General features: G+C 68.1%; 52 protein-coding genes, 2 tRNA genes and 2 pseudogenes (1 of these 56 only partly in view). 30 read left to right on the top strand and 26 right to left on the bottom strand.

Features of this window, described 5'->3' with window-relative positions:
- Positions 1-461: the 3' portion of an SRPBCC domain-containing protein gene (locus N8I71_RS11885; RefSeq protein ID WP_262878201.1), read on the top strand. 88 nt of this gene lie to the left of the window's left edge; only the last 461 of its 549 coding nucleotides appear in the window; its start codon lies off the left edge, out of view; it ends in the stop codon at positions 459-461.
- Positions 462-578: 117 nt separating this feature from the next.
- Here the strand turns inward: N8I71_RS11885 and N8I71_RS11880 are convergent, their stop codons facing one another.
- Positions 579-884, bottom strand: coding sequence for an EF-hand domain-containing protein (locus N8I71_RS11880; protein ID WP_262878200.1), 306 nt, complete (start codon positions 882-884; stop codon positions 579-581).
- Positions 885-1,209: 325 nt separating this feature from the next.
- On the opposite strand from N8I71_RS11880, the gene N8I71_RS11875 reads away from it, so the two are divergent.
- From N8I71_RS11875 to trpE, 7 genes are all read left to right on the top strand, one after another.
- A complete protein-coding gene (locus tag N8I71_RS11875) occupies positions 1,210-1,800 on the top strand; it encodes an RNA polymerase sigma factor (RefSeq protein WP_262878199.1) in 591 nt (196 codons plus the stop codon).
- Between the two features lie 135 nt (positions 1,801-1,935).
- Entirely contained in the window at positions 1,936-3,111 is a 1,176-nt protein-coding gene (locus N8I71_RS11870) for an aromatic ring-hydroxylating oxygenase subunit alpha (protein ID WP_262878198.1), read from the top strand.
- On the top strand, positions 3,108-3,422 hold the full coding sequence (locus tag N8I71_RS11865; RefSeq protein ID WP_316249251.1) for a hypothetical protein: 315 nt from the start codon (positions 3,108-3,110) through the stop codon (positions 3,420-3,422). The genes N8I71_RS11870 and N8I71_RS11865 overlap by 4 nt, the downstream gene beginning before the upstream one ends.
- Positions 3,423-3,622: 200 nt before the next feature.
- Entirely contained in the window at positions 3,623-4,135 is a 513-nt protein-coding gene (gene ssb / locus N8I71_RS11860) for a single-stranded DNA-binding protein (protein WP_262878197.1), read from the top strand.
- Between the two features lie 136 nt (positions 4,136-4,271).
- On the top strand, positions 4,272-5,459 hold the full coding sequence (locus N8I71_RS11855; protein ID WP_262878196.1) for an aminotransferase: 1,188 nt from the start codon (positions 4,272-4,274) through the stop codon (positions 5,457-5,459).
- Positions 5,460-5,563: 104 nt separating this feature from the next.
- A complete protein-coding gene (locus tag N8I71_RS11850; RefSeq protein ID WP_262878195.1) occupies positions 5,564-7,417 on the top strand; it encodes a peptidylprolyl isomerase in 1,854 nt (617 codons plus the stop codon).
- Between the two features lie 10 nt (positions 7,418-7,427).
- A complete protein-coding gene (gene trpE, locus N8I71_RS11845; RefSeq protein ID WP_262878194.1) occupies positions 7,428-8,939 on the top strand; it encodes an anthranilate synthase component I in 1,512 nt (503 codons plus the stop codon).
- Between the two features lie 120 nt (positions 8,940-9,059).
- Here trpE and N8I71_RS11840 read toward each other — a convergent pair whose 3' ends face one another.
- Positions 9,060-10,961: a divergent polysaccharide deacetylase family protein gene (locus N8I71_RS11840; RefSeq protein ID WP_262878193.1), complete on the bottom strand. Its 1,902-nt coding sequence runs from the start codon at positions 10,959-10,961 to the stop codon at positions 9,060-9,062.
- 205 nt (positions 10,962-11,166) lie between these two features.
- Between N8I71_RS11840 and N8I71_RS11835 the strand changes: the two genes are divergently transcribed.
- The 6 genes from N8I71_RS11835 to lexA all read left to right on the top strand — a co-directional run bounded on the left by N8I71_RS11835 (position 11,167) and on the right by lexA (position 16,607).
- Complete coding sequence (locus tag N8I71_RS11835; protein ID WP_262878192.1) at positions 11,167-11,754, top strand: anthranilate synthase component II; 588 nt, start codon at positions 11,167-11,169, stop codon at positions 11,752-11,754.
- Positions 11,751-12,767: an anthranilate phosphoribosyltransferase gene (gene trpD, locus N8I71_RS11830; protein ID WP_262878191.1), complete on the top strand. Its 1,017-nt coding sequence runs from the start codon at positions 11,751-11,753 to the stop codon at positions 12,765-12,767. Before N8I71_RS11835 ends, trpD begins: the two co-directional genes overlap by 4 nt.
- A gap of 435 nt (positions 12,768-13,202) precedes the next feature.
- On the top strand, positions 13,203-14,006 hold the full coding sequence (gene trpC / locus N8I71_RS11825) for an indole-3-glycerol phosphate synthase TrpC (protein ID WP_262878190.1): 804 nt from the start codon (positions 13,203-13,205) through the stop codon (positions 14,004-14,006).
- A complete protein-coding gene (gene moaC / locus N8I71_RS11820) occupies positions 14,003-14,485 on the top strand; it encodes a cyclic pyranopterin monophosphate synthase MoaC (RefSeq protein ID WP_262878189.1) in 483 nt (160 codons plus the stop codon). The genes trpC and moaC overlap by 4 nt, the downstream gene beginning before the upstream one ends.
- Before the next feature lie 127 nt (positions 14,486-14,612).
- Entirely contained in the window at positions 14,613-15,812 is a 1,200-nt protein-coding gene (locus N8I71_RS11815; protein ID WP_262878188.1) for a molybdopterin molybdotransferase MoeA, read from the top strand.
- Between the two features lie 108 nt (positions 15,813-15,920).
- Positions 15,921-16,607, top strand: coding sequence for a transcriptional repressor LexA (gene lexA / locus N8I71_RS11810; protein WP_262878187.1), 687 nt, complete (start codon positions 15,921-15,923; stop codon positions 16,605-16,607).
- Between the two features lie 4 nt (positions 16,608-16,611).
- On the opposite strand, the gene N8I71_RS11805 is transcribed toward lexA, so the two are convergent.
- On the bottom strand, positions 16,612-18,753 hold the full coding sequence (locus N8I71_RS11805; RefSeq protein ID WP_262878186.1) for a ComEC/Rec2 family competence protein: 2,142 nt from the start codon (positions 18,751-18,753) through the stop codon (positions 16,612-16,614).
- A gap of 107 nt (positions 18,754-18,860) precedes the next feature.
- On the opposite strand from N8I71_RS11805, the gene gltX reads away from it, so the two are divergent.
- Together gltX and gltA are read left to right on the top strand one after the other, a co-directional pair.
- The gene (gltX, locus tag N8I71_RS11800) at positions 18,861-20,270 is read left to right on the top strand and encodes a glutamate--tRNA ligase (RefSeq protein ID WP_262878185.1); all 1,410 of its coding nucleotides are present in this window, start codon (positions 18,861-18,863) and stop codon (positions 20,268-20,270) included.
- A gap of 110 nt (positions 20,271-20,380) precedes the next feature.
- Entirely contained in the window at positions 20,381-21,673 is a 1,293-nt protein-coding gene (gene gltA / locus N8I71_RS11795; RefSeq protein ID WP_262878184.1) for a citrate synthase, read from the top strand.
- Positions 21,674-21,752: 79 nt separating this feature from the next.
- On the opposite strand, the gene N8I71_RS11790 is transcribed toward gltA, so the two are convergent.
- The gene (locus N8I71_RS11790) at positions 21,753-22,181 is read right to left on the bottom strand and encodes a SufE family protein (protein ID WP_262878183.1); all 429 of its coding nucleotides are present in this window, start codon (positions 22,179-22,181) and stop codon (positions 21,753-21,755) included.
- A 139-nt stretch (positions 22,182-22,320) separates the two neighbouring features.
- On the opposite strand from N8I71_RS11790, the gene N8I71_RS11785 reads away from it, so the two are divergent.
- A complete protein-coding gene (locus tag N8I71_RS11785; protein ID WP_262878182.1) occupies positions 22,321-22,764 on the top strand; it encodes a hypothetical protein in 444 nt (147 codons plus the stop codon).
- Here N8I71_RS11785 and rnd read toward each other — a convergent pair.
- The 4 genes from rnd to N8I71_RS11765 all read right to left on the bottom strand — a co-directional run bounded on the left by rnd (position 22,761) and on the right by N8I71_RS11765 (position 26,138).
- Positions 22,761-23,927: a ribonuclease D gene (gene rnd, locus N8I71_RS11780; RefSeq protein ID WP_262878181.1), complete on the bottom strand. Its 1,167-nt coding sequence runs from the start codon at positions 23,925-23,927 to the stop codon at positions 22,761-22,763. The two genes, N8I71_RS11785 and rnd, sit on opposite strands and share 4 nt — an antisense overlap.
- Positions 23,928-24,001: 74 nt before the next feature.
- Entirely contained in the window at positions 24,002-24,604 is a 603-nt protein-coding gene (gene purN, locus N8I71_RS11775; protein WP_262878180.1) for a phosphoribosylglycinamide formyltransferase, read from the bottom strand.
- Positions 24,601-25,662 carry a phosphoribosylformylglycinamidine cyclo-ligase gene (gene purM / locus N8I71_RS11770; RefSeq protein ID WP_262878179.1) on the bottom strand — a complete coding sequence of 354 codons (1,062 nt, stop codon included), beginning with the start codon at positions 25,660-25,662 and terminating at the stop codon, positions 24,601-24,603. Before purM ends, purN begins: the two co-directional genes overlap by 4 nt.
- Positions 25,663-25,736: 74 nt before the next feature.
- Positions 25,737-26,138, bottom strand: a complete 402-nt coding sequence (locus N8I71_RS11765) for a hypothetical protein (RefSeq protein WP_262878178.1) — start codon at positions 26,136-26,138, stop codon at positions 25,737-25,739.
- Positions 26,139-26,247: 109 nt separating this feature from the next.
- Between N8I71_RS11765 and N8I71_RS11760 the strand changes: the two genes are divergently transcribed.
- Positions 26,248-26,324: transfer RNA gene (locus tag N8I71_RS11760), tRNA-Ile, on the top strand.
- Positions 26,325-26,400: 76 nt separating this feature from the next.
- On the opposite strand, the gene N8I71_RS11755 is transcribed toward N8I71_RS11760, so the two are convergent.
- The gene (locus tag N8I71_RS11755) at positions 26,401-27,714 is read right to left on the bottom strand and encodes an ATP-binding protein (RefSeq protein WP_262878177.1); all 1,314 of its coding nucleotides are present in this window, start codon (positions 27,712-27,714) and stop codon (positions 26,401-26,403) included.
- A gap of 28 nt (positions 27,715-27,742) precedes the next feature.
- Here N8I71_RS11755 and N8I71_RS11750 point away from each other — a divergent pair, with 28 nt between their 5' ends.
- The 3 genes from N8I71_RS11750 to N8I71_RS11740 all read left to right on the top strand — a co-directional run bounded on the left by N8I71_RS11750 (position 27,743) and on the right by N8I71_RS11740 (position 29,570).
- A complete protein-coding gene (locus N8I71_RS11750) occupies positions 27,743-28,645 on the top strand; it encodes an MBL fold metallo-hydrolase (RefSeq protein ID WP_262878289.1) in 903 nt (300 codons plus the stop codon).
- Between the two features lie 67 nt (positions 28,646-28,712).
- Positions 28,713-28,787, top strand: a tRNA-Asn gene (locus N8I71_RS11745).
- A 225-nt stretch (positions 28,788-29,012) separates the two neighbouring features.
- Positions 29,013-29,570, top strand: coding sequence for a hypothetical protein (locus tag N8I71_RS11740; protein ID WP_262878176.1), 558 nt, complete (start codon positions 29,013-29,015; stop codon positions 29,568-29,570).
- A gap of 35 nt (positions 29,571-29,605) precedes the next feature.
- On the opposite strand, the gene N8I71_RS11735 is transcribed toward N8I71_RS11740, so the two are convergent.
- Entirely contained in the window at positions 29,606-29,905 is a 300-nt protein-coding gene (locus N8I71_RS11735) for a hypothetical protein (protein ID WP_262878175.1), read from the bottom strand.
- 553 nt (positions 29,906-30,458) lie between these two features.
- Here N8I71_RS11735 and N8I71_RS11730 point away from each other — a divergent pair.
- Both N8I71_RS11730 and N8I71_RS11725 read left to right on the top strand, forming a co-directional pair.
- Positions 30,459-30,614: pseudogene (locus N8I71_RS11730) on the top strand (IS3 family transposase); the annotation flags it as partial.
- Positions 30,613-30,945: pseudogene (locus N8I71_RS11725) on the top strand (urocanate hydratase); the annotation flags it as partial. The pseudogenes N8I71_RS11730 and N8I71_RS11725, both read left to right, overlap by 2 nt.
- A 118-nt stretch (positions 30,946-31,063) precedes the next feature.
- Here N8I71_RS11725 and N8I71_RS11720 read toward each other — a convergent pair.
- Entirely contained in the window at positions 31,064-31,810 is a 747-nt protein-coding gene (locus N8I71_RS11720; protein ID WP_262878174.1) for an IclR family transcriptional regulator, read from the bottom strand.
- 96 nt (positions 31,811-31,906) lie between these two features.
- On the opposite strand from N8I71_RS11720, the gene N8I71_RS11715 reads away from it, so the two are divergent.
- The 5 genes from N8I71_RS11715 to N8I71_RS11695 are packed head-to-tail and all read left to right on the top strand — an operon-like array spanning position 31,907 to position 35,507.
- On the top strand, positions 31,907-32,863 hold the full coding sequence (locus tag N8I71_RS11715; RefSeq protein ID WP_262878173.1) for a cupin domain-containing protein: 957 nt from the start codon (positions 31,907-31,909) through the stop codon (positions 32,861-32,863).
- Positions 32,864-32,868: 5 nt separating this feature from the next.
- On the top strand, positions 32,869-33,195 hold the full coding sequence (locus tag N8I71_RS11710) for a recombinase-like helix-turn-helix domain-containing protein (protein WP_262878172.1): 327 nt from the start codon (positions 32,869-32,871) through the stop codon (positions 33,193-33,195).
- A 13-nt stretch (positions 33,196-33,208) separates the two neighbouring features.
- A complete protein-coding gene (locus N8I71_RS11705) occupies positions 33,209-34,261 on the top strand; it encodes an aromatic ring-hydroxylating oxygenase subunit alpha (protein WP_262878171.1) in 1,053 nt (350 codons plus the stop codon).
- On the top strand, positions 34,258-34,986 hold the full coding sequence (locus tag N8I71_RS11700) for an SDR family oxidoreductase (RefSeq protein ID WP_262878170.1): 729 nt from the start codon (positions 34,258-34,260) through the stop codon (positions 34,984-34,986). The genes N8I71_RS11705 and N8I71_RS11700 overlap by 4 nt, the downstream gene beginning before the upstream one ends.
- Entirely contained in the window at positions 34,983-35,507 is a 525-nt protein-coding gene (locus tag N8I71_RS11695; protein ID WP_262878169.1) for a hypothetical protein, read from the top strand. Before N8I71_RS11700 ends, N8I71_RS11695 begins: the two co-directional genes overlap by 4 nt.
- 8 nt (positions 35,508-35,515) lie before the next feature.
- On the opposite strand, the gene N8I71_RS11690 is transcribed toward N8I71_RS11695, so the two are convergent.
- The 6 genes from N8I71_RS11690 to N8I71_RS11665 all read right to left on the bottom strand — a co-directional run bounded on the left by N8I71_RS11690 (position 35,516) and on the right by N8I71_RS11665 (position 42,285).
- Positions 35,516-36,694, bottom strand: a complete 1,179-nt coding sequence (locus tag N8I71_RS11690; protein ID WP_262878168.1) for an FAD-dependent oxidoreductase — start codon at positions 36,692-36,694, stop codon at positions 35,516-35,518.
- Between the two features lie 4 nt (positions 36,695-36,698).
- On the bottom strand, positions 36,699-38,264 hold the full coding sequence (locus N8I71_RS11685) for a sulfatase family protein (RefSeq protein WP_262878167.1): 1,566 nt from the start codon (positions 38,262-38,264) through the stop codon (positions 36,699-36,701).
- On the bottom strand, positions 38,261-39,577 hold the full coding sequence (locus tag N8I71_RS11680) for a TRAP transporter large permease (protein ID WP_262878166.1): 1,317 nt from the start codon (positions 39,575-39,577) through the stop codon (positions 38,261-38,263). Before N8I71_RS11680 ends, N8I71_RS11685 begins: the two co-directional genes overlap by 4 nt.
- Positions 39,578-39,580: 3 nt before the next feature.
- Positions 39,581-40,081, bottom strand: coding sequence for a TRAP transporter small permease (locus N8I71_RS11675; protein WP_262878165.1), 501 nt, complete (start codon positions 40,079-40,081; stop codon positions 39,581-39,583).
- Positions 40,082-40,157: 76 nt separating this feature from the next.
- Positions 40,158-41,132 (bottom strand): TRAP transporter substrate-binding protein DctP, encoded by a 975-nt coding sequence (gene dctP / locus N8I71_RS11670; protein ID WP_262878164.1) that lies wholly within the window; start codon positions 41,130-41,132, stop codon positions 40,158-40,160.
- Complete coding sequence (locus N8I71_RS11665) at positions 41,116-42,285, bottom strand: FAD-dependent monooxygenase (protein WP_262878163.1); 1,170 nt, start codon at positions 42,283-42,285, stop codon at positions 41,116-41,118. The genes dctP and N8I71_RS11665 overlap by 17 nt, the downstream gene beginning before the upstream one ends.
- Before the next feature lie 146 nt (positions 42,286-42,431).
- Here N8I71_RS11665 and N8I71_RS11660 point away from each other — a divergent pair, with 146 nt between their 5' ends.
- On the top strand, positions 42,432-43,226 hold the full coding sequence (locus N8I71_RS11660; RefSeq protein ID WP_262878162.1) for an IclR family transcriptional regulator: 795 nt from the start codon (positions 42,432-42,434) through the stop codon (positions 43,224-43,226).
- Here the strand turns inward: N8I71_RS11660 and N8I71_RS11655 are convergent.
- The 9 genes from N8I71_RS11655 to tmpA all read right to left on the bottom strand — a co-directional run bounded on the left by N8I71_RS11655 (position 43,223) and on the right by tmpA (position 54,398).
- Entirely contained in the window at positions 43,223-44,701 is a 1,479-nt protein-coding gene (locus tag N8I71_RS11655) for an aldehyde dehydrogenase (protein ID WP_262878161.1), read from the bottom strand. The two genes, N8I71_RS11660 and N8I71_RS11655, sit on opposite strands and share 4 nt — an antisense overlap.
- A gap of 7 nt (positions 44,702-44,708) precedes the next feature.
- Entirely contained in the window at positions 44,709-45,518 is an 810-nt protein-coding gene (locus N8I71_RS11650; protein WP_262878160.1) for an aspartate dehydrogenase, read from the bottom strand.
- Positions 45,515-47,164, bottom strand: coding sequence for a thiamine pyrophosphate-binding protein (locus N8I71_RS11645; RefSeq protein ID WP_262878159.1), 1,650 nt, complete (start codon positions 47,162-47,164; stop codon positions 45,515-45,517). Before N8I71_RS11645 ends, N8I71_RS11650 begins: the two co-directional genes overlap by 4 nt.
- 39 nt (positions 47,165-47,203) lie before the next feature.
- Positions 47,204-47,995, bottom strand: a complete 792-nt coding sequence (locus tag N8I71_RS11640; protein ID WP_262878158.1) for an SDR family oxidoreductase — start codon at positions 47,993-47,995, stop codon at positions 47,204-47,206.
- Positions 47,996-47,998: 3 nt separating this feature from the next.
- Entirely contained in the window at positions 47,999-48,907 is a 909-nt protein-coding gene (locus N8I71_RS11635; RefSeq protein ID WP_262878157.1) for a VOC family protein, read from the bottom strand.
- 1 nt (position 48,908) lies between these two features.
- On the bottom strand, positions 48,909-49,748 hold the full coding sequence (locus tag N8I71_RS11630) for an alpha/beta fold hydrolase (RefSeq protein ID WP_262878156.1): 840 nt from the start codon (positions 49,746-49,748) through the stop codon (positions 48,909-48,911).
- 868 nt (positions 49,749-50,616) lie between these two features.
- A complete protein-coding gene (locus N8I71_RS11625; protein WP_262878155.1) occupies positions 50,617-52,542 on the bottom strand; it encodes an acyl CoA:acetate/3-ketoacid CoA transferase in 1,926 nt (641 codons plus the stop codon).
- A gap of 120 nt (positions 52,543-52,662) precedes the next feature.
- Positions 52,663-53,253: a (R)-1-hydroxy-2-trimethylaminoethylphosphonate oxygenase gene (gene tmpB / locus N8I71_RS11620; RefSeq protein ID WP_262878154.1), complete on the bottom strand. Its 591-nt coding sequence runs from the start codon at positions 53,251-53,253 to the stop codon at positions 52,663-52,665.
- Complete coding sequence (gene tmpA, locus N8I71_RS11615) at positions 53,250-54,398, bottom strand: 2-trimethylaminoethylphosphonate dioxygenase (protein ID WP_262878153.1); 1,149 nt, start codon at positions 54,396-54,398, stop codon at positions 53,250-53,252. The genes tmpB and tmpA overlap by 4 nt, the downstream gene beginning before the upstream one ends.
- A 98-nt stretch (positions 54,399-54,496) precedes the next feature.
- Between tmpA and N8I71_RS11610 the strand changes: the two genes are divergently transcribed.
- A complete protein-coding gene (locus N8I71_RS11610; RefSeq protein ID WP_262878152.1) occupies positions 54,497-55,351 on the top strand; it encodes a LysR family transcriptional regulator in 855 nt (284 codons plus the stop codon).
- The last annotated feature ends 413 nt before the right edge of the window (positions 55,352-55,764 follow it).

The following is a 55,764-nucleotide window of genomic DNA, read 5'->3' as shown; positions in this document are numbered from 1 at the left end:
TCGACCTTGGGGCGGACGTCGCCGGGTCGATCGAGACCATGATCGAGATCGACGCGCCGCCGGGCGTGGTCTGGGCCACCTTTTCCGACACCGACAGCTATGGCGACTGGAACCCGATGCTGCGCAGGGTCTCGGGGGAATGGACCGTCGGCCAGACGCTCGATGTCAGCCTCGGGGACGCCACAGCGTTCGAGATGCGCCCCCGCGTCGTCGTGGCCCGCGATGCGGCCGAGCTGCGCTGGGTCACGGCCATGGGGTGGATCCCCGGACTGTTCGACGCGGAACACTTCTTCATTCTAGAGGACACGGGGAGCGGGACCACCCGCCTGCGCCACGGCGAAACGGTCTCGGGCTTCCTCGCCTACATCGTCCGGCCACGCATGTCCGAAACCACGCGCCTCGCCTTCGGCGAAATGAACGCCGCCCTCAAGGCCCAGGTCGAAGCCCGCGCCGGAACCTGAGCTCCGGACCCGAACCACCGCGCAGCGCCTGTCCCCGCCAAAAGCGACGCGGGGGCGGATCGTCCGCCCCCGCGTTCCCCCGGCAGCCACCGCCCCCGGGGCACGGCCCTTCTGCGGTCAGCCCGCGGGGATCATCCCGGCCTCGACCGCCGCGGCCACTTCCTCGGCGCTCAGAAGGCCGTCCGCGTCAGTATCCATGGCGGTGAACCCGTCCTCGGTCAGGTCGGGCACCGCGACGAGAAGCTCCTCGTAGCTCACCATCCCGTCGCCGTCGCCGTCGAGCGTTTCGGCCTGCCCCATGGCAAGCCCGGCGCCCACGAGCGTGCCGAGAACGATGCCTGCCATGGCGGCGGGCGCCAGGCGCAGGCCGCCCCTGCGCCGTGTCGCCGTCGAGAAGTCGGGCCGGGTCTGTCGGATAGCCATGTGCGTCTCCTTTTTCATGTCTTGGCCGAAGGGTGCGTCCGGCACCCCTCTGCCCATGAAGGGCGGCCGGGCAAGCCGTTTGATCCCGACGACGTGCCCCGGCGCCACGATCGGCGGGGCCCCGCGCGGCGGCGCGGTCCGGCTCGGCGCCCGACCGCCGAACCGGGGCACGTCCGCCCCAACCCCGGCGGGCCCCCGCCGACCCGTCCGGCGCCTCGGCAGGCCTGCGCCCGTCCAGCCGCGCGCGCCCGACACCGGCTTGTGCCCTGGGGAGGACCGCCCCACCCTGCCCCCCGCGATCCGCCCCCGTGGGGACCCTTCCGCCATGTCCGAACCCTTCCCCAGAAAGCGTGCGCCGGTGCCCCGGCCAAACCCCGCCTTCACGCGGCTTCTGGGCGACCTGCGGCGGCAGGCCCGGTCCCTCGCCCGCAGCGCGGAGGATGCCGACGACCTGGTGCAGGACACGCTCCTGAGGGTCTGGGCCCGGCTCGAGATGGACCGCCAGGGCGCCAGCGACGCGGCACCCCTCGAAGACCTCGGCGCCTATGCCGTGGCGACGCTGCGGGCCCGCGCGCGCGCCCGGCGCGGCCAGGGTCTGCGCCCGCTTCCCCATGGTTCCGTCGTCACGGCCGGGGACAGCGCCGAGGCCGAGGCCGGCGCCGCCGTCCGCCCCGGCGCGCCGGCCCGCATCGCCGTCGCCGAAACGCTCGCCGCGCTCGACAGGCTGCCGACCGACCAGGCGCAGGTCCTCCGCCTGAGAGGCCTGCGCGGGCTCAGCTACGCCGAGATCGCCGCCGAGACGGGCCTTCCGCTGGGGACGGTGACCTCGCGGCTCGCGCGCGGCCGCGCGGCGCTGCGGGACGTCCTCGGGCTGGACGAAACGACGCCGATCCGGGCCCTTTTCGACAAGACCTGAAGCGTCCGAACCCGACATCGGCCTGTCGCGTAGGGACAAGACGGGATTCGGCGGCGGGGCCCACGCTCGGTCTCGCCAGGCGCCGCGCGCGTTGGCACCAGGACCACCGCCGGCACCAGCATGGAGGGCCGCCCCATGACGCACCACACCACCCCACGAGCCGCTGCCGCCCGCGCCGTGCTGAACGAGGTCTCCGCCCCGATCGAAAAGGCCCACGGCCTGCCGAATGCCCACTACACCGACCCCGAGACCATCGCGGCCGAGAACCGCGCCTGTCTCGAGACGACCTGGTCCGCCATCGCCGTCGGCGCCGACGTGCCGGAGCCCGGCGACGCCGTGCCGCTGCAGTTCCTCGGCCAGCCGCTCCTGCTGCTGCGGGACGACGAGGGCGAGGTGCGCGTCTTCTACAACATCTGCCGGCATCGCGGCATGATCCTGGTGTCGGAGCCGCGCAAGATCGAAGGCGCGATCCGCTGCCCGTATCACTCGTGGTGCTACGCGAAGGATGGCCGCCTCGTGGCCACGCCCCACGTGGGCGGGCCCGGGCAGAACGCCCATCCCGGCATCGACCGCGCCACGCTGGGCCTCGTCGAGGTCCGCAGCCACCTCTGGATGGACGTGGTCTTCGTGAACCTCTCGGGAGATGCGCCAGACTTCGCCGAGGTGCACGGCGATCTCATGGCGCGCTGGTCGGAATACGACCGGCCTCTCCATCACGGAGGCGCGGACAGCCGCTTCACCCTCGAGGTCGAGACGAACTGGAAACTCGCCGTCGAGAACTACTGCGAAAGCTATCACCTGCCCTGGGTACATCCGGGCCTCAACAGCTATTCGCGGCTGGAGGACCACTACCATATCGAGGCGCCGGGTCGGTATTCCGGGCAAGGGACCCTGGTCTACCGCCAGCTGCGCGGCACCGACGAGCAGACTTTCCCGGATTTCGACGATCTGACGGACAAGTGGGACACGGGCGCGGAATACGTCGCGCTCTATCCCAACGTGCTTCTCGGCGTGCACCGCGACCATACCTTCGCCATCGTGCTCGAGCCCGTCGCCCACGACCGCACGCGCGAGCATGTGCACATCTACTATGCGACACCGGGCACCGACGAGACCCTGCGTGCCAAGAACGCGACCCAGTGGAAGGGTGTCTTCGTCGAGGACATCATGGTGGTCGAGGGGATGCAGCGCGGGCGCTTCGCAGCCGGCTTCGACGGCGGCCGCTTCAGCCCGGCGATGGACGGGCCGACCCATTGCTTCCATGCCTGGGTCGCGGGCCGCATGGCGGAGGCCGAGGACGGCGCGGCATGACCCCGCCGCCCGTCACCGGTCCGGCGCCCGCGCCGGAGGGCCTTCTCGCGGCGGGCCTCGCCGATCCCGCCGCCGCGGGGCGCGCGCGCCTGGCCGCCCTCGACGCGGCACTCCTCGCCGCCCATGCCCGCGACGACCGTGCGGCGCTGATCCGCCTTTACGCCGAGGCCTCCGAGGCCGCCACCGGCACAGCGGCCGCCTTCTACATGACCCATGCCTACGTCTTCGCGCTCGAGGCCGGCGACCCGCGCAGCGCGATGCTCCGGGCGCGCCTCGTCGCGCTCGGCGCCGACCTCCCCGACACACCCTGATCCCTTCATCTTTCCGAAAATACGCAAGTGCGGCCGCGGACGTCCGCGTGCCCGCGGTTCCTGCGCCCGGATTAGGCTTTTATTCACCAAAGCGGGATGATCTAAGGTTCCGAAGGCCGCGGGCCGCCCGGAATCGCCGGGACGGTGCGCGCGGTCCCGAGCGACGACAAGACCACTGAGAGAACCCGGGGGAAGACGACATGGCAGGCTCCGTCAACAAGGTGATCCTGATAGGCAATCTCGGCCGCGACCCCGAGGTGCGGACGTTCCAGAACGGCGGCAAGGTCTGCAACCTGCGCATCGCCACCTCCGAGAACTGGCGCGACCGGAACACCGGCGAGCGGCGCGAGCGGACCGAATGGCATACGGTCGCCATCTTCAACGAGAACCTCGTGAAGCTGGCCGAGCAATACCTGAAGAAGGGCTCGAAGGTTTACATCGAGGGCAAGCTGGAAACGCGCAAATGGCAGGACCAGTCCGGCCAGGACCGCTATTCGACCGAGGTCGTCTTGCGCCCCTACGCGGGCGAACTGACCTTCCTCGACGGCCGTGACGGCGGCGGCGATGGCGGTGGCTACGGTGGCGGCGGCGGCGGTGGCGGCGGCTATGGCGACGACCGCGGCGGCGGCTTCCCCGACGATCGCGGTGGCTACGGCGGCGGTTCGGGCGGCCCCGGCGGCGGCAACGACATGGACGACGAGATCCCGTTCTGATCGCCCGCGCGGCCACGACCGGCCGAACCCATCCGAGCAAGCGCGCACCCCCGCGCATGCAGTCCCGTCCAAGGTCAAGGGCCCAGGTCCAGACCCAGGTTCAAGGGCCACTGGCCCTCCCATCCACGAGGTCCCGATGCAGCCGCTGAACCCGAACATGGCCGCGACCTTCCCGCCCCCGGTCATGGAGGCGCGCCGCTGGATCGCCGGCCGGGACTTTCCCGGCGACAGGCCGCTCATCAACCTCAGCCAGGCGGCCCCCGTCGATCCCCCGCCCCAGCCCCTGGCGCGCGCCATGGCCGAGGCGATCCTGAACGACCCGGCGGCGCATCTCTACGGCCCGGTTCTCGGCCTGCCCGCACTCCGCCAGGAGCTTGCGGCGCAATGGTCGCAGTCCTACGGGGGCACGGTCCGGCCCGATCAGGTCGCCGTGACCGCGGGATGCAACCAGGCCTTCTGCGCCGCCATGGCGACACTGGCAGGACCCGGCGACGCGGTGATCCTGCCGCTTCCTTACTACTTCAATCACAAGATGTGGCTGGACATGTCGGGAATCGGGACCATCCCGCTTGCGACCGGCGATGACCTGCTGCCCGACCCCGACCGCGCGGCAGCGCTGATCACCGAACGCACGCGGGCCATCGTGCTTGTCACGCCGAACAATCCGGCGGGCGTGGAATATCCTCCCGCCCTCCTGCGCGCCTTCCTCGAGCTTGCGCGCGCCCGCGGCATCGCGCTGATCGTCGACGAGACCTACCGCGATTTCCTCGGCTCGGAGGAGGCGCCGCACGATCTCTTTGCCGATCCCGAATGGGACGACACGCTCATTCATCTCTATTCCTTCTCCAAGGCCTACCGCCTGACCGGCCACCGTGTCGGCGCGCTCATGGCCTCCGAGGGGCGCCTGGCCGAGGTGGAGAAGTTCCTCGACACCGTGGCCATCTGCGCGCCCCAGGTGGGCCAGATCGGCGCGTTCTGGGGAATGCGGAACCTCGGCGACTGGCTCGCGGGCGAGCGGCGCGAAATCCTCGCCCGACGCGACGCGCTGACCGCTGGGTTCCAGCGGCTTTCGGGCTGGCAGCTTCTGGGCTGCGGCGCCTATTTCGCCTACGCACGCCACCCGTTCGACATGCCCTCCGACGCCGTCGCGAAACGGCTGGTGGAGGAAGCCTCCATCCTCACCCTCCCCGGCACGATGTTCGGGCCGCTCAGGGCCGAGGGTGGCGACGGGCAGGCCGAGGCGACGCTGCGCATCGCCTTCGCGAACGCGGACGCCGCGGGACTTGCCGAGGTCTGCGACCGGCTGGCCGGCCTCGTTCCCTGACCGGGCGTTCCGCAACCCTTGCCGGGCCGCGCCCGAGCGCGTAAGTCACGCCGGAACGAAAGGGTGCGCGCACCCGGGGACGCGGGCGCAGGAGGATCACGACCATGGCGAAATCGGCCGCGAAGAAGCTTTCGAACGTCTTCGTCTGGGTCATTCTGGGCCTTCTCTTCGTGGCGCTCGCCGGGTTCGGCATCGGGTCCTTCGGCGGCGGGGCCAGCCGGCTGGGCCAGGTGGGCGAGACCGACATCACCGCCGAGGATTACGCCCGCGCCCTCCAGAACGAGATCCGCGCCCAGATCGCCCAGACGCAGACGCCGGTGAACCTCGCCGACCTGCGCGCTCGTGGCCTCGACGAGGCGGTCCTGCGCGCCCGTGTGGCGCGCGCGGCGCTGGCCGAGGAGGCCCGCGCGATGGGCTTGTCAGTGGGCGATGCCGAGGTCGCACGCCAGATCCAGGCCTTCGAGGCCTTCCAGGGGGTCAACGGCAGCTTCGATCGCGAGTCCTACGAATTCCTGCTGGCACAGGAAGGTCTCGGCCCGCGCGAGTTCGAGGAAGACGTGCGCGAGGACACCTCGCGCGCGCTGCTCCAGACCGCCGTGGTCGGCGGCATCCGCCCGCCGGGCCTCTACGGCGAGGCCATTGCCGCCTTCCAGGGCGAGACGCGGGACCTCACGATCCTCACGCTGACCGAGGACAGTCTCGAGGGTGACCTTCCGGTGCCGACGCAGGCCGATCTCGAGACCTTCTACGAGGAGAACGCCGACCGGTTCGAGCGCCCCGAGGCGCGGCGCATCACCTATGCCTGGCTCACGCCCGGGCAGATGATGGACAGCGTCGAGATCGACGAGGCTTCGCTCCGGGCGCTCTATGACGAGCGCATCGACCTCTATCGCCAGCCCGAACGCCGGCTGCTGGAGCGTCTCGCCTTCGGCAGCGAGGAGGCGGCGCAGGAAGCCTTCGACGCCATCGCGGCAGGAGAGACCGATTTCGACACCCTGGTGGAAGAGCGCGATCTGACCATCGACGACGTCGATATCGGCGAAGTCGCCCGGGGCGACCTGCCTGCCGGCGCGGCGGAGGTGATCTTCGCCGACACCGAAAGCGAGATCCTCGGCCCCCTGCCCTCGCCGCTCGGCCCCGCGCTCTACCGCGTCAACGCGGTTCTCGAAGCGACCGAGACGAGCTTCGAGGAGGCGCGCGGCGACCTGCGCGAGGAACTGGCCGACGACGCGGCACGCCGCGAGATCGGCGCGATGCGCGAGGAAATCGACGATCTGCTCGCCTCGGGCGCGACGCTGGAGGAACTGGTCGAGACGACGCCGATGGAGCTGGGCGCCATCGACTTCACCCCGATCTCGGAAGAGGGGATCGCGGGCTACGACGCGTTCCGCGAAGCCGCCGCGCTGGCCGAGGAAGGCGACTTCCCCGAAGTGCTCGACCTTTCGGACGGCGGCATCTTCGCGCTTCGCCTCGACGAAGTGGTGCCGCCGGCCGTGCCGCCGCTCGCCGAGATCCGTGACGAGGTCGCCGATGCCTGGACGACGCGCGCGATCCGGGACGCGCTGGCCGAACGCGCCGACCAGCTCGTGGCGCAGATCGCCACCGGCGCCACGCTCGAGGACCTGGGCGACGTCGCCACCGAACGGCGCGTCCGGCGGCAGGACTTCCTGCCCGACATGCCCCCGACGCTGGTGGTGCAGAGTTTCCAGCTTGCCGAACCGGGCGACGTCGTGGCCATCCCCGCCGCGCGCGCCGCGCATATCGTCCGCCTCGACGCGGTGCATCCCGCCGCGCGCGACGCCCCGGACACGGGCATCCTTCTGCAGATCCTGAACCAGACAGTGACGCAGTCCATGGCGCAGGACATCTTCGAGAGCTATGGCCAGGCCCTGCAGGCCGATGCGGGGATCAGCCTGGACCAGAGCGTGATCAACGCGGTCCACGCACAGTTTCCGTGAGGCGCGCGCCATGGCCCTGACCCCGGATTTCGCGGCGTTCGAGGCCGGCTGGGCGGCGGGCCGGAACCAGCTCGTCTATGCCCGTCTCGCGGCAGATCTCGACACGCCGGTGTCGGTGATGCTGAAGCTCGCCGATGCGGGCCGCGACGCCTTCATCCTGGAATCGGTCACCGGCGGCGAGGTGCGCGGGCGTTATTCGATCATCGGCATGAAACCCGACCTGATCTGGGAATGCCGCGGCGAGACCTCGCGGCTGAACCGCGCCGCGCGCTACGACCGCGAGGCGTTCGAGCCCTGCGCGGAGCCGCCCCTCACCGCGATGCGGAGCCTGCTGGCCGAAAGCGCCATCGACATGCCCGCGGACCTGCCCGGCGCGGCCGCCGGTCTCTTCGGCTATCTCGGCTACGACATGATCCGGCTGGTCGAGCACCTTCCGGACGTGAACCCCGACCCGCTCGGCCTGCCCGACGCGGTCCTGATGCGGCCCTCCGTGATCGCGGTCCTGGACGGCGTGAAGGGCGAAGTGACGGTCGTCGCGCCCGCCTGGACCTCGTCCGGCCTGTCGGCGCGGGCGGCCTACGCCCAGGCGGCCGAGCGGGTGTCGGACGCGCTGCGCGACCTCGAGCGCGCGCCGGCGGCGGCGACACGGGAGATGGGCGCGGCGAGGCCGCTGGGCGAGCCCGTGTCGAACTTCAGCCACGCGGACTATCTCGCGGCGGTGGAAAAGGCCAAGGACTATATCCGCGCGGGCGACATCTTCCAGGTCGTGCCGTCGCAGCGCTGGACGCTCGACTTCCCCGAGCCGCCCTTCGCGCTCTACCGGGCGCTCCGGCGCACCAACCCCTCGCCCTTCATGTTCTACTTCAATTTCGGCCCCTTCCAGGTCGTGGGCGCGAGCCCCGAGATCCTCGTGCGGGTCTTCGGCGGCGAGGTCACGATCCGGCCCATCGCCGGAACCCGCCCCCGCGGCGCGACACCGGACGAAGACCGGGCGCTCGAGGCCGATCTTCTGTCGGACGAGAAGGAACTGGCCGAGCACCTCATGCTGCTCGACCTCGGGCGCAATGACGTCGGCCGCGTGGCGAAGATCGGCACGGTGCGGCCGACCGAGGAATTCATCGTCGAGCGCTACAGCCATGTGATGCACATCGTGTCGAACGTGGTGGGCGAGTTGCGCGAGGACGAGGACGCGCTTTCCGCGCTGCTCGCGGGTCTCCCGGCCGGGACGGTCTCGGGCGCGCCCAAGGTCCGCGCGATGGAGATCATCGACGAGCTGGAGCCCGAGAAGCGCGGCGTCTATGGCGGCGGTGTCGGATATTTCAGCGCGGGCGGCGACATGGACATGTGCATCGCGCTCAGGACCGCGGTGGTGAAGGATGGCAAGCTCTATATCCAGGCCGGCGGCGGCGTGGTCTACGACAGCGACCCCGAGGCCGAGTTCATGGAAACGGTGAACAAGAGCCGCGCGATCCGCCGTGCCGCCGAAGACGCGGGGCTGTTCTCGGGCCGCGGGAACACCTGACGCGCCGGCAGGGGCTTTTTGCAAAAAGCCCCGATAGACCCTTGAAAGGGTCTTGCCCGCCCCGGCGGGCGGCAGGCTTTTGCAAAAGCCTGCCTGCGATCCTTGCAAGGATCGGCCGCGTCAGCCGTCTTCGGCGAGCCGCCGGAGCACGGCGGAAACCGGCGCGATCGCCACGCCCTCGTTGCGGTTGCCGAGCGCCCAGGAAAAGAGCGCGGTCACCGTGTCGGGCCGTGTGCGTCCCGCGACGATCACCCCGCCCTCCTGCACCGCGGCGAACTCGGCGCGTCCGAGAAACCGCGTGATGAGGGTCGCGCGCTGTCCCTCGTCGTCGAGAAGCCGGAAGACCGTGACCGCAGGAACATCGGCCCGGGCCGCCATCTGCTCGGCGGTGTTGAGGCCGCGCGGAAAGGCCACGAGGCCCTGGCCCAGTTCGGAGATCGCTCCGACGGCTGCCTCGAGCACCGCGCGGTCGGACTGGATGCGGCTGTCGGGCGTGTCCATCAGCGCGACCGCCTCGGGCACGCGGGCGCGCGCGGCGGCAAGCGCCACCTCGGTATCGGAGGCCGTCGCGCCCACCGGGATCGCGCTGCCGAGCATCAGAACCTCGAAGCCCGCGGCGCGGAACGTCGCCGCCCGCTCGGCCGCATCGGGGCGCATGGGATCGACGGCGAAGGCGACCGGGAAGGGAAAGCCGGTCAGCGTCGAGATATCGAGGCGCGCGTCGGGCTCGTCGATCAGGACGATGCCGATCAGCGGCCGTGTCTCGGTCTCGTCGAAGACTGCGGCATAGGCGACGAGCGCGGGGAGATCGCCGTCCGCAGGGGGGCCGGCGGGATCCGCCTCGGCCTCATCGGCTGCATTGCCAGTCTCGGCGGAGGGATCCTCGAGGTCGGGCAGCATGGTGCTTCGGCCCGGCGTCACCACCTGGGGGAGTGTCCGGCCCGGACCGGCGCCATCGCCCTGGCCCACGGCCGTTCCTGCTCCGGGACGGATGACGCGGGGACGGGTCGGTGTCGCGGCGGGGGCCTGTTCGGGGGCGACAGCCGGGGTCGTCAGGTCATCGACGGGCGCGAGGCCGAGCGGCGCGCTTTCGCTCGGTGGAACGAGGCGCACAACGTTCGGCATGTCGGCCGCGACGGGCGGTGGCGTGGCGTCGGCAATGGCGGTGGCTGGCGCGGGAGGCTCTGGCGCGGCGGCGGTTCCGGTCTCGGGCGGCGCGGCGCCTGCGGCAGGCTCCGGCGCGGTTGGCACGGGATCCGGGGCGGTTTCCGCCACCGCTTCAGGTGCCGGAAGCGGATCGGCCGGCGCGGCGGCGGGGGCCTCGGCATCGGCCTCGGCGGCTGCGTCCGGGACGGGTACGGGCAGGCGGGCGGGACGCACCACCGGGGGCGCCTGTGCCGCATCGCCGCCCGCTGCGGCCATGGCCACCGCGCCGGGGCCGGCTTGCGTCGCCTCCGGCACGGGTGGTGCCGCGGCGGCCGACACGACATCGGGCAGCGGCGCGGACGCGGTATCGATCCCGCCCGCCGAAGTCTGGTCCGGCAATGGCGGGGCGTCGGGCGACCTGCCGCCGGGCGCGGCGTCGGTTCCGGGCAGGACGGCGTCTTCCTCGGGCGGGGGCCGGTTGAACTCGGACCCGGCCGGAAGCGGGATCGTATCGGCCGGCGCGCCGGTCGCCGGGGCCGTGGCGGGCGCCGTCGGGGAACCGGTCTCCCCGGTCGCGTCGGGCTCGGGCGCCGCCGGGGGCGGCGGCGTATCGGCTTCCGGGGTCGCGTCAGGGGCCGTTTCGGCTGCGGGCGCCGGATCTGCCGGCGCGTGGGCGGCCTCGGCGGCGGCCTCTTCGGCGGCCTCTTCGGCGGGTGGCTCAGGCATGGAGGCTTCGGGCGTCGCGGTGATCGCGCCGCCGCTGGCCGCAGGCGCGCCGGGCCGCGGCGGAAGCGGCGTGCTCAGCGAGACCGCCGCCAGCACGACAACGGACACGACCAGTCCCCAGACCATGCCAAGGATGACACCACCGCCCATCGCTGCCCACCTTTCTCTCGCGCCCGGCCTGCCCCGCCGGGTGTCCACCGCTCTCGCAGGGCCGCGCGTCATCTGTCGCGCGGCGCCCGGCCCAATCCGTCGCCGTTCGTTCGCCCGGGTGTCCTGCTTGACCCCGGGGCGCGGCTTTGAAACATGTATAGCCCGGGCGCGCGGCGCCTTCACCCCCTTTTGCGAGGCGCGCGGAATGCTGCTGCTGATCGACAACTACGACAGCTTCACCTGGAACCTCGTGCATTACCTGGGCGAGCTCGGCGCGGAGGTTCGCGTGGTGCGGAACGACGCCCTGACCGTGCAGGAGGCGCTGGCGATGCGCCCCGAGGCGATCGTCGTCTCGCCGGGTCCCTGCGACCCCGCGCAGGCAGGCATCTGCGTCCCGCTGATCCGGGCCGCCGCGGGCGCCGGCCTTCCGCTCTTCGGGGTCTGTCTCGGCCATCAGGCGATCGGAGAGGCCTTCGGCGGCAAGGTCGTCCGCCACAGCGAGATCGTTCACGGCAAGCTCGGGTCCATCCGCCACGAGGGGCGCGGCGTCTTCGCGGGCCTCCCCTCGCCGCTGATGGCGACGCGCTATCACAGCCTCGTCGTGGAGCGTGCGAGCCTGCCCGAGGACCTGGAGATCACCGCCGAGCTGGATGACGGCACCATCATGGGTCTCCGGCACCGGAGGCTGCCCATCGAGGGCGTGCAGTTTCACCCCGAGAGCATCCGGTCCGAACATGGCCACGCGCTTCTCAAGAATTTCCTGACAGACGCGCTGGAGGGCGCAGCGGCATGAGCGACACGATGAAGCCCCTGATCTACGCGGCCTCCGAGGGGCCGCTCAGCCGGTCGCAGGCCGAGGCCGCCTTCGAGGAACTGTTCGAGGGCACCGCCACGCCGGCACAGATGGGCGGTTTCCTGATGGCGATGCGCGCGCGCGGCGAGTCGGTCGCGGAATACGCCGCCGCCGCCAAGGTGATGCGCGAGAAATGCGTCAAGGTGACAGCGCCCGAGGACGCCATCGACATCGTCGGCACCGGGGGCGACGGCAAGGGGACGCTCAACATCTCCACGGCCACGGCCTTCGTCGTGGCGGGCGCGGGCGTGCCGGTCGCCAAGCACGGCAACCGCAACCTCTCGTCGAAGTCGGGCGCGGCCGATGCGCTGACCGCACTCGGGATCGACGTGATGGTGGGCCCCGAGGTGGTGGAACGCGGGATCGCCGAGGCCGGGATCGGCTTCATGATGGCGCCGATGCACCATCCGGCGATGAAGCACGTGATGCCCGTTCGGGCCGAGCTCGGCTCCAAGACGATCTTCAACATCCTCGGCCCGCTGACGAACCCGGCGGGGGTCAAACGGCAGCTGACAGGCGCCTTCGCGATCGACCTGATCTTCCCGATGGCCGAGACCCTGCAGGAGCTGGGGTCCGAGGCCGCCTGGCTGGTCCATGGAGAGGATGGGACCGACGAGGTCTCGATCTCGGGGCCGACGCAGGTGGCGGAACTGAAGGACGGGCGCGTGCGCGGCCGCGTCGTGCACCCAGAGGATGCGGGCCTGCCGGTTCATCCCTTCCGCGACATCCTCGGCGGCACCCCGCAGGAGAACGCCGATGCGCTCCGCGCGCTGCTCGAGGGCGCGCCGGGCGCCTACCGCGACGCGGTCCTCCTGAACGCGGCGGCGGCGCTGGTGGTGGCGGGCAAGGTCGCGGAGTTGCGCGACGGGGTCGAGGTCGCGGCCGAGAGCATCGATTCAGGGCTCGCGAAACGCGCGGTCGAGACGCTGGCGCGGATCACGAGCGGCGGCTGAGGCCGGGCGGAACGGTCCGGAGACTGTCATCCCGAGGCGCGGAGACGGGACACCGGCGACCGCGATTTCCGGGAGCCTGACGGGCCGACGCTCGATTCCATCCGCAAAAGACGCTTCCACGACAGGCTCGAAGGCGGTTCCGTCGATGTCCGGTTGCTGTCCATCGACACCCCCGGGAAAGGCGTGACCGGGCGCGCGCAAGACCTGTCGCGCGAGGAACATGCGCATTTTGATCGGGTCTGCCCGCCGATCGGCCCGAAAGCGGCGAAAGCCCTTTCGACCCGCGCCTCGCCGCGCATCTCCACCCCTGGCTCCGTCAGGTCGACGGGGCCGAGGTCCACTGGCAGCAGGCGAAGACGCCGGCGCCGCGCGCCGCGCGATCGTCGACGCGAGGCCGATGGACATGGGGCCGCGGCATCCGTAAACCACGGGGCCATGAGTACCATTCTCGACCGTATCCGGGCCTACAAGCTCGAGGAGATCGCCGCCGCCAAGGCCGAGCGCCCGCTGTCCGTCATCGAGGCCGAGGCGCGCGACGCGCCCCGCGTCCGCCCCTTCGGCGCCGCCCTGAAGGCGGCGGAGGCGACGGGCTACGGCCTGATCGCCGAGATCAAGAAGGCGAGCCCCTCCAAGGGCCTGATCCGCGCGGATTTCGACCCGCCGCTGCTGGCGCAGGCCTATGCGGAGGGCGGGGCCACCTGTCTTTCCGTCCTGACCGACACGCCATCCTTCCAGGGCGCGCCGGCCTACCTGCGCCGGGCGCGGGCGGCGGTGTCGCTGCCGGTCCTGCGCAAGGACTTCCTCTACGATACCTACCAGGTGGCCGAGGCGCGCGCCTGGGGGGCGGACTGCATCCTCATCATCCTCGCCAGCGTCGATGACGGGCTGGCGGCGGAACTGGAGGACGCCGCGCTGCACTGGGGCATGGACGCGCTGATCGAAGTGCATGACGGTGCCGAGCTCGACCGGGCGCTGAAGCTGAAAAGCCCGCTTCTGGGCATCAACAACCGCGACCTCAACACGTTCGAGACGACGCTGGAGACGACGAAGCGGCTGGCCGCGCGGGCGCCTTCCGACCGCATGCTGATCTCGGAATCCGGCCTGTTCACGCCCGCCGATCTCGCCGAGATGGCCGCCCATGGCGCGCGGTCCTTCCTCATCGGCGAAAGCCTGATGCGGCAGGCGGACGTGGCGGCTGCGACCCGCGCGATCCTCGCCGATCCGGTGCCGGCGGCATGAGCGGCAAGCTGACCCATTTCGACGAGGGCGGTCGGGCGCACATGGTCGACGTCTCGGAAAAGGCTGCGACCGCGCGGCTTGCCGTGGCGGAGGGACATGTGCGGATGAGTGCCGGGACGCTCGCGCTGGTGGAGGCCGGGACGGCGGCGAAGGGCGACGTCCTGGGCGTCGCGCGGCTGGCCGGGATCATGGGGGCGAAGCGGACCGCCGACCTCGTGCCGCTCTGCCATCCATTGCCGGTGACCAAGGTCGCGGTGGAGCTGGTGCCGGATCCCGACCTGCCCGGCGTCAGGATCACGGCGACCGTGAAGACGAACGGCCAGACCGGGGTGGAGATGGAGGCGCTGACCGCCGTCTCGGTCGCGGCGCTGACGGTCTACGACATGCTGAAGGCCGCCGAGAAGGGCATGGAGATCGGCGGCGTGCGGCTTGTGCTCAAGGAGGGCGGCAAGTCCGGACGCTACGAGGCGGCGCGATGAGGGTTTTCGCGGCCTTCGGCCCCGACCCTTGCCGGCGCGACCTCGGGCCCCCTGCGGGAGCCGTCGGCCACGCCGCGCGCAGGGCCTGCGCGGTTGCGTATTTGAAGAAAGATGAAGGGGGGCGGGCGTGATCACGGTCGAGGAGGCGCTCGCGGCCTGTCTCGCGCTGACGAGGGTCCTGCCGGACGAGCGCGTGCCGCTGTCGGAGGCCGCCGGGCGCGTGCTGGCCGGGCCGGTTTTCGCGACACGCGACCAGCCGCCCTTCGCGGCCTCGGCCATGGACGGCTACGCGGTGCGCGGCACGGATGCGGTGCCGGGCGCGCGGCTTCGGGTGGTGGGCGAGGCGCCGGCAGGTCGGGCGTGGGACGGAGAGATCGGTCCGGGCGAGGCGCTCAGGATCTTCACCGGCGCGCCCCTGCCCGAGGGTGCGGACCGGGTCGTGATCCAGGAAGACGTGACGCGGGACGGCGAGACGATGGTGATCGGCGCCGCGCTCGACGAAGGGCCGCATGTGCGCCCGGCGGGCGCCGATTTCCGCAAGGGTGCGCGCCTCGAGGCGCCTCGGCGGCTGACGCCCGCCGATCTCTCGCTCGCCGCGGCGATGAATGCGCCCGTCCTGACCGTGACGCGAAAGCCGGTCGTCGCGCTGATCGCCACGGGTGACGAGCTGGTCCTGCCCGGCGAGGCCCCGCGGGACGACCAGATCGTCGCCTCGAACACCTATGGTCTCAAGGCGCTGGTGGAGGCGGAGGGTGGCGAGGCGCGGCTTCTGCCGATTGCACGGGACGACCGCGAGAGCCTGGCGGCGGTCTTCGCGCTCGCCTCGGACGCGGACCTGATTGTGACGGTGGGCGGCGCTTCGGTGGGCGACCATGACCTCGTTGGCGAGGTCGCGGGCGGGATGGGGATGGAGCGCGCGTTCTACAAGATCGCCATGCGGCCGGGAAAGCCGCTGATGGCGGGACGTCTCGGCGGGGCGGCGATGCTCGGGCTGCCGGGGAACCCCGTCTCGGCGCTTGTCTGCGGGCATCTCTTCCTCGTGCCGATGCTGCGTGCATTCCTGGGGCTCAGGGCAGGCGAGCGGCGGCGGCGGCGCGCGCGGCTCGGCGCGGATCTCGGACCGAACGGGCCGCGCGAACACTACATGCGCGCCGAGGTCTTCCCCACCGGCGAGATCCCCGAGATCGTGCCGTTCGACCGGCAGGACAGTTCGCTCCTGTCGATCCTGAGCCGGGCCAACGGGCTTCTCGTGCGTCCCATCGGCGACGGTGCGCGGCGCGCGGGCGAGATCGTCGAATACCTCCCACTGGGCCCCATCGCGGAATGACGCACCTGATTCGTTGACAGAAGTTGCGGAACAGGTGTAGAACGTAACGCGAACGGTTCATGAGCGGCGCCGGGTTTTCCACAGGACCCACCGCAGGAGGAGAACGGAATGCTGACGCGGAAACAGCGGGATCTTCTGGAGTTCATCCACAAGCGGGTGCAGCGCGACGGCGTGCCACCCTCCTTCGACGAGATGAAGGAGGCACTGGACCTGCGCTCGAAGTCCGGGATCCACCGGCTGATCACGGCGCTGGAGGAGCGCGGCTTCATCCGCCGCCTCGCGCACCGCGCCCGCGCCATCGAGATCGTGAAGATGCCCGAGGCGATGGAAAGCGGCGGTTTCGCACCCCGCGTGATCGAGGGCGATCGCGTCGACCCGCCCCGCGGCGCGATGCCCGTCAGCGCGGCCTCGGCGATGGAGCTGCCCGTGATGGGCCGGATCGCAGCCGGCACGCCGATCGAGGCGATCAGCGAGATCTCCTCCCACGTGGCGGTGCCGCAGCAGATGCTGAGTTCCGGGCGCAGCCATTACGCGCTCGAGGTCCGGGGCGATTCGATGATCGAGGCCGGGATCAACGACGGCGATATCGTCGTGATCGAGGAAGGCCGGACCGCCGACAACGGCGATATCGTCGTGGCGCTGGTCGAGGGCCAGGAAGCGACGCTGAAGCGCTATCGCCGGAAGGGCGGCATGATCGCGCTGGAGGCCGCCAACCCCGCCTATGAGACGCGCGTGCTGCGCGAGGACCAGGTGACGGTGCAGGGCAAGCTCGTGGGTCTGATCCGGACCTACTGAGACCTCACCGAAGCGAGGTCCATAGCCGCGCGCCCTGTGCGCCGCGGGCCGTGCGGATCGTGTATGCCCCCGGTCCTTGCCCGGGTGCGATCGCCAGCGCACCGGTTATGGCAAGCAGGGTCGGATCGATCACCACGCAATCCGCCGCGCGCCCGGGCGCGGCGTGCGCACCTCCGGCGCTGCGCTCGAGGAGCGCGAGGTCCGGTTGGCGTCCCCGGAGCGGCGGCACCGCCTCTTCCATCGGCTCCGACAGGATGATGAGGTCATGGGTGTCGCAGGCGATGGCCGCTTCGGCGAGCGCCCGGCGGCCCGCGCCATGCCAAACGCGAAGGCCGTCGATCTCGGTCGATGCGCCGGCGCCCGCAGTGCTCCAGCCCTGGCGCGCGGCGGCCGCCTCCTGCGTGGCGCCATCGCCGTCGTTCTCGAGCCACACCCCGGCCACGAAGCCATCGCCGCGCGGTCGGGACAGGGTGCGGCCCTCCGGCGTCATGAGCCCGGCGAGCCCGCCCGTATCGGACACGAGGAGCGTCGGACGCTCCACCCCCGTCCAGAGCAGCGCGGCCAGCACGAGGGGCAGGCAGCCGGCGAGCCGCGCCCTGCCCCGCCAGAGGATCAGGACAAGGCCGCCGATGGTCACGAGGCCGAGGGTGGGGGTGGGCGGACTCGGCACATGGTCGACGGCGCCGGGCATGTCGGAAACCCGCGCGGCAACCTCCAGCGTCCAGATCAGCCCAGGCTCCATCACCGCGAACGCGATCTCCGATAGGCCGAACGGCCAGAGAACGGCGGCCACCACCGCGGCGGGGATGATGAGACTTCCCATAACCGGGACGGTCATGAGGTTCGCGGCGAGGCCATAGACCGCGATCCGGTTGAAATGCGCCGCAGCGAACGGCGCGGTGGCGAGGCCCGCCACGACCGAGGACACCACGAGAGCGAACACCCATTTCTGCCATCCGGCGCGGGACTTCAGCCAGACTGCCCCGCGAAAGGCGTTGAACACCGCGACAAGGGCGGCCGTGGCGGCGAACGACATCTGGAAGCCGGGCGAGAACAGCGTCTCGGGCCGATGGGCGAGCACGATCAGCGCCGCCATGGCGACCGACCGCAGCGTGATCGCGCGGCGGTCGAGCATCACCGCGACCAGCATGACCGCGACCTGGATGAAGGCCCGCTCGGTCGCCACGTTTCCGCCGGACAGCGCGAGGTAGAAGGCGCCGGCCGCCAGCGCGCCCACCGCCGCCCATTTGCGGATCGGGTAGCGCAGCGCGAGCGCGGGAATGAGCGCGAGGATCAGCCGCAGGCCGCCATAGACGAAGCCGGTCAGCAGGCCCATGTGCAGGCCAGAGATCGCGAGAAGGTGCGCGATATTGGCGTCGCGCATGTCCTCGACCGGGCCGGCCTCGAGCCCCGAGCGGTCGCCCGTCAGCACCGCCGCGGCGAAGGCGCCCGGCTGGCCGGGGATGCGGGCGCGGATACCCTCGGACATGTCCATGCGCAGATGGAAGAGCGCCGCGGCGCCGGGCGGGCGCGCCTCGGCCAGCAGCGCGGGCGAACGCGTGTAGCCGACGGCGCCGATCGACAGGAACCAGGAATGGCGCTGGAAGTCGAAGCCGCCGGGTTCGGCAGGCCCCGAAGGGGGCGACAGATGCGCCGTCATCATCACGCGCGCGCCCGGTTCGGGGTCGAGCCAGTCCTGCCTTCCATGGAGGGCGACACGGACCCGGCGCGGCGTGCGGTCGGGCGCGACATCGTCGAGCCGCACCTCGTCGAGCGTCAGCCGCAGCGCGTCCGAGGCGGAGCGGTCGATCCCGACGATCCTGCCTTCCACAGGCCCGTAGTAGCGGAAGTCGAGCACGGGCCCCGCCACCTGGTGGGCACGCGCGCCCGCCAGTATCAGCCCCGCCGCCGCGAGCGCGAGGCAGAGGCCGAGGGGGCCGAGCGCCTCGCGCCGCAGGAACAGCATCGCCGCGCCCAGCACCGCGACGGCGGCGGCGGCGGCGTAGGCGAGCGGCCCGGGTTCCACCGGCAGCGCGAAGTACAGCGCGACGCCCAGGCCGAGCGCAACGGGCGACCAGGGCATCAGCGCGCCGCGCTGGCCCTGCTGCACCGCGTCGAGCGCGGAGAGGATGGCCGACGCCCGCACCCTTGCACCCTTCCCTGTCGCTCGGGTAAGTCCTCATCGTCTTGCCAAGACATGGTTTCCAACTGGTTAACGCGGACGGCGGAAAGCCCGTGCGCGAAGGGGGTTCAATGACCGAAGACGTCGTCACCCGGATCGCGCCCTCGCCCACCGGCACGATGCACATCGGCACGGCGCGCACGGCGCTGTTCAACTGGCTCTACGCCCGCGGGCGCGGCGGCAGGTTTCTGCTGCGGATCGAGGACACGGACCGCGCGCGCTCCACCCCCGAGGCGACGCAGGCGATCCTCGACGGAATGACGTGGCTCGGCCTCGACTGGGACGGCGACGCGGTCAGCCAGTTCGAGCGCGTGCCCCGCCATGCCGAGGTCGCGGCGCAGATGCTGGCCGGAGGGACGGCCTACAAGTGCTTCTCCACGCAGGAGGAAATCCAGGCCTTCCGCGACGCCGCGAAGGCCGAGGGACGCTCGACGCTGTTCCTCAGCCCCTGGCGCGACGTCCCCGAGAGCGAGCACCCCGACGCCCCCTATGCGATCCGCCTGAAGGCGCCACGCGAGGGCGAGACGGTGATCGAGGATGCCGTTCAGGGCCGCGTCACCTTTCGCAACGACCAACTCGACGACATGGTGATGCTGCGGTCCGACGGGACACCGACCTACATGCTGGCCGTCGTGGTCGACGACCACGACATGGGCGTGACCCACGCGATCCGGGGCGACGACCACCTCAACAACGCCGCGCGCCAGGCGCAGATCTATCGCGCCATGGGCTGGGCCGAGCCCGTCTGGGCGCATATTCCGCTCATCCACGGGCCGGACGGAAAGAAATTGTCGAAACGCCACGGGGCGACCGGCGTCATGGAATACGCGGCCATGGGCATTCCTGCGGCGGCGATGCGCAACTACCTCGCGCGGCTGGGGTGGAGCCATGGCGACGACGAGCTGTTCACCGACGCGCAGGCTCGGGACTGGTTCGACCTCAAGGGGATCGGCAAATCGCCCGCGCGCCTCGACATGAAGAAGCTCGAAAGTGTCGCGTCCTGGCACATCGCGCGGATGGACGACGCGAGCCTTGTCGCCGAGATCGAGACATACCTCGCCCTGACGGGGCAGCCGGCCCTTTCGCAGGCGCAGAAAGACACCCTGACGGCTGCGATGTATTGCCTCAAGGAACGGGCCAAGTCCCTGCCCGATCTGCTGGAAAAAGGCCAGTTTTCACTGGTCCAACGCCCGGTCGTCCCGGACGGGAAGGCGGCGGGCTCGCTGGACGCTGTATCCCGTGGTATACTGGGCGAATTGACTGAGCACCTGCAGAATGCTAGCTGGACGCGGGACACGCTGGAGGCGAAGCTTACCGCAACGGCAGAGGCCCACGGGTTGAAATTCGGCCAGCTTGCCGCGCCGCTCCGTGCAGCGCTCGCAGGCCGCAGCGTCAGCCCGAGTGTGTACGACATGATGCTCGTCCTGGGCCGGGAGGAAACCGTGGCCCGCCTGGGCGAAGCCGCCGCTCCCCGCGACTGACGCAGGGGGCCGCTTTATGCGACGGGGACCGGGGCGGGACGACCCCTGCCCCCGAGCCCGATCGCCGGCGCGCGCCCCGCGCCCGGCGCGCCAGTTGGAGAGGGACGACCATGGCAGACACCAGAACCGCCACACTGATCATCGACGGCAAGAGCTACGACTTGCCGATGCGCTCTCCGACGGCCGGACCGGACGTCGTCGACATCGGCAAGCTCTACGCGCAGGCGGGCGTCTTCACCCACGATCCGGGCTTCACCTCGACCTCGTCCTGCGACAGCTCGATCACCTTCATCGACGGCGACAAGGGCGAGTTGCTGCATCGGGGCTATCCGATCGACCAGCTCGCCGAGAAGTCCCACTTCCTCGAGGTCTGCTACCTGCTGCTCTACGGAGAGCTTCCGTCGTCGACGGAGCTCGAGACCTTCGAGCACACGATCACGCACCACACGATGATCCACGAGCAGATGCACAACTTCTTCCGGGGTTTCCGGCGGGACGCGCATCCGATGGCGACGATGGTGGGCGTCGTGGGCGCGATGTCTGCATTCTATCACGACTCGACCGACGTGAACGACCCGCGTCAGCGCGAGATCGCCTCGCACCGTCTGATCGCGAAGATGCCGACGATCGCGGCGATGGCCTACAAGTACTCGATCGGCCAGCCCTTCGTGTATCCGCGCAACGACATCGACTATGCCGCCAACTTCCTGCGCATGTGCTTTGCCGTGCCGGCCGAGGAATACAAGGTCGACCCCGTGCTCGCGCGGGCGATGGACCGCATCTTCACGCTGCATGCCGACCATGAGCAGAACGCCTCGACCTCGACGGTGCGGCTGGCTTCCTCCTCCGGCGCGAACCCCTTCGCCTGCATCGCCGCCGGGATCGCCTGCCTCTGGGGCCCCGCCCATGGCGGCGCCAACCAGGCCTGCCTCGAGATGCTGCGCGAGATCGGCAGCACCAACCGCATCCCCGAGTTCATCGAACGCGCGAAGGACAAGAACGATCCGTTCCGCCTGATGGGCTTCGGTCACCGGGTCTACAAGAACTTCGATCCGCGCGCCAAGGTGATGAAACAATCAGCCGACGAAGTGCTGGACCTTCTCGGGATCGAGAACAATCCGACGCTTCAGGTCGCCAAGGAACTGGAGCGCATCGCGCTCGAGGACGAATACTTCATCGAGAAGAAGCTCTACCCCAACGTCGACTTCTACTCGGGCATCATCCTCGATGCGATGGGCTTCCCCACCTCGATGTTCACGCCGATCTTCGCGGTCGCGCGCACCGTCGGATGGGTGAGCCAGTGGAAGGAAATGATCGCCGATCCCGCCCTGAAGATCGGCCGTCCCCGGCAGCTCTATACCGGCGCGACGACGCGGGACTACGTGGAAATCGAGAACCGCTGACCCGCGCCGCACGTTAATGAACAAGCCGCCCCACGGGGCGGCTTTTTTCGTTTTAATAAAGCGCCTTGTGGGGCGAACTTCAGGCGTCCGCCCGCTCCGCCGCCAGCGCGCGGATACGGCCCACCATGGCGCGGAGCCCGTTGGACCGCTGCGAGGAGAGGTGCTCGTCGAGCCCAAGCCGCGCAAGCTCGGCGGCGGCATCGACATCGCCCACCTGCCGTACGTTCAACCCGCCATAAAGCGCGTGCAGCACGGCGATCAGACCGCGCACGATGATCGCGTCGCTGTCGCCCTGGAAATCGAAGGTCGCGCCCGGCCCCTCGCCCTCGATGCGCGGCAGGATCCAGACCTGGCTGGCGCAACCGTCGACCTTGGTGGCGGGCACCTTGAAGGCGTCGTCCAGCGGCTCCATCGCCTTGCCCATCTCGATCACGTGTCGATAGCGCTCCTCCCAGTCGTCGAGGAACTCGAACGTGTCGGCGATCTCTTCGAAGGCTTCGGTGGCCATCTCTTGCTCCATCCGGTTTGACCCTGAGGTATGCGCCACACACGCCGACGTCCAGCCCGCGACTTGCATGGCGGCTTTTCTTGCCCACTGGTTTCGGATAGGCACGGGTCCGCGAACCACGCCCCAACCCGGAGCCACCATGCTGCGCGCGCTCATCGCCCTGACCCTCTGCATCGGCCTCGTGGCCTGCGGACAAAGCCGTCTCAACCCGCTGAACTGGTTCGGTGGCGACAGGGAGGAACGGATCACGGTCGAGGATACCGGGCGCCCCGCCGATCCCCGGCCGCTGGTGGGTGAAATCACGTCTCTGACGATCGAGCAGACGACCTCGGGCGCGATCCTGACGGCGACAGCGCTGGCCGAGCGGCAGGGCTATTGGCAGACGGACCTCGTGGAGGTGTCGCGTGCGGACGGTGAGATCGTCTACGAATTCCGCGCCGCACCGCCGGCTGCGGCATCGACGGCCGGCCCCGCGCCCACGCGCTCGCTCGTGGCGGCGGTCGCCTTGGGCCGCGGCGACCTCGAAGGGCTCAGAAGCGTGACGGTGATCGGCCGCGAGAACCGGCGGTCGGTATCGCGTTAATCGCCGACGGGAACGGTGCGCACCCGCTCCCCCTCGGCCGCAAGCGCGATACGGCCGTCGAGCAGCCGCAAGGCATCCTCGCCAAAGACCTCCCGCCGCCAGCCGCGCGCCCAGAGACCGTCACGCTCGCCACTCGCGATGTCGTCTAGATCGCTGGAGGACGCGATAAGCTTGGCCGCGACACCCGATTCCTCGGCCTTGGCCTTGAGCAATACCCGCAGCAGATCGGCCAGAGCGGGATTGAGCGCCGAGCGGTCCCGCCCCTTTGGCAAGCGCGGCCAGTCCGACTGGGGCGTCTCCAGCCCGCGGTTCACGGCCTCCACCAGCCCCTCGGCAACGGTACCCTTGCGCGCCTCGCGCAGCAAAAGCCGCGACTTGGCGAGATCGGCCAGCGTGCGGGGCTTGGTCGAGACCAGCTCCATCAGCGCGTCGTCCTTGAGGATGCGGCTGCGCGGGATGTTCCGCTCCTGCGCCATGCGCTCGCGGAAGGCGGCAAGCTCGCGCGCGATGGCCAGAAGCTTTGGCGAGGAATTGCGAAGCTTCAGCCGCTGCCAAGCCTCCTCGGGCTCGACCACGTAGGAGGACGCATCGGTCAGCTGGCCGAGTTCCTCCTCCATCCAGTGGGTGCGGCCGGATTTCGCAAGCTCCCGGCTGAGGTATTCGTAGATCTGGCGCAGATGCGTCACATCGGCCAGCGCGTAGTCCTGCTGCGCCTCCGACAGCGGTCTGCGCGACCAGTCGGTGAAGCGGGACGACTTGTCGAGCGGGGCCTTGGCGATCTTGCGCACCAGCGTCTCGTAGCCGACCTGGTCGCCGAAGCCGCAGACCATCGCCGCCACCTGCGTATCGAACAGCGGCGCGGGCACGACCCCGCCTTCCACGTGGAAGATCTCGAGATCCTGCCGCGCGGCATGAAAGACCTTCACCACGGAGGGATTGCGGAAAAGCTCGTAGAGCGGGTCGAGCGACAGGCCATTGGCCAGCGGGTCGATGAGGACCGCGTCATCCTCATCCGTCCCCGGCAGCGCCATCTGGACGAGGCAGAGCTGCGCGAAATAGGTGCGTTCGCGCAGGAACTCCGTATCGACGGTAACGTAAGGAACGCCCGCGGCCTTCTCGCAGAAGGCGGCCAGCGCTTCGGTGGTTGTCAGAATTGTAGGCACTTGGGGCTCGATCCCGGCTCGTCGCGGCTCGTTTGGCCGGGTTTAGGCGAGGGATGCGGGAAAGGAAAGCCGTCTCAGACCGGTGCAGGCAGGAAGACGGGCGTTCTGTCACCAGCGGCATAGCGGCGAAGAACGGCCGGATAGAGCAGATGTTCCTGCTCCAGCACGCGTGCGGCGAGGGTTCCAGGCGTGTCGCCCGGCAGGACCGGCACCCGCGCCTGGCCGAGGATCGGGCCGTCGTCGAGCGCCGGGGTCACCTCGTGAACCGTGCACCCGGCCTCCGTGTCGCCCGCCGCGATGGCGCGCGCATGGGTGTCGAGCCCGCGGTATTTCGGCAAGAGCGAGGGGTGGATGTTCAGCATCCGCCCCGCCCAGGGTTCGACGAACCCCGCCGTCAGGACGCGCATGAACCCCGCAAGGCAGAGGATGTCGGCCTCGTAGGGCGCGATGGCCTCGGACAGCGCGGCCTCGAAGGCGGCGCGATCCTTGCCGAAGGGGCGGTGATCGACGGCGACGGCCTGGATGCCGAGGCCGCGCGCCTTTTCCAGACCGCCCGCGCCCGGATCGTTCGAGGCGACAAAGACGGGCCGCGCCGGGTGATCGCCCGTCATCGAGCGGACGAGCGACAGCATGTTCGACCCGCCGCCCGAAATCAGGATGCCGACGCGCCGTGTCACCCGAGCGTGCCGCTATAGCCAACGCCCGAGCCCGGGGCGACGGTGCCGAGGCGGAAGACCGTCTCGCCCGCCTCCGCCAGCGCGGCCTCGACCGTCCCGGCCCGGTCGGCGGCGGCGACGACGACCATTCCGATCCCGGCGTTGAAGGTCTTGAGAAGTTCGGCCTGCGACAGCCCCCCCTCCTCCGCGAGCCAGCGGAAGACCGGCGGAAGGGTCCAGGACGCGAGGTCGATCTGCGCGCCCAGTCCGTCAGGCAGGACCCGCGGCAGGTTCTCGGTAAGGCCGCCGCCCGTGATATGCGCCAGTGCATGGACGCCGCCTGCCCGGATCGCGGCGAGCGCAGGCTTCACGTAGAGCCGCGTGGGCGTCAGCAGCGCCTCGCCCAGCGGCGCATCGGCGAAGGGCGCGGCCGCATCCCAGGCCAGCCCCGCGCGCTCCACCACCTTGCGGACCAGCGAATAGCCGTTCGAATGAACCCCGTCCGAGGCGAGGCCGAGAAGAACGTCCCCCCCGGCCACGTCCGCCGGCAGATGCGCGCCGCGTTCCATCGCGCCCACGGCGAAGCCCGCGAGGTCGAAGTCGCCGGGCGCATACATCCCCGGCATTTCCGCCGTCTCGCCGCCGATCAGCGCGCAGCCCGAGCGCGCGCAACCCTCGGCGATGCCCTCCACGATCCGCGCGGCCGCCTCCACCTCCAGCTTGCCGGTGGCGAAATAGTCGAGGAAGAACAGAGGCTCCGCGCCCTGGCAGACGAGGTCGTTCACGCACATGGCGACAAGGTCGATGCCGATGGTTCCGAAGGCGCCGGTCTCGATGGCGATCTTCAGTTTGGTCCCGACGCCGTCGGTCGCCGCGACAAGAATGGGATCGCTGTAGCCCGCCGCCTTGAGATCGAAGAGCGCGCCGAACCCGCCAAGCCCGGACATGACGCCCGGGCGCGCGGTTGCCGCAGCGGCGGGCTTGATCCGCTCCACCAGGGCATTGCCCGCGTCGATGTCGACGCCCGCCTGCGCATAGGTCAGGCCCGTTCCGCCCGTGCCGTCACTTTTCCCGGTCATGGCCATGCCCTCCGTCCTGCCGGCGCCGCGTTAGCAGGTGGCGACGGCCACGTCCATGCGGCGCGCGCGTGTGCTCAGCCCTGCCCGCGCCCGCCGGCCGAGCGGTTCCCGATCCACATGAACAGCGTCATCATGAGCGCGGTCGAGCCGATCACAAGCGCGGTCCGTCCCAGCGCCGCGGGATCGGACAGGCTCTCGCGCAGCGGCGGGAACAGAAGCGCCGGACCGATCAGCCCCAGCAGCAGGTAGATGCCGAAGCAAAGGCCCCAGATCACGGTCCAGTCGCGGACAGCCAGCCTCCGCGTGGCGCGTTTGGTGGCCTGCAGCCCCACATCCGCAGCCGGAGCGGCGGCAAGGATCACGCCCGTGGCCAGGCTGCCTGGCACACCGGCGAGATTCGACAGGATCCCGAAGGCAAAGGACAGGCCCACGAACCAGGCGGTATATCTGAGGGCGAGGCTCGAAAGCGGGGGCATTGGCACGGACTCCGGAAACACGCTGCCTTGTCCTAGGCCATGCCCCCCCGCATCGCAAGCGAGCGCGCTTGACGTGTCCGGGGCGCGCCAATAAGCGTGGACGCCGGCGGGGCCTGTAGCTCAATTGGTTAGAGCAGAGCGCTCATAACGCTTTGGTTGCAGGTTCGAGTCCTGCCGGGCCTACCACCCTCCTCCGCCCCCCTCCCAGCATCCAGCTTCGCCGGGCGCACCGCGACGCGCGGGCCGAGTTACCGAAGAAGGCTCAACGCGGCAGAACGAGGTCCACGCGCAACCCGCCGAGGCGCGCGCTTTCGCCCAGCCGGAGCGTGCCGCCATGCCGCCGGGCGATGTCGTCGGCAATGGCCAGCCCGAGGCCCACGCCGCTGCCACGGTCCTGGTTGCGGGCGCTGTCGAGCCGCACGAAGGGGCGCACCGCGTCGCCGCGGCTTTCGGGCGGGATGCCCGGGCCGTCATCCTCGACCGAGAAGCTGAGCGCGCCGTCGAGTAGAGCGACGGACACCACGGCCGTCTCTCCGTAGCGCAGCGCGTTCGAAACGAGGTTCGTCAGCGCCCTTTGCACCGCCATCGGACGCATGCCGACGGGCGCCGCCGTCTCGGGGCCTTCGTAGGTGACCGAGCCGCCGCCGCGGCGGGCGGCCTCCACCACGCCGCGGGCGAGGGCCGCGGGGTCGGCCTCGGCCGGATCGTCCAGCGCCTCGCCACGGGCGAAATCGAGGAAGGTGTCGAGCAGCCGCTCCATCTCTTCGACATCGCGGACAAGGTCCTCCACTTCCGGCTCTTCGGGCAGCATCGACAACCCCAGCCGCATCCGCGTGAGCGGGGTTCTCAGATCGTGACTCACCCCCGACAGCATCATGGTCCGCTGCTCGATCTGGCCCTCGATGCGATCGCGCATCTCCAGGAAGGCGCGCCCCGCGCTGCGCACCTCGGAGGCACCGGCGGGGTGATATGGCACGCGCCGCCCCTTGCCGAAGGCCTCGGACGCGGCCGCGAGGCGTCGGATCGGGCGCAGCTGATTGCGCAGGAAGAGATAGGCGAGCGCCGTCATGAAGATGCCCGTCGACGCCATGATGACCAGAAGCTGGTGCGGGTTCGAGGCCGACACGCGCTGTCGCCGGACGACGAGGTCCATCGCCGGTCGCCCATCGCCCGGGCCGACGGCGATGATGGCGAGCCGGTGGCTCTCGGCCAGGTCCACCGCCTGCACGTTGGGCAGGAGATCGCGGAAAAGATCGGTCATCACCCGCCCCGAGAGGTCGTAGAACACGCGCCGGTCCTCGGTCAGACCGCGGGGAGGAATGTCCACTTCGACATGCAGCGCCTCGGCCGTCGCCATTCCCGCCTCGGCGCCTTGCGCGGCATAGATGTCGAGGATCAGGTTCAGATCGAAGCTGAGCGCAAGCGCCATCTGTTCGGTGACATTCTCGTAATGGCGTTGAATGAAGACCGAGGAGACGACAAGCTGGACCGCGAGCACCGGCACGCTCAGGATCAGCGCGGCACGGCCGTAGATGCCTCGGGGCACGAGACGCTTGAGCCAGGAGAACGGGGTCATGGCCGCATCTAATCGGGGGCAGGCAGGGATGGAAAGGGGCGAAAGCGGCGCGGTCGACCGGCCCGAGGCGGATCTGCGGCGCGTGCTCGCGCCCAATCCATCCCCGATGACCTTCCACGGCACCAACACCTTCATCGTCGGGACCGGCGAGGTCGCCGTGATCGACCCGGGCCCCGCGATCGACGCCCATCTGTCCGCGATCCTCGGCGCGCTCGATCCGGGCGAAAGGATCGGCGCGATCCTTGTCACCCATTCCCACCTCGACCACTCGCCCCTCGCGCGCCCGCTGGCCGAGGCGACCGGCGCGCCGGTCCTGGCAGCCGGGCCGTCGGACTGGGGACGCAGCCCGGTGATGGCCGCGCTTGCGCAGGCGGGCGGTGTGGGCGGCGGCGAAGGCATCGACTCGGACTTCGCCCCGGACCGGCGCATCGGCACAGGCGACGTGATCGGCGGCGGCTGGGGCGAGATCGAGGTGCTGGAAACCCCCGGACACATGGCCAACCACCTGTCCTTCGCCTGGCGCGGCGCCCTGTTCAGCGGCGACCTCGTCATGGGCTGGTCGACATCGCTGGTCTCGCCGCCCGATGGTGACATGACGGCCTTCATGGCATCGCTCGACGCCCTGTCACGCCGGCACGACAGGCTCTACTACCCCGGCCACGGGTCCGAAGTGACCGACCCCGCGGGCCGCGTGGCGGAACTCGTCGCACACCGCCGCGGCCGCGAGGCCCAGATCCTCGCCGCGCTCGGGCGTCTGGGCTCCTGCACGGCTGCGGCCCTTGCAGAAGACATCTACACGGAGACGCCGCCCGCCCTCCTGCCGGCCGCCGCCCGCAACGTTCTGGCGCATCTTATTGATCTTAAAGAACGAAACCTGGCCGAGAGCGAAGGGGTAATCACCGCCGACACCGGCTTTCGCCTCGTCTCGTGAGCATCGGGGATTTTTTCCGGGGTCCCTCTGGACAGGAAAAATCGCACTTGATATGTGACCCCCCAGTTCCGGCGTAGCTCAGCGGTAGAGCAGTTGACTGTTAATCAATTGGTCGTAGGTTCGATCCCTACCGCCGGAGCCAATTTTCAGCAATAAAACAATAACTTAGAGTCTTGCTTGCGGGTCGTCATTATCGGGCGACGGCTTTGTGTCCGTCTCATGTGCCAGTTGCGGGAGCGTCGTCAGGCGTTGACTTGCTCGGTCCCCGTGTGCCGCATTGTCGAAGCTCCTCACTGGGAAAGCTGAGGTTCGACATGGCGGCCGAGGACGACCCATACTCGAGAATGCTGTAGCGGAGGTTGTGACCTTGCGAACAGTGGTCGAAGGCATGTTGCCGGCCCGTTTCCTGATGCAGCACGCGATCTACATGCAAACGTGCGCCCACATCGAGCTGGGGTGTTGGCACATCGTTCAAATTGCCCATGGGAAACGAAGGTTCACCGTTTCTGAATGGGAAAAGGTGCTCGGGCTAAAGAAAGACAACTGGAAGATCATCGACGGGCTGAAGGAGGCGGCATGCTGGGCGCCTGCGCCCATCGGGCTGCGGTTGCATGCGCTGATCCCGAGAATTCGGGACGGCATCGAGCCCCGCAACGCAGCAGCGCACGGAGCATGGTTCTACGGCGACGGTGCGTTGCGCATTGAGCACTACTTCACGAGGGGACGTGGGAAGGCAGCTCAGTGGTTTCATATCGACGAGCCAGTCCAGCAAAGGACAATTGATGCTGCGATCGAGGATGCGGACAGTATTCTGATAGAGGTCGTTAGCATCCGGGCAGCGCTGCAGGAGGAACTGGCTCGTCGGTATCCACTACCAGAAGACGCGGTCGCGCCATCTATCACGTTGCTTGGTGCACGCCCATAGTACCGTTTGTTGCCGCCAACTTGCGGGCTCTCCGATCAGGTCTCTGCCGAAGGCCGAAGCTCGAAGGCGCGCTGCTTGGCGTAGGTCCACGCCGAGAACCGCTCTGATCCGGTGGGCGGCGGGGCGTCGATCCAGGGATCTTCGCCGAAGGAGGTGTAGCTGTCCCAGAGTGCCTCGGCGGTGTCCGCGGAGGCACTATCGAGGTACTCGTCCACGATCTGCCTGCAGGCCGCGACGGCCTCGTCGTAGTTGCCGAACGCGCCGTACCTGTAGCGCTCGTCCTCGTTGCCATAGTGGAAGTTGTCGTCGTCGCGGACGATCCACTTGGTGCCCATGGGCTCCTCACGATGTTGGGGTCTGCGTCAGTAAGGTATGCCGATGCACAAAATCGATCAACTTCCCATACGTCGCACCCTGCTCGGTTGGCACCACGCGCTTTAGCGACGACGGAGCAGAAGACGCGCCCGAGGCGCTCGGGAGCTTTTCCACGCAACTCCTCGATCAGCTTGGACGTCTTGCCCTCCCGCGCGCTCACTGGGAGCTCCTCAAGCGGTATCCCGTGCCCGGAGGTCGTGGCGCGCTTGGTCAGATGAACGAGAGCCGCCTGATGTCCGCAGTTCGAGGTAGAACCGTCATCCGACAAAAAAAGTCAGATGACTGCCTCGAGCCCTTTCCGGAAGTGACCCAGCTAGAGCCCTCGCAGATGTAGCATGAAGGCCTCTGGTCCTGACCGCTGCGGCGCGGAAGGAATAGCGGTCATTAGTGACCAGTGCAGCGGGATCTCAGACGCTAAGGTCCGGATCGCGGACCAAGCGGCCAATCGAAAGTTGGTTTAGATTGGCCTGCCCCCACTGAGTGGTCCAGTTTGAGTGTTAGTGTATAGACGTCTCCGGCTGTGACAGCGCAACAGTGGCGCACCGGCCGCGGCTACTCCGTGACACTGCCGCCTCCTATAACTCCGTTGATCTCGCCAGCCGGCTCGAGCAGAAGGGCATGGACCATGTCCGCGGCGCACCGAACCATCCACAGACCCAAGGCAAGATCGGTGGCAAGCCCGAACCGCGAGACCGAGGCGATGAAGGACGGCTTGGACGCCATGTCCGACTGGCCGCTCCTGAATGCCCTCGTGAACACCGCGAGCGGCGCCACATGGGGGTCGCTCCACCACGGTGGCGGGGGCGGCGTGGGCTTCAGCCAACACGCAGGCGCCGTCATCGTGGCCGATCGCAAGCCCGAGGCCGCCAAACGGCTCGAACCGGCGCTGTGGAACGATCCCGCCTCGGGCGTCTGGCGGCACGCCGACGCCGCCTATGAGGACGCCATCTCCTGCGCCCGAGAAAGCGGTCTACGGCTTCCCGGCATGCTCGGAAATTGAGGTCCGGCCCTTCAGGGGCAAGGCAATCCGGGAAGACGAGATCCTCGGGACGTGCCCGGGCATCGAACCCGGACGCAAGATTCATGCCGCTGACCCGCCGGCGGCAGACCAAACACCGCTAGGGTTCCGGCGCGTTCCAACCCATCGCGCGGCTGATCGCGTATGCGGTCTTCAGGACTTCGCGTTCCACCAAGGTGGGCACGGTGTCGGTCTGTTTCGTGGCGCTGATGGCCGCGATGACATCGCCAGACAAGTCGTGGATCGGGGCGGCGACGCTACACAGCCCGGTCTCGAAGCTGCCGTTATGGATCACCGAGGGATTTGCGCTGTCTTTCCGCCAGGCGGCAAGCGCCTTCTCGATGGCCGCTTTCGGCTGACCGTCCAGCAAGCGGCGGATCTGCGGCTCTGTCCTCCGGCTCAGCAGCACCCGCCCCATGGCGGTCATCGTCGCCGGCAGGCGACTGCCGACATGGACCAGCGATGACAGACCGTCGGACGCCGGCAGGCGGATCAGGTAGAGGACATGCCGCCCGTCAAGCACGCCCAGATGACCGGACCAGTCCTGCGCGTCGCGCAGCGCCTCCAGCGGCTTTTGCGCCACTTCCAGCAACTCTCGACTGGCGAGGTATCCATAGCTGACCCGCAGGACTGCCGGACCGAGGCGGAAGTGATTGCCGTCGCGGACCGGCAGCAGGAAACCCTCCTGCACAAGCGTGTGAACGGTACGGAACACCGCCGACCGGGTGATGCCGAGCGTCTGCGCCAGTTGTGCCATCGTCTGTTCCGGACGCTGCGGCGTGAACGTCTGCAGCAATGTCAGCCCACGCACGAGGGCGGGAACAGAATAGGGATCCTTATCGCTCATCGGCCCTCCGGGACGTTTCACCGGTAAAACGCGCGCTTCCCAACGAAACCCCCGGCCTTAGTGTCGGGTCAAGCAATTTCACTCGGGAGACACGCCATGAACATCGCCTCGACCCCTCAGGCCAGCCTTGCGGACCGCATGAAAGCTCATACCGGGCGCTTCGTCGACAAGACCTTCGACTGGAACGCTTTTCCGTCAAATGCCGGCTTTGATGAGCTGGCCCGCGCGCAGATGCGCTATATCGGGGCCGGCGGCTCGCCCAAGGTGGGCGATCCGTCGACGCTCAAGGCGGACAATTTCACGCTCAGCCTGATCTACAAGGAACCCGGTCGATACGCCGCGTGCCACAGCCACGAGATCGAGGAAAGCTTTCTCATCCTGTCAGGGGCGCTGGTCGTGGGCTGGGAAAAGCACGGCGAGGTCGTCGAGGTCAATCTCGGCCCAAAGGACATGATCCTGAACGCGCGCGAGATCGGCCACGGTTTCCGCGTCGACGGGGTCGAGCCGGTGTTCATGTCGATCTCGGTCGACGTGGGCAAGCCGCTGCCGCCCGTCTATCACTATCACCCCAAGGAGCATCCGGCGGAGCTGGCGCGGACCTTCGGCGCCCAGCCGGGCAAGACCATGCCCTTTGACCGCAACGGCACCCACGAGATCCAGAAGCTGATGGCCGACTATGTGGTGCGCTACACCGAGCTGCCGACAATTTGGGAAAACGCGGGCTTCACGCGCAAGGTCTACGTCGGCGATGCGCCGGGCGCGGTGAAGCATGACAGCACGCGTAAGGAAATGTGGGGCCTGCCCATGGGTGCGAAACTGGCGCCCTTCACGCGCACCGCCGAAGATGCGTATCTCTGTATCGAGGGCAGCGTCGAGGTCGTCTGGGTCGGCGAGGAAGGCGCGGAAACCAGCGTCGAGCTTGGCCCCCGCGATCTGGTCAAGACGCCCGCGGGGCAGGCCCATTACCTGCGCAACCCCGGCGTCGGGCCGGCCACCGTCTGGACCGTGATCGGCACGTCGGGCGATGATGGCGCCGTCTACAGTAAGGGCTGAGCGCGATGAGCACACCCAGCAATCCCGGACGCCCCGACGCGTTCAAGGCGATGATGGCCGCCGCGCGCGCCGCGGGCCGTCCGGAACTTGCCCACCAGGGTCGGGGTCGGCCGCTCAGCGCCGCTGAGGATGACTTCGCCGGGGCGCTCATGGCACTCTATGGCGACGGGATTGCCGGTCAGGCCGAGCTCGCCGACGCGCTGACCGCCCGCGGAGTCATCCGGCCGTCCAGCGGCAAGCCCGACTGGACGGTCGAGACGCTGGCGGCCGAACTGCAGGCGATCAACGCGGATCTGGACGCGGCATATCTCGAAAACGGCTTCGGAGCTTGAGGGAGAGGACACGATGGCAGTATCGGCAGAGATGAGGGGCCGGGTCGAGGCCCGCGTGAACGAAGGCGTCCGCGATCAATGGTATCCGGTCGCCAAATCGGTGGAGATTCGGGGCGACCGGCCCTTCGGCGTCGTGGCGCTGGGGCAGAAGCTGGTGATGTGGCGCCGCTCGGACGGGACGGTGCAGTGCATCGAGGATTTCTGTCCGCACCGCGGCGCGCCGCTGAGTTACGGCGAGATCCACGGCGAGAACATCGGCTGCCGCTATCATGGCGTCGTGGTCGATGGCACCGGCACGGTTCAGCATGTTCCCGCCATGCCCGATTGCCCGATGGAAGGTCGCAAGGCGCTGCGCTCTTACCACGTGGCCGAGCACAGCGACGCGGTCTTCGTCTTCATGTCCTCGGACGAGGCGACGGAGCCGCCGCCCCTGCCGCTTTCGCCAGAACTGACCGATCCGGACTGGGCCGGTTTCCTGTGCACCGCCGTCTGGGACGTGAACTATCGCTACGCGCTCGACAACCTCGCGGACCCGATGCATGGCTGTTACCTGCACGCAGAAAGCTTCACGCTGGCCTTCGGCTCCAAGCAGGACCTGCTGGAGCTGGAAAACCGCGAGACCGGGTTTCGCGTGGCACGCATTGGCCAGACCGGCGAGAATTTCGACTGGGTCGAATTCGAGACGCCCGAAGGCGGCATGTATTGCCATCTCGACATCCCCTACCCCGCCTCGGCCGGACCCGGCGGCAACATGCGGATCGTAGGCTACGTGCTGCCCATGGGTCCGCAACGCTGCAAGGTGTTCTTCTGGCGGATGCGCAAGGTGCAGGGCTTCGAGCGCGACAGCTGGCGCTTCCTGTTCCGAGCGCGGCTGGAGGAACAGCACTGGAAAGTTCTGGAGCAGGATCGCGTGATGCTGGAGGGGATGCCCGACGACGCGCGGCGGCGCGAGATGCTCTATCAGCACGACATCGGGCTCGCGCATCTGCGGCGGGCGCTCAACCGGCTGGCGCGCGCGCAGATCGAGGCCGAGGACGCGGCCGCCGAGGGCGTCGCCGCGCAATGACCCTGAAGGGACGGCACATTGTCGTGTCCGGTGCGGCGCGCGGTCTGGGTGCCGTGATCGCCCGCCACCTCGCGGAGGCGGGTGCGCGGCTGACCCTTGCGGATATCCTCGAGGAGGAAGGCCGGGCCGTGGCGGCGGAGCTTTCCGCCGATTTCAACCGCGTCGACCTGCGCGACCCGGCCAGCGTCGCGGCGCTTGGCGCCGGGCTGGACGGACCTCTTCACGGGCTGGTCAACAACGGGGCCATCGCCACCGGCATCGGCGGCATCGGGTTCGAGGATGTCGATATCGACACCTGGGACCGGGTGATGGAGGTCAACGTGCGCGGCACCTGGCTGATGACGCGGGCCGCGGCCCCTGCCCTGCGCGCCTCGGGCTCGGGGCGGATCGTCAACGTGGCCTCCGACACCGCGCTCTGGGGCGCGCCCAACCTCATGAGCTACGTGGCCTCCAAGGGCGCGGTTATCTCGATGACGCGCTCGCTGGCGCGCGAACTCGGCCCCGACGGCATCGGCGTTACGGCCATCGCGCCGGGCATCCTGACCACCGAAAGCACAGAATACGTCCCCCGGGCGCGCCATGAGCAATACGGTCAGGGCCGCGCGGTGCCCGGGCCGCAACCGCCCGAGGACGTGGCCGGAACCGTGGCCTTCCTTCTGAGCGAGGCGGCGCTGACGCTGACCGGTCAGGTCCTGCCGGTCAACCGGGGCTTCGTGTTCACGTGACCGGGGCGGAGCTTCTGGCCGAGTTGCAGCGCCCATGGCGCCATGGCGAACATGTCGACGCGCGCGGCATCGTGCTGGAGGCGCCGCTGATCCTCGATGGGCTGGAGCTGCGCGGCTTCGACCTGTCGGGCGCGCGGCTGATGGGCGGGCTCAGCGCACGGGGCACGCGCTTTCAGGGGCTGGCATGGCTGCGGCAGGCAAGCATGGCGGAGCGATGCGATCTCACCGGTGCGACCTTCCGCACCGACCTGCGCGCCGACGGCCTCGAGGCAGGCGATGTCATCCTTGACGGGGCGGTTGTTCAGGGCGTGCTGTCGCTGGCGCGCGCCCGGCTGGCCACCCTGTCGATGCGCGAAGCGCTGATGATGGCCAATGTCACCCTGGAAGGCGCACGGATCGCCGGGCGGGCGGAGCTTTCGGGCACCGAGATCCTCGGCGGGTTCTGGACCGCCGGGGCCGGCTTCGGCGCGCTGAACCACGCCGAGGCCGAGATTTCGGGGCGCCTGCGCCTGCCCGGCTAGGCTCGCCGTCAGCGTCCGAACCGGCCCGCCTGGGTCAACGCGTGCAACCGGTCGTAGAACCCGTCCACCTTGTCCTGCGCCGTCGCGCGCATCTCGGCATGGCGGGCCGATGGGTCGCCCGTTTCCCGCGCACCGGCCTCTCCGACCGCGCGCGAGACGTCCTGCACGAAAACGCATACCGGAAAACGCGCGGCGCCGAAGGCGCTCAGCGCCTCTTCCAGCGTGTCATGCGCCGCAAGCGCTTCCGCGAGGACCACGGCGTCCTGCATGGCCATGGCACCCCCTTGCCCCATGAACGGGGTCGAGGCATGGGCGGCATCGCCGATCAGCTGGACGCGTCCCCGGTGCCACGGCAGGGGAAGTACGATTTCCTCGACCGCCGTATAGAGCACTTCGGTCCGCGCGCTCAGCTCCGCGAGGAACGGGGCGGCGGGGCCGCCGAACTCCGCGAACCGCGCGGCCATGAGCCGGGGCCAGTCCGCGGGGGCGTAGTAGCTGTCCTCGGGTTCGGTCACGGTGCCGAAGGTGTAGAGCAGCTCGTCGCTGATTGGCATGATGCCGAAGCGCTTGGCCGGCCCCATCATCATGATCTTGTCGGTCAGCTCCGGCGGCCGGCGATGCACGGCCCGCCAGACGCCCACCCCGGTGTAGCGCGGCGCAACCTCGATGCCGATCAGGGCGCGCGTGGCCGAACGCACGCCATCGGCCGCGACCACCAGATCGGCACGCGCGACGCTGCCGTCCGAGAGCGTCGCGCTGACGCCCCCAGCCCCGTCCTCCAGCCGCGTCACGGTCGTCCCCAGCTGCACCGGCACGCCAAGCGCCGCGACGCGGGCGGCCATGACGCGGTGCATCTCGGCGCGCTTGATCCCGAGGATCGCCGGGATCCGGCCGGCGTCGGCGGTGGGATAGCGGGTCTCGACGATCGGTTTCCCGGTGTGGTCGTAATAGGCGTTGCGGCCTTCGGGCACGGGGAACCCGGCAGCGAGGATATCCTCCAACAGGCCGATTTTCCCAAGGCTTTCCAAACCGTTGGCATACACGAAGATGCCCGAGCTCTGGAATCGCCACGCGTCCTGCTTCTCAACGATCCGGACCCGGTGGCCGGTCCGCGTCAGCGCGATCGCGGCGCAGCAGCCGGCGATCCCGCCACCCACGATCAGTATGTCTAGTGGGCGCCCCTGCATCGGTCTAGGCCTGGTGCGTCGGCTGGAGGGATGTATCCCTGAGCGCGATCTGGCGTAGGACGAGTTGCTGCATGAGGTCCGCCTTGCGCGCGGAGAAGGCAGGATCGGCCCAGAGGTTCGACAGCTCGGACGGATCGGCCCCTAGGTCGTAGAGCTCCCCCAGATCGGAACCCTCGAAAACCGTCATCCGCCAACCTTCATGGACCAGCGTGCGGCTGGCGGTAAGGCCGTCGTCGCTGGCGAAGGCAAGGCCAGCATCCTCGATCAGGACGGGCAGATCGGCGGCGTCCGGAGCAAACAGGTCGCGTCCCTGCATGCCGACAGGACATGCGATCCCTGCGCTTTGCAACAGCGTCGGAGCGAAGTCGATGGCACTGCCCTGCAGCGAGGACACCGATGCGCCCGCACGCCTCGGATCGGCCCAGATCAGCGGCACGCGGATCAGCCCGTGGCTGTGCAGCCCATGTTTCAGGACCGTGCCGTGATCGCCCATGTAATCGCCGTGATCGGACATGAAGACTACCACGGTGTTCTCCACCTTGCCGCTTTGTTCCAGCGCGTCGAGAATCCGCCCGACCCAGTCGTCGATCATGGTGATCGCGCCGTAATTGAGCGCGATCATCCGGCGCGTCGCCTCCGCGTCGCTGTGAAAGGGCCAGTAGGCATCGGGGTTTTCCGCGCCGATCTCGTAGACGCGCCGGATGTGACGCGGCAGGTCGGTCCGGGCCGCGGTCGGATGGCCGAAGCTTTCGGGCAGCGGAATATCGGCCGGGTCATACATGTCGAAATAGCGCCCCGGCGGCGTGAAGGGATGGTGCGGATCGGGGAACGAGGCCAGCAGCAGGAACGGATCGTCGCTCGGGTGCTGCAGAAACCGGCAGGCCTCTTCGCCGACATAGGCGGTGGGATAGAGCGCCTCGGGCACCGAGGTCCGCCACACCTGCGGCGCGTCCCCTAGCCCGTTGCCGGCCGACGCGGCGCGTCCGCGCGGATCGGGGGCGCCGTCCAGCCGATCCCGAAGCCAGCCGGAATAGTGCCCCTCCACCTGGTCGCCATGGCCGATGCACAGGCGCAGGTGATCGAACCCGTAATGGGGAAGCGGCACGTCACGATCCGGGTCGTCGATCCAGCGGCTGCGGATCTCCTGCTCGTATTCCGGCCCGCGTCGCTGGCTTCTGCGTGCCAGATCGAACGGTTCGGGCGGGGCCTCTCCCTCACCGCCCGGCACCGCTGGCCGCGCCGGGACAGGCGAGACGTTCTGGAAATGCGCCTTGCCCACCAGCCCCGTGCGATAGCCCGCGGCGCGCAGCACATCGGCATAGGTCGTGCAGTCGAGGCCCAGCGGAATGCCGTTCTGGCGGCACCCGTTGACGGAGGTCAGCTGCCCCGTGGCCAACGCCGCCCGGTTCGGCTGACAGATCGGATTGGCGACGTAGAAACGGTCGAACCGTGTGCCCCGCGCGGCCAGCGCGTCGATCCGCGGCGTACGCAGGATGTCGTTGCCGTAGCAGCCCAGGTGATCGGCGCGCTGCTGATCGGTCATGATGACAAGGAAATTCGGACGGCTCATCGGAACATCAGATCGACCGGGACGGTCACGAGTTCGGGGATGAAGAAGATCAGCAGGATCGCCAGCAGATCGAGAAGGATGAAGGGGATCGCCGCCCGGTAGATATCGCCCATCGTCGTGCCCTTGGGGGCCACGGCCTTCATCACGAACAGCGCCGCCCCGAACGGAGGCGAAGTCGCCCCGGTCTCGATCGCCACGAGGAACAGGGCGGCGAACCAGATCGGGTCCATGCCGAACTGCTGCACGATGGGCACGAAGATCGGCAACGTGATCAGCATGATCGGCAGCGGCCCCATGAACATTCCCATGAAGACCACCAGCATGATCATCATGAAGACGATCGCGTCGTCCGAGATGTCGAGGCTCAGGACCGCATCGACCATGCCGAAGGTGGCCCCCGTGAATGCCAGAAGCTGCGAGAAGGTGACCGCGCCCGACACGATCAGCAGCACCATGACCGAGATGTTGGCGCTGGAGAACATCGTGTCGCCGAAGACCTTGGGCGTCAGACGGCGGCGCAGCGCGGCCAGCAACAGGGTGGCGAAAGCGCCCGTCGCGGCGGCTTCGCTCGGCGTCGCGATGCCCAGGAAGATGACGCCCACGACCGAGAAGACGATCAACGACAGCGGCACGATGTTGACGACGGTGGCCGTAAGCTTCTCGCCCATGCTGACCTTCGGCACGTCGAAGGATGGCGCGAGATGCGGCTGCAAGTGGCAGCGGCCGAGGATGTAAAGGACGTAAAGCAGCGCCATCAGGAGCCCCGGCACGATGATGCCGATCAGGATGCGACCGATGGAGATGTCGCCGATCACGCCCAGCACAACCGCCAGCGACGAAGGCGGGATCATGATCGCAAGGCCCGAAGAGCCGAGGATGGGCCCGAGCGACATCGGTTTCGCGTAGCCGCGCTTTTCCATCTCAGGCGTGAGCGACGAGCCCAGAAGCGCGATGGAGCCCATGGAATTCCCGGTCAGGGTGGAGAACAGGACGCCCCCGCCCACGGCCATCAGCGCCAGCCGCCCGCGCAGCTTTCCGAACCACTTGTCGAGCGTGTCCATCAGGTCGATGGCGATGCCGGAGCGGAACATCGCCTCGCCCATGATCATGAAGAGCGCGATGGGGATCAGCGTGAAGCTGGTGACCGAGCCGACGGTGTTCAGGACAAGTTGCTCGACCCCGGAAAAGCCGCCCATCAGGATGTAGGACCCCACCAGATTGATGGCGAGAAAGGCGAAGGCGACCGGCAGGCCGGCCAGCATCAGCCCGAACAGCGGCACCAGAACGATGGTGAGCGTGACATACCATTCCATCGCTCAGAGCACCTCGCCACGGAGGGTGCGGATGATCTGGTCAAGGAACTGGACGGTCATCAGGGCCATGCCCACAGGCAGGGCCGCGGTGATCCACCAGCTTTGCGGACGCATCACCGTAACCAGCCTGACGCCCAGCTCGTATTGCTCGATCACGACGCTGATGCCGACGACGGTCAGCACCGCGCAGAGAACGAAACCGATGGTCGCATTCATGAGCTGCAAAATCAGGCGCCAGCGGCCCGACAGGCTGTCATAGACCAGATCCATGACCACGTGCAGGTTCTTTTCAAGCAGGTACGGCGCGCCGAGGAAGGTGATGAACAAAAGCGCGTATTCGCTGACCTCGATCACCCAGAGCTGGGACGCGCCTCCGAGCCAACGGATCACCACCTCGGAACAGATGATCGCCGCGATCATGGACAAGAGCACCGCCCCGATCACGGCGCAGAACAGGTTCAGGCGGCTGAACACGCGCCTCAGCTGGGTCAGGGTGCGGTCCACCTTCTGCCTTCCGTTCTTGCCAATGGCGGGGTCGGAACAGGCCCGACCCCGCCGTTTCGCGTGTCACATCAGGCTGTCAGCGGTCCAGCATCTCGCGAAGCTCGGCCGCGATCTCCGCGCCCGCATTCTCCGCCGTCATGGCCCATGCCGCATCCATGGCCATGGCCTCATACCGCGCCGCCTCTTCCTCGGACAGCATAAGGTAATTGAACCCGGCCGCTTCCTGCGCGGCGCGCTCGGTTGCGATGTCCTCGGCCCAGATATTGTCCATCCGGGGGGCGAAATCCTCGCGCAGGAAGGTCGTGAACCGTTCCTGCAGGTCGGGTGACATCTGGTTGAACAGGTCCATGTTCATCAGCACCGGGAACCCCGCGCGGTAGACGCCGGGCTGGACGACGGTCTCCACCAGCCCCTCGAACTGCGCCGCCTGACCCAGCGGGCCCTGCATGAACCCGTCGATGGTGCCGCGTTCCAGTGCGGTGTAGATCTCCTCCATTGGCAGGACGATCGGCTCGGCGCCGAGCGCCTGCACCAGCGGCAGGAGCGTCGGAAAAACGCGGATGCGCTTGCCCTCGAGATCGGCGAGACCGGTGACTTCCTCGCCCATGTAGAGCTGGAAATTCAGTTGCGTCGCCGGGATTTCACCGATGAACGCGAGGTCCTGTTCAGCGTGCAGCTCAGTCATCCGCTCGTGGTAATCGGTGGCCGCGATCTCTTCGTAGTTCAGGAAGGACAGGTTCATCGTGCCCGAGGTCGGAACAAGGCCTTGGTAGTAGCTGGGGCTGGTATAGGTCATGCCCATCGCGCCGTTGCGCACGCCCTCGGCCTGACCGAAGGGCGGCATGACCTCGGGGCCGCCACGCCAGTTGATCTCGATCTCGCCGGCGAAGCGCTCGTTCACTTCCTCGACGAACTGGGCGAAGGGCTGGGTGATGTAGACGGACCGGGGCGCAAGCGTCACGGCGTTGATCTGGACCGGATCGGCAAAGGCCGGAGCGGCGGCGGCGGCAAAGCTCGCCGCAAGCAAGGCGCTGCTAAACACGTGTTTCATGGGAACCCCCGTTGTGAGTGGAATCATCGAGCGGCGTGGTCCAGGCGTTGTAGCCATAGACCCAATCCGCGTTGCCGGCCTTCTTGAGCCAGTCATTGGCAAGCGAGCTTTCTTGGACCCGCGCGGTGCGGGGCTTGCGTTCCGTCTCGTACCGCGCGAGCGCGGCCTCGATCCCGTCATTGTCGTCGGCGCCTTCGAGGGCACGGGCCAGCACCACGGCATCCTCTATGGCCATGCAGGCGCCCTGCGCCATGAAAGGCACCATAGGATGGGCCGCGTCGCCCAGAAGCGTCGCACGCCCCTTGGCCCATTGCGGCATCGGATCGCGCACATGCAGCGCGGATCGCGTGACCTCGTCCAGCGCGTCCAGCAGCTTGCGGGCATCGCCGTGGAAATTAGCATAGGCGCGGCGCAGGTCCTCGGCATCGCCGGGCAGCGTCCAGCCTTCTTCGGACCAATCCTTCTGCGGCAGGGTCGCGAAAACGAAGATCTCCCGGCCCCCGGTCAGGGGAAAGGTCACGATCTGCTTTTCGGGCACCTCGCCCCACCATTTGGTGAAGGCGTCGGTGTCGGGCAGCCCGGCGGCCTTTTCGCTGGGAAACGTGCCGCGATAGGACACCATTCCCGTATAGCGCGGGTGATCCTCGCCCCAGAGCGCGGTGCGCACGACCGAGTGGATACCGTCCGCGCCGATCACCACGTCGAAGGCCGCCTGCGTTCCGTCGGCAAAGCCAAGCACCGCCTGCCCCTCGCCAAGCTCCAGCGAGACCGCCCCCATTCCAAGGCGCAGCCTGTCCTCGGGCAGGCGCGCGCGCAGGGCGTCCAGCAGGTCGGCGCGGTGGATCGTCAGTTGCGGCGCGCCGTATTTCTCTTCCGCCGCCGCACTCATCGGCAGCCGGGAGGTCTCCTCGCCGCTCACGCCGTCCCGGCTGATGCGAAAGCTGGGGCGGGCCGCGCTGTCGCGCAGGTAGGGACCGACGCCCAGCTGGTCGAGGGCGAAGACGGCGTTCGGCGTCAGATTGACATCCGCGCCGACTCGGTTGAACGACCGCGTCTTTTCGAAGACCTGAACGTCGTGACCCGCCTGATGCAGCGCAATGGCGGCGCAAAGACCGCCGATTCCTCCGCCGCATATGCCAATTGAAAGCGTCACTATGGTCCCTTTGATCTTGCTGGGTGTTCTATATTGAACTATATGTTCAAACGTAGGTTATGAGGACCCTTGCGGTCAATAGTTTTCCGCCGCAGGGCCACGGTTCGCAGCACCCCGCCCGAACCTGAATGACAGGACAGATCCCCATGGACGACACGCCATCCCAGACCCCCTACTCCGTGCCCCCGGTCGAGCGGGCTCTGAAACTCCTGCATTACATCGGCGAAGGGCAGCGGGCGCGGAACCTGTCCACCGTGTCGCGCGATCTGGGGATCAACCGCACGACCCTGATCCGCTTGATCCATACCCTTGTGGAACACCGCATGATCGAGGAACTGGGCGACGGCGGCGGCTACCGGCTGGGCGCAGGACTGGTCAGCCTCGGCGCACAGGCCATCCAGGGGCGGGACATCGTGCAGATTTGCCAGCCGATTCTGCGGGAGCTGTGCCTCGAAACTGGCATGTCGGCGCATCTGGGGGTGCTGGACGGGCGCGACATCATCTACCTCGGCCGCGAGGCGCCCAATTCCCATCTCGTCAGCAACGTGCGCACCGGATCGCGGCTGGCGGCCCATGCCTCGTCGATCGGACGTGCGATCCTCGCGGAATGTTCGGAGACGCAGTTGCGGCAGATCTTTTCCGGCGATCCGCCCGAGACGGCGACCGACAAGACGCCGCGGACAATCGAGGAGATCATCGCCCAGGCCCGCCACGACAAGGCCGAGGGCTTCGCCTGGAGCCAGGGGAATTTCGAGGCAGGCATCGGGTCTTGCGCGGCGGCGGTCTTCGATCATTCCGGCGAAGTCGTGGGCGGCATCAACGTGTCCGGCCCAGAGGCGCGCTTCGCCGCCGGTCGCGACGGCCGCGACCAGGCCCTGATCGACGCGGTGACCTCGGCCGCGCGCAAGGCCTCTGCCGCGCTGGGATACACCGCGCGCTAGGGCCATCTGGCCCAGGGATGCGGCCTGCCGGACATGTCCTCGTAGATCGACTTCTGCCGCTGGTAGGCGCGCAGACCCGAGCGCCCCTTCTCGCGGCCGATCCCACTTTCGCCATCGCCGCCGAAGGGCGTCGAGATCGAGAACTGCTTGTAGGTGTTGATCCAGACCGTGCCGGCCCGGATGGCGCCCGCGATGCGTCGGCAGCGGCGATGATCGGTCGACCAGATGCCGCAGGCGAGCCCGTAGTCGTTGTCGTTGCCCTGCGCGATGACGTCGGCTTCGTCCTCGAAGGGCATCACGACCAGCACGGGGCCGAATATCTCCTCCCGGCAGGTGCGCGCGGTGTTGTCGAGCCCGGCGATGATCGTGGGCGTGAAATAGGAGCCCTCTTGGAGCGCCGCGGCCTCCGGCCGCGTGCCGCCGCACAGGATCGTGCCGCCTTCCTCCCGGGCGAGCGCCACGTAGCGTTCCACCGCTTCGCGATGCTCGGGATGGACCAGCGAGGACACCTGCGTCTCCGCGTCGAAGGGATGGCCGACCACCAGCGCCCGCGTCGCCTCGACCAGCCGCGCGACGAAAGCCTTGTAAATGCTGCGCTGAACGAACAGGCGCGACCCCGCGATGCAGCTTTGTCCCGAGGACGAGAAGATGCCGAACAGGATCCCCGCGATGGCGAGGTCGGTATCACAGTCCTCGAACACGATTGTCGGTGACTTGCCGCCCAGCTCCAGCGAGACGGGCATCAGCTTTTCCGCCGCCGCATGGGCCAGCCTGCGCCCCGTCGCCGTGCCGCCGGTGAAGGAAACCTTGGCGATGTCGTGATGCTCGACCAGCGCGTTGCCCACCTCGCGCCCCGACCCCGGCAGGACCGACAAGAGCCCCTGCGGCAGCCCCGCCTCCTCGGCGATGCGCGCCAGCTCGAGGCTGACCAGCGGCGACCAGCTGGCCGGTTTCAGCAAGACGGCGTTGCCCGCAGCAAGGGCCGGCGCGACCTTCTGGGCGTCGGATGCGATCGGCGAATTCCAGGGCGTGATCGCCGCCACGAGGCCCAGCGGCTCGTGGATCGAGGCCGTGGTGTAATCCCCGCGTGGAACGGTCAGCAGATCGTCTGAGGTTTCCGCCACCGCCGCGAAATACCTGAAGGTGCCCGCAGCCGAGGTCGCCAGCGCGCGCGTTTCGGTCAGCGTCTTGGAAGTGTCGCGGCTTTGCACCCAGGCGATGCGGTCGATATTGGCGGCAATGCCTTCGGAGATACGGTAGAGCACCGTCGCGCGGTCATGGGGCTTGAGCGCCCCCCAGGCCGGCTGCGCGGCGCGCGCGCGGGCGATGGCAAGCTCCACATCCTCCGTCGAGGCGCCGCTCAGCGTGATGTTGACACGGCCCTCGGCGGCGAAGTGCGAGGTTATCGGCGCGCCCCGCCCTTTTTGCCAATGGCCTCCGACAAAGATCAGGTCGTCGCGAAATGTGTGCTCCATGGCGCCCTCAGATGACGATCGCGGTGCGCCGGTTCACGACGGCGCGCGCGATGCTGTAAACGGTGGATCGGGACGTCTTGGGATTTCGCAGCGACGGCTTGCCCACCAGTTGCATGGAAAACTCCAGCGCCTGCGAGGTAACACTGAAGGCGTGGGTGTTCTCGGTTGTGCCGGGGTCCGCGACGAGGCGGACACGCGTCCTGTCCATGCCCAGTCCGGCCAAAGCCAGCGTCGCGGCGACATTGGCGTTCTTGGGATAGCGCTGCGCCGCCTCCCGCGCGCTGCCCTCGAAGAAGGTGCAGGGCGTGGTCAGCGCGGCGAGGTCAGTCACATCCTCGGCCGGCGTGCCGGCCCAGGCGCCCGGCGGCTTGGTGCCGATATAGTCGACCGAGATCAACCCCGAGAGCCGCGCCGCGCCCAGCGCATCGATCCCGCCGATGGCCCCGGCGGGAACGACGCATTGCGCGCCCGAGGACTGCGCGGCGGTTTCGAGCCCGGCGGCCAGATCCGCCTCCGCCAGGGCGCCGACCGAGGCCACGATCAGGTCCGCGCCACTGGCCAGCACCGCTGCCCCGAAGGCCGCCACGGCACGGTGTCCGGCGCATTCGACGACCACGTCGGGGCGCATCGCCAGCACCGTGTCCAGCGACGAAGTCACCGAGGCCTCCGTGCCAAGCGCCGCCTGAATCTCTGCCTCGCGGCCCGGGCGAACGAGGAGGGTAAGGTGGTCGGGCGCGCACTCCTGCGCGGCGAGGATGTCGATCAAGTCGCGGGCGATCGCGCCGAACCCGATGATCGCGACGTGACCGAGGCTCATGACTTGCCGCCCGCGGCTCCGGCCGGCGGTCCGGCGAAGGATTCCGCGAAGGGGCCGATGGACACCATGTCGACCTCCACCACCGCGGGGCCGTTACGCCCGAGTGTCGCGTCCAGCGCCTGCGGGAAATCCTCGATCCGCGCGACGCGTACATGGGGCATGTCGATGGACTGGCAGAGCAACCCGAAATCGGGCGTCTTGAGCTTGGAATAATGCCTGCGCCCGTCATACTGGGCGTCCTGGATGTTCTCGATCACGCCGTAGGCCGCGTCGTTCATCAGCACGAAGGTGATCGGCAGGTCCGCATCGACCGCCGTGACCAGTTCGGCGATGCCGAGCTGCGCGCCGCCGTCGCCCACCAGCGCGATGGTGCGCGCCTGCGATCCCGCCGCCGCCCCGATGGCCATGGCGATCCCCTGCCCGATGCCGCCGCCAAGGGCGTGTACGCCCAGATGCGGCGCCGCGATCTGGACATAGCGGTTGCCGAAGGTGGAGTTCGAGATCGTGACGTCACGCACCCAGGGGTGGCCGCCCCGCGGCACCACCGCCAGCAGGTGATCGGCGACCACCTGATATGGCCCGAGGCGCGCGCGCAGTGCCCCCTCGGATTTCGCGCGGGCCACGGCGATGTCGTAATGGAGCTGCGGATCGGTCCCCAGCCGCTCGGGCAATCGGTCCAGAAGCGCGCGCAACGTCGCCGCCGCGTCGCCGCAGAGCAACCCGTCGACCGGGTAGTTGCGCCCGCCCTGCGTCGGCTCCACGTCGATCTGGAACAGCGGGCGCGGCAGCGGCATCTTGTTGTTGCGGGTTTCGTTCCCGCGAAGCCGCGAGCCCACGACGATCATCAGGTCGCAGCCCCGAAAGAGCGCCTCCGCTTCCGGGGTCATGTTGAAAGCCCCGAGCGTGCCCTTGTGGGCTTCGGGAACCACCGCGCGGCCCTGCGTCGAACTGACAGCGCCGAAGCCGCGTTCGACCAGCTCCAACGCCTCGGCTCCGGCCCCCCTAGCGCCACCGCCGAGCCAGAGCATCGGCCGTTTCGCGGCTTTCACGCGCTCGGCCAGCGCGTCGAGGGCGACCTCCTCCACCGTCGCCACGGCCGGGCGCGGAGGGGTCAGGCGCAATCCCGGCACCGCGGGGATGCGCTGCACGTCGACCGGCACCTCGAGGCTGACCGGACCGGTGGGCGGCGTAATCGCCGCGCGGATCGCGGCCGACAGCGTTCCCAGAACCCCCATCTCATCCCAGATTCGGAACACGGCCTTCGACACGCCGCGCAGCATCTCGGGCTGCTTGGGCACATCGTGGATCGCGGCGCGGTCCCGGTCCATCCAGGGGCGGTCGATCTGCGTGGTCAGGTGCAGCACCCGGCTTCCGGCAGTCAATGCTTCGGCCTGCGCGCCCGCGGCGTTGCCCGCCGCCGTTCCGGTCGAGGTCAGCGCCACGCCGAGTTGCCCTGTGACGCGCGAAAAGGCGTCGGCCATGTTCATCGCCCCGGCCTCGCCGCGCGCCGGAATGAAGCGGATGCGCCCCTGTTCGGCCACCGCGTCTAGGATCGGCATGTTGTGGATCGAGATCACGCCGAACATGGTGGTGACGCCCGCATCGGCAAGCGCCTCGGCGATCTGGTGGCCAACGGTCTGGGACATGGGGCTTGGGTCTTTCGTCAGGGTCTTCGGATACGGGGATCAGGCAAAACGCGACACGCCGCCCGAGATTTCGAGCTTGGCGCCAGTGATGTAGCTGGACGCGGGCGAGGCGAGGAACGCGATCGCGCGGGCGGGCTCCTCGGGCCGGCCAAGCCGGCCGAGCGGGATCCTCTTGGCCCGCGCCAACGCGGCGAACCAGTCCTCGCGGGTCTGGGCCTTGTCCTCGCGCGCCTCGTACCGGCGCTGCCACTGGGCGCTGTCCACGAGGCCCAGAAGGATCGAGTTGACGCGGATGTCGGGTGCGAGTTCCGTCGCCAGCGACTTCAGCAGGTTCTGCACGCCGGCCCGCGCGGCGGAGGTGCAAACCATGTGCGGTTCGGGCTGAAGCGCCAGAAGCGAGTTCACGCCGACGATCGCGCCTTGCCCGCTTTTCCGCAGCACCGCCTCGAAGGCGCGGATCGGGTGCAGCTGGCTGAAAAATTTCAACTCCAGCTCCTCGCGCCAGTCGGCGTCGCTGGTGTCGGCATAGGTCGAGACGCGCCCCTGCCCGGCATTCGTAACGAGAGCGTCGCAGCCGCCGAAGGTCTGCCAAACCTCCTCGGCGAAACCCGCGACCGCCTCCGGGTCCAGCACCGAAAACGCCCGCGCTAGAACCCTGTCCCCGCCGTATTCGTCTGCCAGCTCCGCCGCCACGGCCTCCAGCCGCTCCGCGCCCCGGGCGCAGAACGCCACCCGCGCGCCGTCTTCCAGCAGGATGCGCACCGTCGCCAGCCCGATCCCGGAACTGCCGCCGGTGACCACGACGCAACGATCGGTCAGCCCGAGATCCATCCTTCACCCTTCCTTCGGAAAGCCGGGGTCGGGTCGCCCGGCCATGACCGCGCGTTGCGCCGGTGTCGGCGGACCCGCCGTCATCCACTGGTCCATTGCCTCGGGGTCGGTGCGCGACCAGACCTTGGGTTCGTGCGTAGCCTCGTCGATCTGCTGCACCTCCGAGGTGAATTCGATCACGAAACCCGAGGGCGAGACGAAATAGGCGAAGGGGTTGTTGCCCGGCCCGTGGCGTCCCGGCCCCCAGCTCGGCACCTGGCCCTGCTGCTTCATGCGGCCGATGCCCCGCATGAAACTGTCGATGCCAGCCATCTCGAAGGCGACGTGGTTGATCGCCGGGTATTGCGCGCGCACCAGCGCGATGGCGTGGTGATCGCTGCCGATGCGCAGGAACACCATCTGGTCGGCGGAGTAGTCGCTGGTGCGGAAGCCCAGCATCTCTTCGTACCAGCGCTGCATTCCCTCCATGTCCGGCGTGTTCAGCACCACGTGGCTGATCTTGCGCGGATAGGCGTGGATGTCGTCGGCGTCACGCAGCGCGATATCGGCGGTGATGCGCAGGCGCCGGTTGTCGGGGTCGACCACCTCGAACCCGTAGCCGCCGAAGGGCCCCTCGAACATGCCCGGTGCGCCGCGCAGGTCCGCGCCCTTTTCGGAAAGCTGCCTGTAGAGCACGTCGACACCGTCGCGGTCCGGCATGCCGAAATGGATGTACTCAATGCCATAGGTCGCATCGTCTCTGAGGCCATAGATGAACGGCTGGTCGCCGGTCCCGCGCAGATAGGTGATCCCGTCGCCCTCATGGGCCACGTGCAGTCCCCATTGATCGGTGTAGAACGCCGTCGTCGCGGTGATCCCGGGCGCGCGCATCACGATGCCGCGTAAGTGATCCAGTCTGAGGTCTTCGGTCATCTCAAGCTCCCTCGGGGTTTCGGGCGGCGGGCAGGCCCATGTGATCCAGCAGGGCGGCGCAGAATGCGTCGGGGCGTTGCAGGTAGACCGCATGCCCCGCCCGCTCGATTTCGGTGACGGTCGGGCGCGTGTCCCGGCCCGGGCCCCATGCGTCGGCGGCGGCCATGGTCTGCGCCATGGGCGTCACCCGGTCCTGCGCGCCGATGATGAAGCCGGGGCGCGCTGCGACATGGGTCAAATCGCCGGGCAGATCGCCCGACGCGAGCATCCGCACCGCCTGGGCATAGCCCTCGGGGTTCACCTGCGCCATCGCGGTCTCGACGCTCTTTACGATCTCGGGGTGTTCTTCCGGCTCGTGCACCAGGTTGGCCGCGCGTGCGCTGGCGAAAGCGGCGGGGCCAAGGCGCGCGAGATCGGTCAGACGGGCCTGCACCCCGTCGGGCAGCGCCCCCAAGCGCGGCACGCCGTAGCCCTTCGCGGCGGCGGCCAGCGTGAGGCTCTGCACCCGATCCGGGAACTGGCGCGCGAAGGCGGCGGCGATCAGCGTTCCAAGCGAATGCCCGACAAGATGCACCGTGTCATGGCCAAGCTGGTCCAGCAAATCCGCCAGCTTTTCCGCGTAGTCACCGGCCGTCGGCCAATCTTCGTTTAGTGGCGCGGAATCCGAATAGCCGGGTGCATTCCACGCAAGCAGGGTCAGGTCGGGGGGCAGGACTTCGAAGAGCGGCGCGAAGGATGTCGCGTTGGACCCGATACCATGCAGGAACACGACAACGGGCCCCGGCCCGGGTCGCGAGATATGGGAGAGATCACCCGACACCCCGAGTATCGGCTCAGTCATCGCGGTATCGCCATGGTTGCGAGTATCGGCACATCGGATCGTCCTTGCAGTCTAGTGCCCAGACAAGAGCCCACCATCGATTGTTCATTATAGAACAGTTTGTTCAAGCGACATTGCAGCCGGTGCCGGCACATGTCAAGGCTCCGGTCTGCCTTATCCGGTTGCCCTCCTGCCGGCCGAAGACCGATTGCGGGATCGTCCGGGAAACGCCGCAAGTCGATGTCGTTGTGGCGGACACCGACTACGACGCCCGCACATGACGCCTTGCGATCGCCGGAGCGAGACTCTCCGACGAGAACGAACGAAAGGACGCTCAATCTTGACCATCGAACAAGAACGTAAACGAGGAATCGGCCGCTTGATTTGCGAGTTCTCGGACAACTGGTAATGTGGTCATCTGGTCGCCAGCCTCGACCGAAGCTTCCTCAGTTGCGATGGCGGAGCGCTCAGAGGGAACAACCCAACGGCCTATCGTGAATATCGCTCACTAACATCTTAGCAGGCCTCTGATCCATCGCGATGACGCCTTAGAAAGCAACTGCATCGGTCTGCTTTGTCCGCATGTGAGACGTCAAGCCGCCACGCGGCGAATGACCGGTTCGGATCTGCGCCATTCAGCCGTGCACGAACGACCGCTTCGGGGAAGGCGTGCTGCACTTCCGCAAGGCACGTCGTGACTCGATCGTGCCGCCGACGTGAACGTCGCTGCACCAGCATCGGGCAGCTTGGTCCGCTTCTCGGTCGTTGGCGGAATGCGGATTAACGTCCGCTTTCGTGGTAAGCCGCCATTCTGAAGATCGTTCTGAAGGTCTGGTGTGCGGACTAAACCGCCATTCTGGGTTGCCCTGAGGCGATCCCGCTGTCTCCCTCACTTCAGCCGGTCAAGGAACGCCTGCGCGGCCTCTCTTGTCTCGAAGATGTGCGGTGACGCGCTTGGGAGTGTTTCACCCAGCTTCAAGCGCATAAATGCTGAGCCGGAGTAGCGCGTGACCGTCCTGTAGAACCGGCTCTCCAGGTCCGCGACCATCTCGGCGTAGTCCTTAGCGATATCATCGTCGAGCTGGAAGCCGTCGTAATTCACCACGACGTCCACCTTGTCCGTCGGCGGGCCGCAAACCTCCATGACCTGCCCGCGCACCTGCTCGATTTCTTCGAGCGTCCGGATCCGCATCTTCTCGAAATTGATGAAGAGACGGCCGGTCGTTGCGTCCAAAGCAATTCGCTCAGGCAGGTCGAGGTGCAGAAGTTCTCGCTTCAAATCCATGGGTTCGTCGCGGAATATCCGCGCATCCATTTCGCGAACGTCCTCGATGATTGGACGAAAACCCATGTGTCCGAGGATATCCCGACCGAGGTCGACGCCCGGTGCAACCTCAACCAACTCAAGCCCATCGGGTCGCAACCGGAACACGCAGCGTTCGGTCACGTAGAGAACCGGCTGACCAAGGCGCGCTGCGCGTTTACCAGAGAAAGTTACTTGTTCGACGGCGTCGAGGAACTTCCTGGATGTGCCTTCCGCCCGGATCGTCAACGCACCGTCGCCAACCTCGACGTCGATGCCCTTGGCGGTGAACGTCCCGGCGAAGACAAGCGCCTTGGCGTTCTGGCTGATGTTGATGAACCCGCCCGCCCCGGCAAGCCGTGGGCCGAAGCGCGAGACGTTAACGTTTCCCTGCCCGTCGGCTTGCGCCAGACCGAGGCACGCCATGTCGAGCCCGCCACCGTCGTAGAAGTCGAACTGCGCGTTCTGAGGTATGACGGCATCGACATCGACAGCCGCCCCGAAATCGAGGCCGGAGGCGGGTTGGCCGCCGACAACGCCGGGCTCGGCCGTCAGGGTCACATGATCCAGCAAACCCTCTTCAGCGGAAACGGCAGCGACGCCTTCGGGCATGCCGATGCCAAGGTTGATCACACCGTTCACCGGGAGTTCGAATGCACAGCGTCGCGCGATGACCTTTCGCGCATCGAGCGGCATATGCGGGATCTCGCCCTCGGGCGGGCGGATGCGATTGGTGAAGGCGTGGGAAAAGGCCGTCCGGTAGGTCTGCATATGCAGCTCCGGGGGCGCGACCACGACAGCGTCCACGAAGATCCCGGGGATCTGCACCTCACGCGCGGGGAGGCTACGACCGCGGGCAAGGCGTTCGACCTGAACGATGACGATGCCGCCCGCATTCTTCACCGCCATGGCCTGTGCGAGGTTGTCGATGATCAGCGCCTCACGCTCCATCGTGATGTTGCCGGTCTCATCGGCGGTCGTACCGCGCAACAAGGCGACCGTTAGCTTCGGCCCGGGATAGAATAGGTATTCCTCATCGCCGCGCGTCATCAGCTCGACTTGCGGCTCCACCGATATGCTATTGATCGCCCCACCGCCGTTCCGTGGGTCGACGAACGTGTCCAAACCGACCGTGGTGATCATCCCGGGCTTGCCCGCGGCGGCGTCGCGGAAGAGCTGGCTGATGCATCCCTGCGGAAGGTTCCACCCCTGGATTTTGCCTTCGACGGCAAGCGCCGCGACCTTTGGAATGAGGCCCCAATGCCCACCCACAACACGGCTGAGGAGGCCCTCATGCCCGAGGCGGTTCAGTCCGCGTTCTCCACCGTCTCCTTGTCCTGCTGCGAAGACCAGCGAGAGGTTTTTCGGATGGCCGGTCTCGAGGAACCGCTGCTCTACCGCCGAAAGAAGAGCATCAGGCACACCAATTCCGACAAAGCCGGAGGTCGTCAGAACGTCCCCATCCTTGATAAGCGCGGCGGCGTCTGCGCCCGAGATCACCTTCCTGTGCATGCGGACCCTCCTCTTCAGCCGTATGTTTTCCGTCGAAGCGCGGCGTGTCCAGCGTCAGACGTTGGCCAAGGATGGACGTCCATTCCCTACCAGCCTCACGTGATCGGGCTCCCTGTGCGATCAGGTGCCGGACAAATGCTTGTCGACCAGCCGCTGCACCATAGGCGCGAAATGCCAGAAGTCGGGCGTGTCCATCCCCGCGACCTTTCCTGCCTCGTCGAGATATCGAACGGCGATGATCTCCTTGAGGTTCGGGTTCTTCTCAAACTCGGCCACTTCCTCGGGCGACATCGGGCCACCCTGGAGGTTCAACGAATGGACCGAAGCCTCGGACAGGCGCTTGAAATACTCGGGGCGCGTCGCGCAGAGGTAACGCTTTGCCGCGACGTGGTATCGGCAGCAATCGGTCACGACAGATGGAAAGAAGCGCTCCAACACCTCGGCGCCTGCGTCTTCGTGGTGCCGGTCCTCGGTATCGTCCATGGTGAAGGTGCCGAACTCGCTGGTGAAATGGCCGATGTCGTGCAGCAGCGCGCCGACGATGATCGCTTCGGGCTGGCCGTTGCGCTCGGCGATCGTGGCCCCTTGCAGCATGTGTTCGCCCATCGTCACGGGCTCGCCCAGGTATTCCTCACCGCCGCGCCGATCGAAGATCGAGCCGATGAAGGCAACAATTGTCTCGGCAGTCAAAGTGTCGATATCTGGCCTCATTCCGCGGCCTCCAGCACGCCCTCACGGCACATCGCATCATGAGCGGACCGCAGCCCGTCCTTGTCGGCGTAGCAGCCTTGCAGCCAGCGCGTTCCTTCACCGGAATAGCCTTTGCGCGCGTGCAGCACGCGGGTGTTGTCGACGACAAAGGCCTCGCCAGGCTCCAACCGGAACGTCACCTCCATGGCCGTGTCGTCGATGATCTCGCCCAGACGGCGATAGGCGGCGTAATAGGCCTCCATCTTGTCGAAGGGTACGTCCGTCACCGCGGCGAAAGAGCGGTTGTTGAAGCGGATACCAACCAGTTCACCGTCCGGTGCCAGTTCGATCATCGGGCGGCGGGAGGTCAGGCAAACCCCCGCCTCGCCAGCATATTCGAACCGCGCGCAATGATCGGCTAGCAGGTCGAATCCCTCCGGGTTTTCCTCGCGCAGGCGCAGGGCCGCGGCGAACCCGTCGACCACCATGTTCTCGCCCCCCGCGGCAGAGCTCTCGAGGCAGTAGAGAACCTGGATCGTCGGAACAGGGTCGCGATATGGATTGTCGGTATGCGCCTGAAGCCCGAGGCCCGTGAAGGCGAGGTTGGTCGGGTTCACCTCGGTCCGCACCTCGAAGTGGCGGCCATAGTTCGTCTCGCGCACATAGCCGAACAGATCGACGATGCGAAACAGCGCCCCCGGTTCGACCGGCGCGTTCACCACTTTGGCAAAGCCATAGCGGACTATCTGTCCAAGCCAGTCGCGCAACGGCGCGCCGCCTTGTTGCAGCAGGGCAAAGTCGCCGCATGGCACGGCGTCCATCAGCCCCGCATCCCACGGCTCGACCCCGTCTGGCAGCCAGCCCCGCGCCGTATGTACGGACCGGTCATAGGCATGCGCCGCAAGCCATGCAGGGTCGAAGCGAACGGTCTTGTCTTCTGGGTCAAAACGGACGTGCAGCGCACCGTCCGCGGCGATCTCTGCGGCCGCAATACGGGTCTCGGCGGGGATGTCGCGCAAGGCAATCAATCGCTGCCCGTTCCCGGGAGCGCGTGTTTGCGCATCCTGCGCATTGTCCCGCAGCCAGATCGCATGAAAACGGTGCGGGCCCGTGGCAGAGTCAAGTGTCAGAAAGGTTCCGGACGGATCGACAGCGACTGACGGCATGAGAGGCCCCAAGGGTTGAGTTTGACTTGGCTGGAGTTTCTCAAGCTCATTGCATAAACTCAAATCAGGAGTTTATGGCCTGAGATGTCGTTTGGCTTATGAAGAGAGATCGTCTTCCTCCGCTCGAATGGATCCGCGCCTTTGAGGCGGCGGCGCGGCTCGGCAGCTTTACCGCCGCCGCCGAAGACGTGGGACTGACGCAGGCCGCGGTCAGCCAGCGCATCGGACAGTTGGAGAAACAACTTGGCACACCCCTGTTCCACCGTCGGGCACGGGCCATCTCGCTGACCGTCGAGGGCGAAGCGTGGTTGCCCCATGTCCGTCTTGCGCTGGAAGGGCTGCGCGACAGCACCGAGGCGGTTTTCGGCAGCGGACATCGACGCCTGACGCTGTCCGCCAGCCAAACCATCATCGACCAGTGGTTGCTTCCAAGGCTGGGCCGCTTGCGATCGCTCACGAAGGCTGAAATCTCGATCCAGTCGATGGTTGTCGGCGCACACGACGCCCCGCAGGACGACGTCATTCGCATCCGCTATGGAACGGGAGACTGGCCGCATCCTTATCGCGCCCGGCTTTATGCCGAAGAGATCTGTCCGGTGGCGGCCCCGTCTCTGGCAGCCCGCGCCGGGCATTGGACGGCTTGGCCGCGCATCGCCTGCTCCGGTAAACGACCCGGCTGGCACGCCTGGGCAGCCGAGTTCGGCATCCCGACCACCCCGTTGCCCGACCTGCGCTTCGACACGCATCTTTCGGCGCTCGGCGCGGCGAAGGCGGGGCTGGGCGTTTTCCTGGCATCTCTGCCTTTGTGCGCGGAGGCCTTGTCAACGGGAGCGTTGGTCCGCCTGCATCCCGCCGCTCTTTCCTACCACGAGAGTTACTGGCTGCTCGCGAGCCCCCAAGCGGTGTCGCGCGACCAATGGCAGGCGATTACGACGGCAATCATCGATATCTGATTGAGAAACCGTGCGCGGCGAATCCAAGGTCTCTCACCGATGACAAGCACCAAGGTATCGGCAAGTGCCATCCGAAGGCGTTAGGTATTGAAGGTCGATATCGAAATCGCAGAAGCGGCAGCGCGGGACTTCGAACGGTGCGAAGCAACTTTCAGGATAGTCTGGAGAGCCATCGAACACCATTGATCGTGGCTGAAGACACGTTGGTCGGAACAGCATCGTCGAGTGATTTGGACTCCGAGCAGTCGATCGCTGCGATGTTGCCCAAGCTCCGCTGCCACCGAGAGCAGCCGTCCGCCTCGGCTACTCCAATTGGCTGGTGTGCGGACGAATCTGACATTGGATCACCCAAGACCTGAAAGTACTCGGCGCAAAGTGGTGCCGCTATGAATCCCTCCCGCCCGTGTTTGGAC

The organism is Roseicyclus sediminis, from assembly GCF_025515305.1.
GTDB lineage: Bacteria > Pseudomonadota > Alphaproteobacteria > Rhodobacterales > Rhodobacteraceae > Roseibacterium > Roseibacterium sediminis.
Note: the sequence above shows the minus strand (reverse complement) of the source record. Positions and strands in the feature narration are given on the sequence as shown.

Coding starts and splice junctions, on each gene's coding strand:
- gltA (WP_262878184.1), top strand. CDS start 20,381: ATGGCAGACACCAGAACCGCCACACTGATCATCGACGGCAAGAGCTAC.
- N8I71_RS11875 (WP_262878199.1), top strand. CDS start 1,210: ATGTCCGAACCCTTCCCCAGAAAGCGTGCGCCGGTGCCCCGGCCAAAC.
- N8I71_RS11870 (WP_262878198.1), top strand. CDS start 1,936: ATGACGCACCACACCACCCCACGAGCCGCTGCCGCCCGCGCCGTGCTG.
- N8I71_RS11840 (WP_262878193.1), bottom strand. CDS start 10,961: ATGGGCGGTGGTGTCATCCTTGGCATGGTCTGGGGACTGGTCGTGTCC.
- trpE (WP_262878194.1), top strand. CDS start 7,428: ATGGCCCTGACCCCGGATTTCGCGGCGTTCGAGGCCGGCTGGGCGGCG.
- N8I71_RS11685 (WP_262878167.1), bottom strand. CDS start 38,264: ATGAGCCGTCCGAATTTCCTTGTCATCATGACCGATCAGCAGCGCGCC.
- tmpB (WP_262878154.1), bottom strand. CDS start 53,253: ATGAGGCCAGATATCGACACTTTGACTGCCGAGACAATTGTTGCCTTC.
- N8I71_RS11690 (WP_262878168.1), bottom strand. CDS start 36,694: ATGCAGGGGCGCCCACTAGACATACTGATCGTGGGTGGCGGGATCGCC.
- N8I71_RS11700 (WP_262878170.1), top strand. CDS start 34,258: ATGACCCTGAAGGGACGGCACATTGTCGTGTCCGGTGCGGCGCGCGGT.
- N8I71_RS11660 (WP_262878162.1), top strand. CDS start 42,432: ATGGACGACACGCCATCCCAGACCCCCTACTCCGTGCCCCCGGTCGAG.
- N8I71_RS11635 (WP_262878157.1), bottom strand. CDS start 48,907: ATGACCGAAGACCTCAGACTGGATCACTTACGCGGCATCGTGATGCGC.
- N8I71_RS11715 (WP_262878173.1), top strand. CDS start 31,907: ATGAACATCGCCTCGACCCCTCAGGCCAGCCTTGCGGACCGCATGAAA.
- lexA (WP_262878187.1), top strand. CDS start 15,921: ATGCTGACGCGGAAACAGCGGGATCTTCTGGAGTTCATCCACAAGCGG.
- N8I71_RS11710 (WP_262878172.1), top strand. CDS start 32,869: ATGAGCACACCCAGCAATCCCGGACGCCCCGACGCGTTCAAGGCGATG.
- N8I71_RS11645 (WP_262878159.1), bottom strand. CDS start 47,164: ATGTCCCAGACCGTTGGCCACCAGATCGCCGAGGCGCTTGCCGATGCG.
- N8I71_RS11640 (WP_262878158.1), bottom strand. CDS start 47,995: ATGGATCTCGGGCTGACCGATCGTTGCGTCGTGGTCACCGGCGGCAGT.
- N8I71_RS11630 (WP_262878156.1), bottom strand. CDS start 49,748: ATGACTGAGCCGATACTCGGGGTGTCGGGTGATCTCTCCCATATCTCG.
- N8I71_RS11880 (WP_262878200.1), bottom strand. CDS start 884: ATGGCTATCCGACAGACCCGGCCCGACTTCTCGACGGCGACACGGCGC.
- N8I71_RS11750 (WP_262878289.1), top strand. CDS start 27,743: ATGGAAAGGGGCGAAAGCGGCGCGGTCGACCGGCCCGAGGCGGATCTG.
- trpC (WP_262878190.1), top strand. CDS start 13,203: ATGAGTACCATTCTCGACCGTATCCGGGCCTACAAGCTCGAGGAGATC.
- N8I71_RS11755 (WP_262878177.1), bottom strand. CDS start 27,714: ATGACCCCGTTCTCCTGGCTCAAGCGTCTCGTGCCCCGAGGCATCTAC.
- N8I71_RS11705 (WP_262878171.1), top strand. CDS start 33,209: ATGGCAGTATCGGCAGAGATGAGGGGCCGGGTCGAGGCCCGCGTGAAC.
- N8I71_RS11765 (WP_262878178.1), bottom strand. CDS start 26,138: ATGCCCCCGCTTTCGAGCCTCGCCCTCAGATATACCGCCTGGTTCGTG.
- moaC (WP_262878189.1), top strand. CDS start 14,003: ATGAGCGGCAAGCTGACCCATTTCGACGAGGGCGGTCGGGCGCACATG.
- purM (WP_262878179.1), bottom strand. CDS start 25,662: ATGACCGGGAAAAGTGACGGCACGGGCGGAACGGGCCTGACCTATGCG.
- dctP (WP_262878164.1), bottom strand. CDS start 41,132: ATGAAACACGTGTTTAGCAGCGCCTTGCTTGCGGCGAGCTTTGCCGCC.
- gltX (WP_262878185.1), top strand. CDS start 18,861: ATGACCGAAGACGTCGTCACCCGGATCGCGCCCTCGCCCACCGGCACG.
- N8I71_RS11655 (WP_262878161.1), bottom strand. CDS start 44,701: ATGGAGCACACATTTCGCGACGACCTGATCTTTGTCGGAGGCCATTGG.
- ssb (WP_262878197.1), top strand. CDS start 3,623: ATGGCAGGCTCCGTCAACAAGGTGATCCTGATAGGCAATCTCGGCCGC.
- N8I71_RS11625 (WP_262878155.1), bottom strand. CDS start 52,542: ATGCACAGGAAGGTGATCTCGGGCGCAGACGCCGCCGCGCTTATCAAG.
- trpD (WP_262878191.1), top strand. CDS start 11,751: ATGAGCGACACGATGAAGCCCCTGATCTACGCGGCCTCCGAGGGGCCG.
- N8I71_RS11650 (WP_262878160.1), bottom strand. CDS start 45,518: ATGAGCCTCGGTCACGTCGCGATCATCGGGTTCGGCGCGATCGCCCGC.
- tmpA (WP_262878153.1), bottom strand. CDS start 54,398: ATGCCGTCAGTCGCTGTCGATCCGTCCGGAACCTTTCTGACACTTGAC.
- N8I71_RS11850 (WP_262878195.1), top strand. CDS start 5,564: ATGGCGAAATCGGCCGCGAAGAAGCTTTCGAACGTCTTCGTCTGGGTC.
- N8I71_RS11610 (WP_262878152.1), top strand. CDS start 54,497: ATGAAGAGAGATCGTCTTCCTCCGCTCGAATGGATCCGCGCCTTTGAG.
- N8I71_RS11835 (WP_262878192.1), top strand. CDS start 11,167: ATGCTGCTGCTGATCGACAACTACGACAGCTTCACCTGGAACCTCGTG.
- N8I71_RS11785 (WP_262878182.1), top strand. CDS start 22,321: ATGCTGCGCGCGCTCATCGCCCTGACCCTCTGCATCGGCCTCGTGGCC.
- N8I71_RS11865 (WP_316249251.1), top strand. CDS start 3,108: ATGACCCCGCCGCCCGTCACCGGTCCGGCGCCCGCGCCGGAGGGCCTT.
- N8I71_RS11790 (WP_262878183.1), bottom strand. CDS start 22,181: ATGGCCACCGAAGCCTTCGAAGAGATCGCCGACACGTTCGAGTTCCTC.
- N8I71_RS11720 (WP_262878174.1), bottom strand. CDS start 31,810: ATGAGCGATAAGGATCCCTATTCTGTTCCCGCCCTCGTGCGTGGGCTG.
- N8I71_RS11680 (WP_262878166.1), bottom strand. CDS start 39,577: ATGGAATGGTATGTCACGCTCACCATCGTTCTGGTGCCGCTGTTCGGG.
- N8I71_RS11855 (WP_262878196.1), top strand. CDS start 4,272: ATGCAGCCGCTGAACCCGAACATGGCCGCGACCTTCCCGCCCCCGGTC.
- N8I71_RS11735 (WP_262878175.1), bottom strand. CDS start 29,905: ATGGGCACCAAGTGGATCGTCCGCGACGACGACAACTTCCACTATGGC.